The sequence below is a fragment of the Pseudomonadota bacterium genome, from assembly GCA_027624955.1.
Lineage (GTDB): Bacteria > Pseudomonadota > Alphaproteobacteria > UBA828 > UBA828 > PTKB01.
The window spans coordinates 1-55,494 of sequence record JAQBTG010000025.1 but is presented as its reverse complement, the minus strand read 5'-3'; the positions used below and the strand labels follow the sequence as shown (position 1 = coordinate 55,494).

Annotated in this window: 51 protein-coding genes and 1 tRNA gene; 13 read left to right on the top strand and 39 right to left on the bottom strand. The window is 60.0% G+C overall.

Features of this window, described 5'->3' with window-relative positions:
- Positions 1 to 231 precede the first annotated feature (231 nt).
- The 3 genes from O3A94_11055 to O3A94_11045 all read right to left on the bottom strand — a co-directional run bounded on the left by O3A94_11055 (position 232) and on the right by O3A94_11045 (position 1,418).
- Positions 232 to 393 (bottom strand): hypothetical protein, encoded by a 162-nt coding sequence (locus tag O3A94_11055; protein MDA1356790.1) that lies wholly within the window; start codon positions 391 to 393, stop codon positions 232 to 234.
- Between the two features lie 78 nt (positions 394 to 471).
- Positions 472 to 768, bottom strand: a complete 297-nt coding sequence (locus tag O3A94_11050) for a hypothetical protein (protein MDA1356789.1) — start codon at positions 766 to 768, stop codon at positions 472 to 474.
- Positions 769 to 935: 167 nt separating this feature from the next.
- Positions 936 to 1,418 carry a hypothetical protein gene (locus tag O3A94_11045; GenBank protein MDA1356788.1) on the bottom strand — a complete coding sequence of 161 codons (483 nt, stop codon included), beginning with the start codon at positions 1,416 to 1,418 and terminating at the stop codon, positions 936 to 938.
- Positions 1,419 to 1,875: 457 nt separating this feature from the next.
- On the opposite strand from O3A94_11045, the gene O3A94_11040 reads away from it, so the two are divergent.
- The gene (locus O3A94_11040; protein ID MDA1356787.1) at positions 1,876 to 4,350 is read left to right on the top strand and encodes an FAD-dependent oxidoreductase; all 2,475 of its coding nucleotides are present in this window, start codon (positions 1,876 to 1,878) and stop codon (positions 4,348 to 4,350) included.
- 101 nt (positions 4,351 to 4,451) lie between these two features.
- Here the strand turns inward: O3A94_11040 and O3A94_11035 are convergent, their stop codons facing one another.
- The 3 genes from O3A94_11035 to O3A94_11025 form a co-directional block, all read right to left on the bottom strand.
- Complete coding sequence (locus O3A94_11035; GenBank protein MDA1356786.1) at positions 4,452 to 5,651, bottom strand: DUF3095 domain-containing protein; 1,200 nt, start codon at positions 5,649 to 5,651, stop codon at positions 4,452 to 4,454.
- Between the two features lie 108 nt (positions 5,652 to 5,759).
- Positions 5,760 to 7,394, bottom strand: coding sequence for a choline dehydrogenase (locus O3A94_11030; GenBank protein MDA1356785.1), 1,635 nt, complete (start codon positions 7,392 to 7,394; stop codon positions 5,760 to 5,762).
- Positions 7,391 to 7,825 carry a hypothetical protein gene (locus O3A94_11025; protein MDA1356784.1) on the bottom strand — a complete coding sequence of 145 codons (435 nt, stop codon included), beginning with the start codon at positions 7,823 to 7,825 and terminating at the stop codon, positions 7,391 to 7,393. The genes O3A94_11030 and O3A94_11025 overlap by 4 nt, the downstream gene beginning before the upstream one ends.
- 103 nt (positions 7,826 to 7,928) lie before the next feature.
- Between O3A94_11025 and O3A94_11020 the strand changes: the two genes are divergently transcribed.
- Positions 7,929 to 8,474: an amino acid synthesis family protein gene (locus tag O3A94_11020; GenBank protein MDA1356783.1), complete on the top strand. Its 546-nt coding sequence runs from the start codon at positions 7,929 to 7,931 to the stop codon at positions 8,472 to 8,474.
- Positions 8,475 to 8,490: 16 nt separating this feature from the next.
- Here the strand turns inward: O3A94_11020 and O3A94_11015 are convergent, their stop codons facing one another.
- Complete coding sequence (locus O3A94_11015) at positions 8,491 to 10,059, bottom strand: GMC family oxidoreductase N-terminal domain-containing protein (GenBank protein MDA1356782.1); 1,569 nt, start codon at positions 10,057 to 10,059, stop codon at positions 8,491 to 8,493.
- A gap of 74 nt (positions 10,060 to 10,133) precedes the next feature.
- Here O3A94_11015 and O3A94_11010 point away from each other — a divergent pair, with 74 nt between their 5' ends.
- Positions 10,134 to 11,312, top strand: a complete 1,179-nt coding sequence (locus O3A94_11010) for an alanine--glyoxylate aminotransferase family protein (GenBank protein MDA1356781.1) — start codon at positions 10,134 to 10,136, stop codon at positions 11,310 to 11,312.
- Positions 11,313 to 11,341: 29 nt separating this feature from the next.
- Here O3A94_11010 and O3A94_11005 read toward each other — a convergent pair whose 3' ends face one another.
- The 13 genes from O3A94_11005 to O3A94_10945 form a co-directional block, all read right to left on the bottom strand.
- Positions 11,342 to 12,148, bottom strand: a complete 807-nt coding sequence (locus O3A94_11005; protein MDA1356780.1) for an N-acyl homoserine lactonase family protein — start codon at positions 12,146 to 12,148, stop codon at positions 11,342 to 11,344.
- A gap of 35 nt (positions 12,149 to 12,183) precedes the next feature.
- Positions 12,184 to 13,119: an ABC transporter permease gene (locus tag O3A94_11000; GenBank protein ID MDA1356779.1), complete on the bottom strand. Its 936-nt coding sequence runs from the start codon at positions 13,117 to 13,119 to the stop codon at positions 12,184 to 12,186.
- Positions 13,120 to 13,122: 3 nt separating this feature from the next.
- Positions 13,123 to 14,145, bottom strand: a complete 1,023-nt coding sequence (locus O3A94_10995; GenBank protein MDA1356778.1) for an ABC transporter permease — start codon at positions 14,143 to 14,145, stop codon at positions 13,123 to 13,125.
- A gap of 52 nt (positions 14,146 to 14,197) precedes the next feature.
- Positions 14,198 to 15,787, bottom strand: coding sequence for an ABC transporter ATP-binding protein (locus O3A94_10990; protein MDA1356777.1), 1,590 nt, complete (start codon positions 15,785 to 15,787; stop codon positions 14,198 to 14,200).
- 94 nt (positions 15,788 to 15,881) lie between these two features.
- Complete coding sequence (locus O3A94_10985) at positions 15,882 to 16,946, bottom strand: BMP family protein (protein ID MDA1356776.1); 1,065 nt, start codon at positions 16,944 to 16,946, stop codon at positions 15,882 to 15,884.
- A 137-nt stretch (positions 16,947 to 17,083) separates the two neighbouring features.
- Positions 17,084 to 18,004, bottom strand: coding sequence for a 3-hydroxyacyl-CoA dehydrogenase NAD-binding domain-containing protein (locus O3A94_10980; protein ID MDA1356775.1), 921 nt, complete (start codon positions 18,002 to 18,004; stop codon positions 17,084 to 17,086).
- Between the two features lie 14 nt (positions 18,005 to 18,018).
- Positions 18,019 to 18,615, bottom strand: coding sequence for a glutathione S-transferase family protein (locus O3A94_10975; protein MDA1356774.1), 597 nt, complete (start codon positions 18,613 to 18,615; stop codon positions 18,019 to 18,021).
- Positions 18,616 to 18,658: 43 nt separating this feature from the next.
- Complete coding sequence (locus O3A94_10970) at positions 18,659 to 19,786, bottom strand: hypothetical protein (protein ID MDA1356773.1); 1,128 nt, start codon at positions 19,784 to 19,786, stop codon at positions 18,659 to 18,661.
- Positions 19,787 to 19,819: 33 nt separating this feature from the next.
- The gene (locus O3A94_10965) at positions 19,820 to 20,935 is read right to left on the bottom strand and encodes a cupin domain-containing protein (GenBank protein ID MDA1356772.1); all 1,116 of its coding nucleotides are present in this window, start codon (positions 20,933 to 20,935) and stop codon (positions 19,820 to 19,822) included.
- 135 nt (positions 20,936 to 21,070) lie between these two features.
- Complete coding sequence (locus O3A94_10960; protein ID MDA1356771.1) at positions 21,071 to 22,363, bottom strand: acyl-CoA dehydrogenase family protein; 1,293 nt, start codon at positions 22,361 to 22,363, stop codon at positions 21,071 to 21,073.
- A gap of 453 nt (positions 22,364 to 22,816) precedes the next feature.
- Entirely contained in the window at positions 22,817 to 23,428 is a 612-nt protein-coding gene (locus tag O3A94_10955) for a ferritin-like domain-containing protein (protein ID MDA1356770.1), read from the bottom strand.
- A gap of 149 nt (positions 23,429 to 23,577) precedes the next feature.
- The gene (locus O3A94_10950; GenBank protein MDA1356769.1) at positions 23,578 to 24,324 is read right to left on the bottom strand and encodes an anti-sigma factor; all 747 of its coding nucleotides are present in this window, start codon (positions 24,322 to 24,324) and stop codon (positions 23,578 to 23,580) included.
- 2 nt (positions 24,325 to 24,326) lie between these two features.
- Positions 24,327 to 24,899: a sigma-70 family RNA polymerase sigma factor gene (locus tag O3A94_10945; GenBank protein MDA1356768.1), complete on the bottom strand. Its 573-nt coding sequence runs from the start codon at positions 24,897 to 24,899 to the stop codon at positions 24,327 to 24,329.
- 147 nt (positions 24,900 to 25,046) lie between these two features.
- Here O3A94_10945 and O3A94_10940 point away from each other — a divergent pair, with 147 nt between their 5' ends.
- From O3A94_10940 to O3A94_10930, 3 genes are read left to right on the top strand one after another with little or no spacing between them, the layout of a single operon-like run.
- Positions 25,047 to 26,327 (top strand): aminotransferase class III-fold pyridoxal phosphate-dependent enzyme, encoded by a 1,281-nt coding sequence (locus tag O3A94_10940; GenBank protein ID MDA1356767.1) that lies wholly within the window; start codon positions 25,047 to 25,049, stop codon positions 26,325 to 26,327.
- 18 nt (positions 26,328 to 26,345) lie between these two features.
- Positions 26,346 to 27,395: a phosphotransferase gene (locus O3A94_10935; GenBank protein ID MDA1356766.1), complete on the top strand. Its 1,050-nt coding sequence runs from the start codon at positions 26,346 to 26,348 to the stop codon at positions 27,393 to 27,395.
- Entirely contained in the window at positions 27,392 to 28,360 is a 969-nt protein-coding gene (locus O3A94_10930) for a zinc-binding dehydrogenase (protein MDA1356765.1), read from the top strand. Before O3A94_10935 ends, O3A94_10930 begins: the two co-directional genes overlap by 4 nt.
- Positions 28,361 to 28,364: 4 nt before the next feature.
- Here the strand turns inward: O3A94_10930 and acs are convergent, their stop codons facing one another.
- The 7 genes from acs to O3A94_10895 all read right to left on the bottom strand — a co-directional run bounded on the left by acs (position 28,365) and on the right by O3A94_10895 (position 36,678).
- A complete protein-coding gene (acs, locus tag O3A94_10925) occupies positions 28,365 to 30,308 on the bottom strand; it encodes an acetate--CoA ligase (protein MDA1356764.1) in 1,944 nt (647 codons plus the stop codon).
- 132 nt (positions 30,309 to 30,440) lie between these two features.
- Entirely contained in the window at positions 30,441 to 30,785 is a 345-nt protein-coding gene (locus O3A94_10920) for a Rieske (2Fe-2S) protein (protein ID MDA1356763.1), read from the bottom strand.
- Positions 30,782 to 31,933 (bottom strand): PLP-dependent aspartate aminotransferase family protein, encoded by a 1,152-nt coding sequence (locus O3A94_10915; GenBank protein ID MDA1356762.1) that lies wholly within the window; start codon positions 31,931 to 31,933, stop codon positions 30,782 to 30,784. The genes O3A94_10920 and O3A94_10915 overlap by 4 nt, the downstream gene beginning before the upstream one ends.
- Positions 31,934 to 31,946: 13 nt before the next feature.
- A complete protein-coding gene (locus O3A94_10910) occupies positions 31,947 to 32,360 on the bottom strand; it encodes an EVE domain-containing protein (protein ID MDA1356761.1) in 414 nt (137 codons plus the stop codon).
- Between the two features lie 90 nt (positions 32,361 to 32,450).
- The gene (locus O3A94_10905; GenBank protein ID MDA1356760.1) at positions 32,451 to 33,449 is read right to left on the bottom strand and encodes an NAD(P)-dependent glycerol-3-phosphate dehydrogenase; all 999 of its coding nucleotides are present in this window, start codon (positions 33,447 to 33,449) and stop codon (positions 32,451 to 32,453) included.
- Positions 33,450 to 33,554: 105 nt separating this feature from the next.
- Entirely contained in the window at positions 33,555 to 35,102 is a 1,548-nt protein-coding gene (locus tag O3A94_10900) for a hypothetical protein (GenBank protein ID MDA1356759.1), read from the bottom strand.
- Positions 35,103 to 35,283: 181 nt separating this feature from the next.
- Positions 35,284 to 36,678: an MATE family efflux transporter gene (locus O3A94_10895; protein ID MDA1356758.1), complete on the bottom strand. Its 1,395-nt coding sequence runs from the start codon at positions 36,676 to 36,678 to the stop codon at positions 35,284 to 35,286.
- Positions 36,679 to 36,859: 181 nt separating this feature from the next.
- On the opposite strand from O3A94_10895, the gene O3A94_10890 reads away from it, so the two are divergent.
- The 5 genes from O3A94_10890 (at position 36,860) to O3A94_10870 (ending at position 41,337) form a co-directional block, all read left to right on the top strand.
- On the top strand, positions 36,860 to 37,057 hold the full coding sequence (locus O3A94_10890; protein ID MDA1356757.1) for a CbtB-domain containing protein: 198 nt from the start codon (positions 36,860 to 36,862) through the stop codon (positions 37,055 to 37,057).
- 20 nt (positions 37,058 to 37,077) lie between these two features.
- Entirely contained in the window at positions 37,078 to 37,809 is a 732-nt protein-coding gene (locus tag O3A94_10885; protein MDA1356756.1) for a CbtA family protein, read from the top strand.
- Positions 37,810 to 37,983: 174 nt separating this feature from the next.
- On the top strand, positions 37,984 to 39,591 hold the full coding sequence (locus tag O3A94_10880) for a phosphoenolpyruvate carboxykinase (GenBank protein ID MDA1356755.1): 1,608 nt from the start codon (positions 37,984 to 37,986) through the stop codon (positions 39,589 to 39,591).
- Positions 39,592 to 39,643: 52 nt separating this feature from the next.
- The gene (locus tag O3A94_10875) at positions 39,644 to 40,522 is read left to right on the top strand and encodes a haloalkane dehalogenase (protein ID MDA1356754.1); all 879 of its coding nucleotides are present in this window, start codon (positions 39,644 to 39,646) and stop codon (positions 40,520 to 40,522) included.
- A gap of 53 nt (positions 40,523 to 40,575) precedes the next feature.
- Positions 40,576 to 41,337, top strand: coding sequence for an SDR family NAD(P)-dependent oxidoreductase (locus O3A94_10870; GenBank protein MDA1356753.1), 762 nt, complete (start codon positions 40,576 to 40,578; stop codon positions 41,335 to 41,337).
- 27 nt (positions 41,338 to 41,364) lie between these two features.
- Here O3A94_10870 and O3A94_10865 read toward each other — a convergent pair whose 3' ends face one another.
- The 12 genes from O3A94_10865 to aroA all read right to left on the bottom strand — a co-directional run bounded on the left by O3A94_10865 (position 41,365) and on the right by aroA (position 54,212).
- Positions 41,365 to 43,239, bottom strand: a complete 1,875-nt coding sequence (locus O3A94_10865) for a tetratricopeptide repeat protein (GenBank protein MDA1356752.1) — start codon at positions 43,237 to 43,239, stop codon at positions 41,365 to 41,367.
- Between the two features lie 52 nt (positions 43,240 to 43,291).
- Complete coding sequence (locus O3A94_10860) at positions 43,292 to 44,608, bottom strand: bifunctional folylpolyglutamate synthase/dihydrofolate synthase (GenBank protein ID MDA1356751.1); 1,317 nt, start codon at positions 44,606 to 44,608, stop codon at positions 43,292 to 43,294.
- Complete coding sequence (gene accD / locus O3A94_10855) at positions 44,605 to 45,507, bottom strand: acetyl-CoA carboxylase, carboxyltransferase subunit beta (GenBank protein MDA1356750.1); 903 nt, start codon at positions 45,505 to 45,507, stop codon at positions 44,605 to 44,607. Before accD ends, O3A94_10860 begins: the two co-directional genes overlap by 4 nt.
- The gene (gene trpA / locus O3A94_10850; protein ID MDA1356749.1) at positions 45,504 to 46,343 is read right to left on the bottom strand and encodes a tryptophan synthase subunit alpha; all 840 of its coding nucleotides are present in this window, start codon (positions 46,341 to 46,343) and stop codon (positions 45,504 to 45,506) included. The genes accD and trpA overlap by 4 nt, the downstream gene beginning before the upstream one ends.
- On the bottom strand, positions 46,340 to 47,551 hold the full coding sequence (gene trpB / locus O3A94_10845) for a tryptophan synthase subunit beta (protein MDA1356748.1): 1,212 nt from the start codon (positions 47,549 to 47,551) through the stop codon (positions 46,340 to 46,342). The genes trpA and trpB overlap by 4 nt, the downstream gene beginning before the upstream one ends.
- 28 nt (positions 47,552 to 47,579) lie before the next feature.
- Complete coding sequence (locus tag O3A94_10840; GenBank protein MDA1356747.1) at positions 47,580 to 48,245, bottom strand: phosphoribosylanthranilate isomerase; 666 nt, start codon at positions 48,243 to 48,245, stop codon at positions 47,580 to 47,582.
- Between the two features lie 124 nt (positions 48,246 to 48,369).
- The gene (locus O3A94_10835) at positions 48,370 to 48,732 is read right to left on the bottom strand and encodes a LapA family protein (protein MDA1356746.1); all 363 of its coding nucleotides are present in this window, start codon (positions 48,730 to 48,732) and stop codon (positions 48,370 to 48,372) included.
- A gap of 90 nt (positions 48,733 to 48,822) precedes the next feature.
- Positions 48,823 to 49,110 carry an integration host factor subunit beta gene (locus O3A94_10830; GenBank protein ID MDA1356745.1) on the bottom strand — a complete coding sequence of 96 codons (288 nt, stop codon included), beginning with the start codon at positions 49,108 to 49,110 and terminating at the stop codon, positions 48,823 to 48,825.
- A 69-nt stretch (positions 49,111 to 49,179) separates the two neighbouring features.
- Positions 49,180 to 50,100 (bottom strand): signal peptide peptidase SppA, encoded by a 921-nt coding sequence (sppA, locus tag O3A94_10825; protein MDA1356744.1) that lies wholly within the window; start codon positions 50,098 to 50,100, stop codon positions 49,180 to 49,182.
- A gap of 69 nt (positions 50,101 to 50,169) precedes the next feature.
- On the bottom strand, positions 50,170 to 52,071 hold the full coding sequence (rpsA, locus tag O3A94_10820) for a 30S ribosomal protein S1 (protein ID MDA1356743.1): 1,902 nt from the start codon (positions 52,069 to 52,071) through the stop codon (positions 50,170 to 50,172).
- A gap of 109 nt (positions 52,072 to 52,180) precedes the next feature.
- On the bottom strand, positions 52,181 to 52,837 hold the full coding sequence (gene cmk, locus O3A94_10815; GenBank protein MDA1356742.1) for a (d)CMP kinase: 657 nt from the start codon (positions 52,835 to 52,837) through the stop codon (positions 52,181 to 52,183).
- Positions 52,830 to 54,212, bottom strand: coding sequence for a 3-phosphoshikimate 1-carboxyvinyltransferase (gene aroA / locus O3A94_10810; protein MDA1356741.1), 1,383 nt, complete (start codon positions 54,210 to 54,212; stop codon positions 52,830 to 52,832). Before aroA ends, cmk begins: the two co-directional genes overlap by 8 nt.
- Before the next feature lie 173 nt (positions 54,213 to 54,385).
- Between aroA and O3A94_10805 the strand changes: the two genes are divergently transcribed.
- Positions 54,386 to 54,772, top strand: coding sequence for a TIGR02300 family protein (locus O3A94_10805; GenBank protein ID MDA1356740.1), 387 nt, complete (start codon positions 54,386 to 54,388; stop codon positions 54,770 to 54,772).
- A gap of 78 nt (positions 54,773 to 54,850) precedes the next feature.
- Positions 54,851 to 54,926 (top strand) — tRNA-Ala (locus O3A94_10800).
- The last annotated feature ends 568 nt before the right edge of the window (positions 54,927 to 55,494 follow it).

Here is a 55,494-nt window from a genome sequence, read left to right as displayed (position 1 = left end):
GCTATCGTCCACCGGCTCCGGAAACCATCGTTCCGATGTACCAAAAGCCGGACATGCACTAACATTCAAACTGGACCACTCAAGTGGGGCTGATCACCACATCGTAAATCCACTATGATATTCATCGCTCACATTTGCCCAAGCAGGGGTCGATGCCGCCAACGCGACGAGCGAGGTAATCATCATTAAGTACAATTTTCGCATTGCCTGACCCTTTCGATGCAATTCACTTCATTCATGAATGCTAAATGAACACGGACAAACCAACCGCCGAATGATGCGTAGGGCGATCAAATGAGCCTGATCGAATGCGACCAATTTCATCGCCATATAGAGGCGCATATCGTCCCGCTCGCCGCCGTCGAGGTGGAGAAGAAACGTTCTGTAATCCATGTCCGCGCTCGCCTTTTTATGTGTGGGTGAATTCACGCTCCATGCTACGCCGCGCGCATATGAATCCCATGATATCGATCAATATTTTGAGCCTATTCGATTCTCAAACGCGGTATGCCTATCAGTGATGTTCCTAACCGCTCTGGCGTGGCGAAATTTCCATGTTGGTTTGTTGCTCGGGCTCAGCATGAAGCGCAGCGCAATGGGCGCCGACAGGCAGTTAAAGAGCGTCACGATAACCCTGCCCGCGAACGGCGCAGAGACTTCTTGCGAAAGCTGCTCAAGAAGCAGGGTTATGCGCCGAAGCGCATCACCACGGACAAGCTCATATCGTGCGCCGTCGCCATTCGCGAAGAAAGGCTGATTGCGGTCCACGATCAGGGATTGCGAGCGAACAACCGGGCGAAGAATTCACATCGGCCGGTTCGTCGACGCGAATGAAAACAACAGCGGTTCAAGTTGCCGGATCGGCCCAACGGTTCCTGTCAATCAACGTCGCCCCATTGCATCGAAAAGATTTCGCCGCGTCGCATGCCGGTATGTTAGGCGGTCATGACGATGGGCGTCAGATGGTCACTGAAGTATGTTAGTCTGGGCAAAAGTGGGTAGTGGCGCTCTTGCCGCCACAGGTTGGCCGAACGCCGTTCGCCAGTGAGCTTTTGGTCCCGGTCAGCGAGCACGATGAAAAACGTCGTTCGGTCCTCGTCGGACAACGTCTGGGGCGCGAGACTGCGGTCCACCGAAAGTTTTTTTAGGCCCGCCAACGGATGGTACCTGAGAAAGCCCCATTCCACGGCCTTGCTCAACACGGCCCTGATGACAACGACGTTTCTGTTGATGGTGCCGGGGCTCGCATTTGCCGCAAGCCGTTTGTTCCGCCAATTTTCGATTGAGTACTGGTTGATCTCGTCCAGGATCAGTTTATCCCACTCCTTGAAGCGGCGAAGTTGGCCCTTTTGCCCGGCGGGATCTTTCAGATGGTGCTCGGCCCAAGGAAGGTCGTGCTCGTCTAAAAACCGCACCAACAGCCATTGCTCTCGCTTACTCTCAATCGGCAAGCTCTCAAGGCGAGTTTGGGCGATGAGTTCCTCGGCGGCTTTCCGCGCTTCAAATGGTGCGACGGCCGGATGCTCACCAATACGGACTTTTCGCTGTCGACGATTGCCCTTCCTCGCGCTGCCCTTAAAAGTAACCGCGTAATATGTGATGAACCCCGAACGCTGTTGTCAGGCGACAAATCCACGCAAGGCCGCGTCTCCAAATTTACGGACTTTCTCCGGTTTTGCCTGGGCGATCCGTCCGATAAACGTATTGTTGATCTTTACGGTCATGATATTCTCCTGTCTCGCTGTTGGAGCATAACTTTTTCCGAGACGCTCCGAGGGCAGAGGTCACAAGTTCGAATCCTGTCGGGTGCGCCAATTCCGTCCGTGATGGTTTTGGCAAGCGGTGTGCTGGGGCATTGTCTAGGGCGTGATTGCGATGACAGGTGAAGTGACAACCCAGAGCGGCGCCAAAGAGCTGCCGCGTTCGGCGCGGGTTGTCATTGTCGGTGGCGGCGTCATTGGCTGTTCTGTCGCCTATCATTTGACCAAGCTCGGCATTTCGGATGTTGTTCTATTGGAGCGCCGCCAACTGACCTGCGGCACCACCTGGCACGCTGCCGGTCTGGTCGGCCAATTGCGCGGCTCACAGCGCATGACCCAGTTGGCGAGATACACCGCCGAGCTGTACCGCGGCCTTGAAGCTGAAACCGGCCAGGCCACCGGATTCAAACAAACTGGTTCGATCTCGATTGCCACCAATGAGGCGCGCTTTGAAGAGCTTAAGCGCAACGCCTCGATGGCCAAGATATTCGATCTTCAGGTCGATGTGATCGGCCCTGAAGAGGTTAAGGAGCGCTACCCGCTGATCAACGTCAAAGACGTGCTCGGCGCCGTCTATATCCCGTCCGATGGCAAGGCCAATCCAGTTGATGTTACCCAGGCGCTAGCCAAGGGCGCGCGCACCGGCGGCGCGCTGATCCGCGAGAATTGCAAAGTACTGGCTATCCACCATGACGGCGAGCGCGTCACCGGCGTGCACACCGACGCCGGCGAGATTGCGGCCGAGACGGTGGTGCTGTGCGCCGGCATGTGGACGCGTGACCTGGCCGCAACAATCGGCGTCAATGTGCCGCTCCATGCGTGCGAGCATTTTTATATTGTGACCGAGGCTTTTGACGGCGTCACGCCGGACCTGCCGGTGCTGCGCGACTATGACGCCTGCGCTTACTACAAAGAGGATGCGGGAAAAATTCTACTTGGCGCCTTCGAGCCGCACGCCAAGCCATGGGGCATGGACGGCATCCCAGAGGATTTTAGCTTCGATGAACTGCCCGAGGATTTCGATCATTTCGAGCCGATCCTGACCCAGGCGATGCACCGCATGCCGGCGCTCGCCGATGTCGGCATCCAAACGTTCTTCTGCGGCCCTGAAAGCTTTACCCCGGATGTGCGCTACCATCTCGGCGCGGTGCCCGAACTCGCCAATTGCTTCGTCGCCGCCGGCTTCAACTCGATCGGCATTCAGTCCGCCGGCGGCGTCGGCCAGGTACTCGCTGAATGGATTCGCGACGGAAGCCCGCCGCCGGACCTGTGGGAAGTCGATGTCAGGCGCAATCTGCCATTCCAAAGCAATCGTCAATATCTGCGCCAGCGCGTCAGCGAATCGCTCGGCCTGTTATACGCCATGCATTGGCCGTTTCATCAGGCCGAGACCGGACGCGGCGCGCGCTGTTCGCCGGTGCATGACCGACTGGTTGCGCGCGGTGCCTGCCATGGCGTTGCTTTCGGCTGGGAACGACCCAACTGGTTCGCCCCCAAAGGCACCGATGCGCGCTATGAATATAGCTATGGCCGCCAAAATTGGTTCGGCCCTTCAGCCGAGGAACATGCCGCAGTGCGCGAGGCGGTCGGTCTTCTGGACCAATGTTCGTTCGCCAAATTCCGCCTTCAGGGCCGCGATGCCTGTCGCGTGCTGGATCAGGTTGCGGCCAACCATATCGATGTGGCACTGGGGCGTGTGGTCTATACCCAATGGCTCAACGAGCGTGGCGGTATCGAGGCCGACCTGACAGTCACCCGGCTCGCCGCCGATGATTTTCTTATCGTCACCTCCGGTGAATTCCAGATACGTGATTTCCACTGGCTCAAACGCCATATTCCGGACAGCGCTCATGCAGTGCTAACCGACGTCACGTCCGGCCTCTCCATGCTCGGCGTGATGGGGCCGCAGGCGCGCGATCTGCTGCAATCGCTGAGTCCGGACGATCTTTCCAACGACGGTTTTCCGTTCGGCACCAGTCGCGAGATCGAGCTTGGCTTCGCTATGGTGCGAGCGTCGCGCATTAGTTATGTCGGCGAGCTCGGCTGGGAGCTTTACATCCCGAGCGAATTTACCACCGGCGTCTTCGATGTTCTGGTCGAGGCCGGGGAATCGTACGGGCTGCGCCAAATCGGCATGCATGCGATGAATTCGCTGCGCATCGAAAAGGCGTACCGCCATTACGGCCACGACATCACCGACGCCGACACGCCGCTCGAAGGCGGACTCGGCTTTGCCGTCAAGTTCGACAAGCCAGGCGGCTTCATCGGCCGCGACGCGCTCAAGCGCCAGCGCGAGACGGGGTTGAGCAACCGCCTGGTTCAATTCCTGCTCACCGACCCCGATCCGATGCTCTATCACAATGAGCCAATCTGGCGTGACGGGGAGCTGGCCGGCTACGTACGCTCGGCAATGTACGGCCATACGCTCGGCGGTGCTGTTGCTCTGGGCTATGTCGAGAACCCGGACGGCGTCGATTCCGACTATGTGAATTGCGGCACCTACGAAATCGAAATCGCCGGCGTGCGTTCTCCGGCGACCGCGTCGCTGCGCCCGCTCTACGATCCAAAATCCGCGCGCATCAAGGCGTAACGCCGGCGCCGAATCTTACCGCCGGCCGGAATCCGTGCTGGGCTACCTGAGTAAGCCGATCGACGCTGCGCTCGGCAGCGTGTTCAGCGCGCGTTGAGGCCTTAGGCGCGCGCGGCGAGAGCGGACTTAAATCCCCGCGCCGCCATTGCGAACCCGCCGTCCGAACCATCGATAAAATGCACATGTTCGCTTTGCGCCATGTTGAACACCAGGCAGGTCATCAAGGCGGCACGGGCAAGGTGAACGCCGTAAACGAGATGCCCGTTATCCTGTTCGTGCTTTAGATATGTCTCGATGCGCTCGGCTTGATCTTCACTTACATCCAGCACCATCCGTAGAACGCCGTCATATTTTCGAAAGTCGGTGTTTGTACGAAGCTCGTCTCGGTAAATAGGCGCATTGTACGATCCGGCGTGGCGATCGAATCGTTCGCACCAAAACTGGATCAGAGACGAGATCCAAACGGCGAAGTAGCTCTTCAAGAACGACCGGTCGCCGGCCGTGGCGCGCGCTTCCAACCCAAGGCCGCGCGGTGGCCATCTAAATTTCATGGAGCCGGCGCTCGCCGGGGCCGATTCTTGCAGGTGATAGCCGAGTAAATCCCTGATCTTCAGTAAGACGTCGCTCAGCAATCCGCTTTCGTCCGCCGGGTTGCGGTTGGTGCCTTGAATCATGATCGTCATCATGAGTCCGTTTTGCGGCGCCAGCGGTTCCCAGCGGCACGACAAGCCTTCAAGGTCGGGTTCGCCAACTTCGGATCGGGACTCAAGCAGGTACGGGCTACCCGGTGGAGAGTTCTTCAACAGACTGTCACAAAGATCGATGCCGCCACCGGTGAACATGGCCAGGTAGTTTCCCACACTGAGCTCTAATTTACGAACCCGCACGTCGACGCCCTGCGCCCGCAAATCCGCAACCGGTATCGCGCCGACACGCAATGTTAAGCCGAAAGTTTCCTGCGACATCGCCCTGAGGCCCACGAGCGCATCGCAGGCAGCTTCGCGCAACGAGCCGGGTACGACGACCGTTCCCCCGTCCCCGCCGAACACAAATGGCGCTTCGATGTCGCCGCAGATGTTGAGGAGAGCCGTGATCGAGGCCGCCCCCACCATATTCACATTCTTGTAGAGCCCCGCCTCGATTGCCCGGGTTGATCCCTGAACATCGGTAAGCATGACGATCCAATCGTCGGGCAACGGCAGATAGGCGTCCAGCTCGACAAACTCGCCGAATTCGTAGAACGGCTCCAGCTCGTTATAGAACAGGTCGGAATTTCCGGATTTGGTAGGGTCTGTGGTCATGTATCCATCACTGAGAGGGTTCCCGCCGTATTTCTAGCTAGAGCGGATGCATCTTATCGTCGTCACGCAATTTGGCATAGCGCGCTGAGCGCATGACCACGCCGGTGATCAATTGCGCGGCGCTAAAACGCCACGCCCGGCGATGAGGTCCGCCGCCTTTTCTGCGATCATGACCACTGCGGCGTTGATATTGCCACGCACGAGTGTCGGCATCACTGAGGCGTCAACGACACGCAGGCCCTGAGTACCGCGAACCCGCAGTTCTGGGTCCACCACGGCCATTTCGTCGTCATCGGTCCCCATGCGGCAGGTGCCGAGAGGATGGTGCACGGTGATCGCTGTGTTGCGGATCACTTCGTCGATCGCTTCATCCGAAACCTTATCACTGCCGGGCATAATTTCCTTGGCGATGAATGGCGCGAGCGGGCTCTGCGCAGCGATGTCGCGGGCAATCCGCACGCCAGCACGGAGTGTCCGCCAATCGGCATCACGGGCAAGAAAATTCTGCCAGATGCGAGGATGCGCCGTCGGGTCGGCTGAAACCAGGCTCACCGTGCCGCGGCTTTCCGGCTGCAGCATGACCAGGCGGGTGGCAAAGCCATCGGCAAACGGCTGCTTGAAGGGTTTGAAATAGGGCCCGGCGCCGAACGGCGCGGCGGTGAAAAGATATTGCAGATCTGGCAATACAACATCGGGCCCACTCTTCAAAAAGGCGACAACGCCGCCCGGCACGTCGGCGGCAAATCCCTTGCCGAACAAATAGGCCTTGGCGAGTTCGCGGACGATTCGATCGGCGCGCATGTTGCGGTGGAACGGTCCTGGCTCGCGGCGTTGATATAGGAGGACAACCGACACATGGTCGCGCAAATTCTTGCCGACACCTGGCAGCGCCACTTCAACCGGGATGCCCTGCGCCTTCAACTCAGCCGCATCGCCAATGCCCGAGAGCATCAGCAATTGCGGCGTATTGATCACCCCGCCCGCGAGAATCACTTCGCGCTCCGCCCGCACCGAGTGGGTTTGGCCGTCTTTCACATAGTCCACCCCGGTCGCGGTGCCGCCTTCGAAATTGACGCGCGTGGTCAACGCCCGGGTCTTGATGGAGAGGTTTTGCCGCCGCAACACCGGGCGCAAATAAGCGGACGCACCGCTCGACCGCCGGCCGTTCCGAATGGTCATTTGCAAGCGCCCGAAGCCCTCCTGCTTTGCTCCATTATAGTCATCGGTCCAGCCGAAACCGGCTGCCTGGCCGGCCGCAGCGAAGGCTTCGACCAGCGGGTCGCGGTAACGGCAGAATTGCGTGCCCAGCGGTCCCGACCCGCCGCGATAATCACCGCCGCCGCCTTCCCAGGTTTCCTGCTTTTGGAAATATGGCAAGGCATGGGCATAGGACCATTCGCTGAGGCCTGATGCAGCCCAACCATCGTAATCCGCCGGATTGCCGCGCACATAAGCCATGGCATTGGTTGACGATGAGCCACCGATAACCTTGCCGCGCGCGCACTCCACCCGGCGGCCATTTACATTGTCTTCGGGCTCACAATAATACCCCCAATCATGCAGCCGACCCTGCAATATCTTGCCCCAACCAAGCGGAATATGTATCCACGGATCGCGGTCCCAGCCGCCGGCTTCCAGCACCAGCACGCTGACACCGGGATCGGCCGACAGTCGATTCGCCAAGGTACAGCCCGCCGAGCCCGCCCCGACAATTACATAGTCGTAGCTGTTGGGCGGACTCATTCCGCCATGCCGACGGCCGTGCAGGACAGCGCTTTCGGTGCTTCGCAGATAATTCTTAAATTGGCGCGCCGGCCGGCACGCAACGCGGCCAGATTTAAATCAGCGCGAGTCGCCCGCCAATTGGCGGCAACGCCGCAGAGGATATTTTCTACCGCCATGCGCCGTCCGCCGTCATGCCGATAGATCAATGTGCCGTCATCTAAATCCCGATCCAGTACGATCACGGCCTCACCCCCGGCCGGAATCGACGCGATGTCCTGGGTGACGAAATGGGCCAGCACGAGCTGACAGGCGAGGCGAGATGTCGCCGTCGCACTAACGATCTCAAGGCGCACCGGCGCGCTTGGCCCTGACGGCTCGGCGGCCCGTCCACTGAGCGGCAATAGGATGAGCACGAGCAGCCCAATATAAACAAATGCTTTGCTGAACACTGAAATAGTTTCGGCCTACTAATTCTCGGAATTTCTCCTGCGCTTCAATGTATCATGATTCTCGCAGCGTCAGCCAACCTGCCCGAGTGGAGGATTCCAGAATATGACGGTAAGAAAAACTATATTTGTTAAAGAGCGGATCACCGCCGAGGCGGGCAGCCCGGCGCTTCGTCCGGTGTGCCGGGTTGCCGCCATTGCGGTGATCGACAATCCCTTTGCCGGGAAGTTTGAAATGGATTTGTCGAAATTGTTCGACACCGCCCTGGCAATCGGTGAAGAGCTGATGCCCCAGGCGGTGGCGATGCTTGACGGCGCGCCGGTGGCATATGGAAAATCAGCGATCGTCGGGGTTAACGGCGACGTCGAACATGCTGCGGCGGTGCTTCACCCAACTCTCGGAAAACCCATGCGCGCCGCCGTCGGCGGCGGTGAATCGATCATCCCCCATACGGCCAAGGTGGGTAGCGCCGGCGCGTCGATCGATGTGCCACTCGCCAACAAGGACAATATCTGGTCGTTCGATGAATTCGAAACGATCACCGTCACTGTGGCCGATGCACCGCGGCCCAATGAAATCATAATTGTAATGGCGGTCTCCGATGGCGGCCGGCCGCATCCGCGTATCGGCAAAGGGCGCGCAGTCACATAACCGCGCACAGCGCTGCTCAATCCGAGCGGACGGAAAAAATCGGCGCAAGCGGCACGCGATCTCGAATGATGTCGCTGGCGCGCTCGGCGATAGCGACAATCACGGCATTGACCGGCCCGGTGGTGAGGCTCGGCATCGCCGAACCATCGACGACATAAAGTCCGTCGGCACCGCGTAGTCTGAGACCCGGCCCCACCACCGCCCCACTATCCGTTCCCATGCGGCAGGTACCAACAGGATGGTGATGGGTATGGGCGGCGCGCTGTAGAAAATCGCGCCGCCCCGGATCGGTTTTGACCGACGGGCCGGGCAGCAACTCACTCTGGCGCCACTCTGCGAGTGCCTTGGCGCTACCGATGCGGCGTGCCAAATCCAATGACGCGGCAAACCTTGTGAGGTCTTGCGGCGCACTGAGGTAAGCCGGGTCGATGAGCGGCGGCGAATCAGGATCGTCCGAAACCAGGCGAATGACCCCCCGGCTTGCGGGGTGGGTGAAGCCGAACATCAAAGTGTACGCAGCGCCCACCGCCGGAGCGTTGAAACATTCGGTCACCGCCGGCAGCAAGACGCAGGCGACCACCAGTTCGGGCGCGCCTTCCTGATCTGCAAGACGGGCATAGAGCAGCGCTTCCGAATGTTGATAGCGCGACGGCGGCACCGGCCGGGCCGCGGCGTAGAGATTGCCGGCGCCAAGCAGATGATCCTGCAAATTGCGGCCGACGCCCGGCAGATCGATACGGCACGCTATGCCGACATCGCGCAAATCCTGGGCCGGCCCGATGCCGGAACGCAACAGCAGAGCGGGCGAGCCGATGGCACCCGCGGCAAGAATAACCGATTGCTCAGCGGTTATTTCCAGGCGCTCCCCATACTGGTCTACTTCGATACCCCGGCAGTGGTCGCCGCTCGCGAACAGAAGGCGCCGCGCCCGGCAATGTACGAGGACAGTGAGATTTTCCCGCCCCATAGCCGGAGCCAAATAGGCATCGGCAACGCTTTGCCGTTGACCGTCGACAATAGTCAGTGTGTTGAGAGTCGGCCCGGTCAGCCGTGCTCCGTTATGCTCTTCCGTTGGCTTGAAGCCGCATTCTTCGCCGGCGGCCAAAAAACTTTGGGTTAACGGGTTCGGGTGCTCTGGGGTGAGAAGGGAGACCGGGCCCGCTACGCCATGATATGGCGAGGCGGCGAAGCTGCTGGTTTCAGAGCGGATGAAATATGGCAAGAGATCGGCGTATCCCCAACCCGGGCAACCGTCTTCAACCCAGCAGTCGAAATCTGCCGGGTGCCCTCTCACATGTGCCATCGCGTTCAGGCAGCTGGTGCCGCCGATAACCTTGCCGCGCGGCCAATCATGCCGGCGCCCGGCGGTGTGCGCTTGGGCGTGCGTTTTGTAGTTCCAATCGCACGACGCGCCGGCGAGGAACGGCCAACGCGCCGGATCGGCGATGGCTGGGTCATCCGCCGGCCCGCCGGCCTCGACAAGAGCGACGCGCGTGTTGCTGTCTTCGCTGAGCCGGGCGGCGAGTACACAGCCCGCGCTGCCGGCGCCGACGATCACGTAATCGAACCGAGTTGCCTGTCGCATCGAACGCGATAATGACTTACCGACGGCAGCGATGCACGGTATATTGCCCTCTGACCAGCAAGAGGGAACCCGGCATGGGAAATACACCGATCAAGGCGCCGACCATGACATTGACGTCCGGCCCGGTCGCGATCTATCCGTGCGTCCAGGAAGCATTGTCACGGCCGGTACCCTACGACTACGACTCCTATTTTCTAAATTTTTATGAGCAGGTCTGTTTGAAGGCCGGCCGCGCCATGCGAAGTGATAATCCAGCCCTCATCCTGCATGCCGAGCCGGCGGTGGCGATTGAGGCGGCGGCAGCATCGCTCATCTCGGCCAACGATACCGTGCTGAATCTGGCCTCCGGCGTGTATGGTAAGGGCTTCGGCCATTGGGCGACGCGCCATTGCAAGCGGCTGACGGAAGTGGAAGTGGCCTATAACGAGGCCATCGACCCGGCGCAGGTGGCGGAGGCGCTCCGCGCCAATCCGGATGTCACTATCGTCTCCGCCGTTCATCACGACACGCCGTCAGGCACCATCAATCCGATCGACGAGATCGGCGCGGTGGTCAAGGCTCACGGCGCGCTGTTGTTGGTCGACGCCGTTTCGTCATTTGCCGGCATGGATGTCCATCCAGGAAGTTGTGCGGCCGACATTTTCATTACCGGCCCCGGGAAATGCCTCGGCAGCTCGCCTGGGCTCTCCATTCTTGATGTGAGCGAGGCCGCCTGGGCGCATATGGAAAATAATCAAACCGCGCCGCGTGCGTCCGTACTCAGTCTGCTCGATTGGAAAGACGCGTGGCGCAAGGAGAACAGGTATCCATTCACGCCGTCGGTATCGGAAGTGCAGGGTCTCGACGCCGCGCTCGATCACTATTTGGAAGAAGGGCCGGAAGTTGTCTGGCAGCGCCATGCACTGACGGCACGGGCGTGCCGCGCCGGCATCAAGGCGATGGGGCTGGAACTCTGGCCGGCGCGCGAATCGATTGCCGCGCCAACCACAACTGCCGTCAAGATTCCCGGCGGTCTAACCACCAAACAAATCCACAGCGTAGCGCGGCAAACCTATGGCGTAACGCTTTCAGCCGGAAGTCGGGAGACATATGACAAACTGATCCGCATCGGTCACATGGGACCGGTGGCAGAGCCGATTTATGCTATCGCCGCCGTCGCGGTGTTTGGTGCCGCCGTCCGCCACTACGGTATCACTGCGGATATCGGTCGTGGGATCGAGGCCGCCATGGCAGAAATACCGAACATCGCCTGACGCCAGCTAGATCCGTAACGGCCAAGCCCTCACGAATAGAAATTTGGCGCCAGCAGATAGTTGGGAAAGCTTTTCGGATCGTGCGAATAGAAGAGTTCCGCGTCAAATTTCTCCGCCAGTTCCTTCAGGCGCAGCATGGATTGGAAACTAGCCACCGGATCGAGGTGGAAACTCGAAATGCACATCAAATCCATATTCTTCTTGCTGTAACAGGCATCGGCGGAAAACAGCATTGGGCGGCGGCCGGCCAGTTCCACCATTAGACTGTAATGGCCCGCGGTGTGGCCGGGCGTCTCGAACAGCCATAAACCCTTGGCGATTTCCTGATCGTTGCTGAGCGTTTCGAATTTTGGCGTGTAGATATCAAGCGCCGGTTCCGGCGGCGCTTCCAAGCCGCGCTTGTCTCTAATCTCCGGCGAAAAGTTCAAATCTGAATAGCCCAGAACTTCGAACGGATGCGGAGATGCACAGGCTTCAAGCTCTTTGGCATGACACAGCGTGCACGCCTCGGTCAGGTGAATATTGCCGCCGCAATGATCGAAGTGATAATGCGAGTTGATGACATAGTTGATGTCGCTCGACTTTAAGCCCACCGCTGCCAACTGCCCGGGGATCGTCTGCGCCTCGGTTTGCTGTGGTTTTTCGAATGGTAATACGCGCTCGACATGGGCGTGATCATATCCGGTATCGAAAATGTAAAGCCCGTCCGGATGGTCGATCAGAACCGAATAACACGGAAAGCGGATTTCGCCGCCGGGCCCTCGATTCCAAAAGGCGTGATAACCGTCGATCACCAACGAGCCACCATCCAAAAGATAAACCTTGTTCGCGCTCATCGCCTAACTCCTGCCTAGCATACCAGTCAATTTCATCACCGTTCTCCGCGATGATAGGGAAGCGCCAGGGCCGGCGGCAAATAGCTATGCCGCGCGAACAGCACCAGCACCACAATCACCATCGCGAACGGCAGCATCTGGACGACATCGGTCGGTATATTCAAACCGGCCACCTGAAGCGCTGTGGTCAGCGCTAGGCTGCCGCCGAACAACGCCGCGCCAAGCAGAACCCAAAACGGATGCCCGCGCGCGAGCATGGCAAGAACGATGCCGATGAACCCAGCGCCGTGGGTCATGAACGGGACAAACAGACCCGCCCCAACATTGGCCATAAAAGCGCCGCCAATACCGGCGAGCAGGCCGGTGGTGAGAACGGCGGCGGCGCGTGTCAATTTGACATCAACACCGGCGGCATCGAGCGCCGCTGGTTTGTCACCGGCGGCCTGAAGATTAAGCCCGATATGGGTGCGCCGAAACAACCAGGCAACAAACACCACCAGCAGCACGGCAAGATAGACGATGGCGTGGCGCTCGAACAACGCCGGGCCGATCACCGGGATTTCTTTCAGCCCGGGAATATCCAGGGTCGGCACTTCCGAAAGCCGCGGATAGGTGCGGCTAAACTGGAAATGATGGAGGAGCGCCGTAAGCCCCTCCGCGCCGATGGTAAGCGCGATCCCAATGACAATTTGATTCATGCTGAGAATGACGCAGAACAGCACCATCAGCGATGCGACGACCATTCCGGCCATGCCGCCGGCGAGAAATCCGAGCCAGAAGGAGCCGGTATAATAGGCCACGACAAACCCGCCATAGGCGCCCATCAGCATCATGCCTTCGATGCCGATATTGAGCACGCCGGCCTTTTCGGAAATCTGCTCGCCCAAGCCAGCGAGGAGCAAGGGGATTCCGACTGTCACCGCGCCGAACAACAACGATGCGACAAAAATCTCGGTAAAAAGCCCGTCCATCTCTCAGGCCCTCCTGCGCTGGCGTGACAGATGATCAAGATACTCGACCAGGGCGAGGAAAATGAGCAGCAGCGCGACGAGAACCAGCACGTAGAAATTGGGCACCCCCAACTTCCGCGACGCACTCTCGCCGCCGATCATGAGGATGGCGAAAAACAGCGTAAACCCGATCACCGCGATGCCATTGAAGCGGGCGAGAAAAACCAGCGGCACGACCAGCAGCCCATAGGCCGGATTCCAATCCGCCCGCATGGTTCCCCACACGCCAAGAATCTCTACCGCGCCGCCAAGACCGGTGAGGCCGGCGCTAAGTGCAAATGTGGCGTAGGTCAGGCGCCCGACACTCAGCCCAGCATGTTTGGCGGCGCGTGGATTGGCGCCGACGATTTGCAATCTAAGCCCGAACGCCGTTCTCGTCATGACGAAATGAACGGCAAAAACCGCCGCCAAGGCAATGATGATACCGCTATGGATGGTGGTATCGAACAGCCGCCCCAAGCGGTCCGCCACCGGCAACGTCATGGTTTGCGGCACGCTATTGGTGGGATCGTTAAACGGAAGCTTGACCAGCACGTTGGCCAAACTAATGCCAAGAAAAGTCATCATCAAGGTGGTGATGATCTCGTTCAGCCCGTAGCGAATTTTCAAAAATGCCGGCACCAGAGACCAGGTCATCGCCACCAGGATGGAGACCGCGCAGCAAATGACGATGGTCAGCCAAGACGGCAGAGACGAGATGAGAAGCGGCGCTAATGCGGCGGAAGCGACCGCGGCAAGCAGGAATTGCCCATCGACGCCAAGGTTCCAGATGCCGGCCCGGAAGGCGACGATCAGTCCCGAGGCAATCAGCAGCAGGGGCGCCGAGCGGATGACGGTCTGTTGGAATCCACTCCAGCTGAAGAGCCCGCGTTGCAGAACACAATCGTAATAGGCAAGCGGATCTTTGCCGAGCGCGAGAAGGATCAGCCCGCCGACAACGAGCGCCAAGACGATCGGCAGTAAAACGCGTGAGACGGAGGAAATCATCGCGCCAGGCCGATCCCGGCAGCGGCGCTCCAGCCTCTATAAAACGGTAGCGTCATGCCGCTTTTGCCCCGGTCATCAAACGCCCGATTTGCGCTTCGGCGTTGCCATGATTATCGACGATGCCGGACAGTTCACCACCGAACATCACGCCAACGCGATCGCAAAGTTCAAGTAATTCGTCCAATTCCGTCGATATGACAATGGTCGCGATGCCCTCTTCCGCCGCCGCGATAATTCGCTCGCGCGCCAAGCGGGTGTTCTGCAGGTCAAGCCCATAAGTTGGTTTGTTGAAGATCACCACAGACGAATCGGCGGAGATTTCACGCGCCAGCAGAACCTTTTGGATATTGCCGCCGGACAGCCGCCCGAGTTGCGTATGCTCCGACGGTGTACGGATATCGTGAGTCTCAATAACTTGTCGGGCATGGCGAAAGATACGCTGCCACAAAGTCACGCCATCTTGCCAATAGGGCGGCGCGCCAATCTCCTTGAGCACGAGATTGGTGGCAACGGAGTGCCCCGCCACCGTTCCCTCGCCAAGCCGCTCATCGGTGATATAGCGCACGCCGAGGCGCCGGCGGGCCGGAACTCCGTCTTGATCAGCCGGCTTGCCATTTACTTCGATGGTGCCCGACAACGCCGGTCGCTGCCCAGCCAGCACTTCGGCCAGATGCTTTTGGCCGTTGCCGTCCACACCGGCTATGCCAAACACTTCGCCGGGTTTAACGGAGAAGCTGATGTCATCGAGCGCGCATTCCCCAGGCTCGGCGCGCGTCACAATATTGTTAAGCGTGATTGCTGCAATGGCTGCGCGATCGAACGCGACGCGTGCCCGTTTGGCGTGTCCCTCGCGCACCAATGTTTCGGCGTCGGCATTGTCCGCCTCCCCCGCGCCGCGGAACATTAAGCGGATGATTTCATCGGTCGCCTCCTCCTCCGCCATGGCGCTTAAGCGCTCCGGCGGGATATCACCGACGAGCCGCCCGCGACGCAGTACCGATATACGATCGCCAAACGCATAGGCTTCGCGCAGTTTGTGGGTGACAAAGATGATGGCGACGCCCTGGTCGCGGAGCCGCCGCATGACGCCGCCTAATTCCTCGACGCCATGCGGCGTGAGCATGGAAGTCGGCTCGTCCAGCACCAACACGTTTCCGCCATGCCAAAGCGCACGGATGATTTCAATCTGCTGCTGTTGGCCGAGTGAAACGCGGCCGACCGGCACTTCTGGATCGATTTTAACACCGAGCAATTCTGAAATTTCGTGAAATCGGCCTAGCGCCGTTTTGCGGTCATGCTTGCGCCACCACACGCCGCCAAGCATGAGGTTTTCAATAACCGTCAAGCTGTTGACCAGCAGTACATGTTGAAAAACCGTGCCGATCCGCAGGCGGAGACTCTCACGCGGCGAGCTGATCCGCACCCGCGCACCGGCGATTTCGATATGGCCGCCGTCCGGCTGTTGCATGCCGGCGAGAATGCCGATCAGAGTAGATTTGCCAGCACCATTTTCACCAAGAAGCGCATGCACCTCGCCGGCATGGAAGGCGAGCGAGATATCATCATTCGCCAGCACGCCGGGAAAGCGCTTGGTGATAGCGTGCAGCGATACTGCGGGCGCCTGGTCAGCCGCCGGGTTCACAACATGCTTCCCGGTCGTGCGCTGCGTATTTTCATCGACGCTTGCCCAAACCGGGGCGGCCCGTCTGGGGCCTCCCCGTCGTTGATGGTCTGCGTTATTCCGCTGCTGGCGCCTCGACAGAGGTCATCAGAGCGCGGACTTCTTGAGCGTCATATACTTCGGCGACCGAAACGGAACCGTCGATGATCTGCTGGCGAACCTTCATCAGTTCGTCCCAGATACCGGCGGGGATGTGATCGGTCTTGAGCAAACGCACGGAATCGTCGGCCAGGCCGATCGTATAACCAACCGTGCCGAATTTGCCGGCGTTCAGATCCTCGACCATGGCGCTGTAAACGGGAATCATGTCCCACAGGACCGACGATAAGAGGTGGCCCTTGTCGAGCCCGGTCTTGTCGCCGATCACATCGATGAACCACGCCTTGCCACCGTCGACCGCTTTGGTGGTTTCAACCGCCTGAATCATGCCGAAGCTGGAGCCGTTGCCTTGGCCAAAAATTACATCGGCGCCGGCCGAAATCACAGATTCAGTCACGCGCCGGCCACCGGCCGCATCAGCATAAGCTGCCGGGCCGATCACCGCATAGACGATCTTGGTGGCCATGCCGGTTGCCTGGACGCCCATGGCGAAACCAGCCGATTGCGAGTTCCACGACGGTGGCTCTCCGGAAACAACGATGCCAACCGTTCCCGTACGGCTCATTTTGGCGGCGAGAATGCCTGCGAGATAGGCGCCGTCATGGCCGCTTAGCGTATAGTCACCAACCAAACCGGGGACCAAGCCGTCCGGCCTATCGACAATTGCCACTGGCACACCGGTCTCGGCTGCGATTTCCGGCGCTGCGGTGTTGTAGCCGCTGGCATGGGCGATCATCAGGCTGGCGCCTTCATCGGCCAATTCGCGCAATGTCGGGCGCACATCGCCATAGCCGAGCCCTTCGGCTGGCAGGAATTCGAGATTGTATTTTTTGGCCACCGCGCGGGCGGCATCAACGCCCTGTTGGTTCCAACCGTAATCGGTGCCCTGTTCCGGTACCAACACCGCAATCTTCTTCACCACATCGCCAGCCTGGGCGCCGACGCTGACCGCAACCATAGCTGCGAGTGCCAGCCCGGCTATGGCGGCGCGCCGTGTCGTATTCGCAATTAAATTATGCATTTGTTGATTGCCTCCCTTTTGCATTGCTGTCGTCCAATCCGCCGGGGCCGGCTCCTGGGCCGAGCCCGGATTGCTGAGCTACGATAACACTCTGTAACGGGCGGCGCAGCGGGTCAACGGCACCCCACCCGATTTTTCTAACTGTTTTCCAGCGCCTTGCGCGCCGCGACAAGTTTTTGTGCGCGGGCTTGGCGCAACGCCGCAATCTTTTCCGGCGTGTAATCGAAGATCCCGCCGCCGCTTTTGATGCCGAGACGCCCGGCTGCCGTTCGCTCGGTAATCAGCGGGCTGACATCGTCGCGGGTACTCAATTCCTTGTTCAGATAACTTCCCACCGCCTGATAGATATCGAGCCCCGCCATATCGAGAAGTGCCATCGGCCCGACGACACTGAGCTTATAGCCGATGCCCCAAGAGACGCATTGGTCGAGTGCTTCGGCGTCGATGACGCCGTCCGCAACTAAATCCACGCATTCGCGCATGATCGCATAGAGAACGCGGTTTTCAACGAAGCCCGGAACGTCCTTCTTGATCAGGATCGGCAGCAGATTGATTTGCCGGATGAGGGCGGTCATCCGCTCGACCGTTTCTGGCGCCGTGTCCTTCCCGGCGACAACCTCAATAATCGGGATAATATGCGGTGGATTGGACCAGTGCATGCCGATGACCCGGCCAGGATTGGAATTTCCTTGCTGCAGCCGAGTGATTGGAATGCCCGACGTATCGCTGGCCAGCACGCATTCGCGCGACACCAACCCGTCCAACGTGGCCAAAAGTTCAAGTTTAAGGTCCACATCTTCGGGCACCGTTTCGATCACCAGATCAGCTCCAGCGACACAATCCGCGAGGCTATCGCTCATGCTGATTTTCTCAGCGCCGCCGTGATCCGGCATACCAAGTGCCTCCAACACGCCAAAGGCGCCACTTATCAGAGCGTCGCTTTTCGCTACGGCGTCGGCGCTGGTGTCATAGCCGCGCACATTCATGCCGCCGCGCGCCAGGGTGGCGGCAATGCCGGGCCCCATGGTGCCCATGCCGATGACCGCTACATTTTTCATATCCAGTTCCGCTCTCACTTCACCACTTTTTGGAATGCCGAACGTTCGCTGAGGCCGCCCTGCCATCGCCGAAGATGCGGTAAATCAGGTAGGCTGATCGGGAAATTGAGGCAGCGCTGAATAATCGGCCCGAGCGCGAATTCGCCAACCGTTAGAGCGTCACCGGCGAGCCAATCACGCCCCTTGAGATGGCCATCGAGCAGCTTTAGTTGTGCCGCCAGCGCATCACCAAATTTTTGCAGCTCACCGCGTTCTTCTTCAGGTTTTTTGGATTCGCGAAACACATCCAAATAGGGGCCGTTGAGCGACGCCAGTTGCCAATCCATCCAAAGCTCGGCATGGGCACGCGCCGACGTATCGGCGGGTAAAAATGCACTTCCCTCGCGACTACAAAGATAGCGAAGAATGGTATTCGATTCCCAAACCACGGTCGCACCGTCAACCAGGGTCGGCACTTTGCCTGTCGGGTTGAGGCTGAGATAGGCCGCATCCGCCGTGTTTTCGAACTGGCGGCCATAATCCTCGCGGCTATATTTCAGCCCGAGTTCTTCCAGCAGCCAGAGAACCTTCTGTACATTGCCCGAGGTCGCGCGCCCCAACAGTCTTAGCATTCAACAAATCTCCTGTTTGTATATTTTGGCAAACGCCACATCCTCACATCACCGATGAAGAAATTATATCGACGCCATTTTGGCGATCGATCAGATAGATCAGGCCGCGATCATCGATGGTGACGTCGTTCGATGAGGCGCGCTCGAAACCGGCCGGCGGATCGGGCTCGTAATATCCGACTTCCTGCGGGCTGTAGGGATCGGCGAAATCGATCAGCCGCAAACCCTGGGCAAACCAGGCAAACGGCACGACCGTACCGACAAATCGCTCGGACGGCTGGTGACATCCGGTCATTGCCGGCTGCGGCGCACCATCGGGATCAACGCCAGCAACCTGGAAAGTCGAAATCGGGATTGGGTTGAGTTCGTTGGTAATGTCGAAGACCCAGGTGAAGGCCGGCGCGGCGGGCCACAGTTTGGCGACATCCTCATCCGCCACGATCATCACTTGACGTCCCTTAAGAGGCTCGGGAAAGGGCAGGCAGGTATGGGTGGGATGGGGGAAATTAGGCGAGGTGTTGAGGCCCGAGATCGCCTTCGGGTTGGCCATATCGTTGATGTCGAGAATGAAGAAACCGTGATGCCAATAGCTCACATACAGGCGATTGCCCACCCGAATCGGATGGTGGCATCGGGGGGGTGTCCAATCGTCCCACGGATAGGCTTCGCCACCGGCCTGCCACTGCCCGGGAATCCACCAGCGCCCGACTTCTTCGGGTTTGGTGGGGTCCGCCAAATCGAGGATCATGACGATATTGCCGATATAGCCTTCGGCCGTCGGCGAGATATAAGCGTAGCGCCCATCGAAATCATAGCGATGTACGCCGCGGCCATGAGTCCGCCATTTGCCGATCGGTTTCGGGTTGGCCGGGTTGGAAACGTCATATATGCCGAGGCCGCCGCCAAACGCTTCATCACCTTCCGGGCCGAGCCGCTCATGATTGACGATCATAATTCCGTCGGCGACCCGCACTTTGTGCGAATGCCAGCCTTGCGGCATGTCGATACGGCTGAGGACTTTCGGTTTTTTCGGGTCAGCGACATCAATGATCGTGGTGCCGCTCGGCTCGCGCATATGTCCGACATAAAGCACCGTACCGTCGACCCAGACCTGGCCGCCGCCAGGACAGTCGATATGGGCTAAAAGTTCGGTGTTACTGGCCTTCGCCATATCTGCCTCGGGCTCCCCGCGTGCAATCGGCTGTCAGTCGATTCTGACGATGTCGCCTTCGGGCGTTTTGCCATGCTTTTGATACAGCGCCAACGCTTTCAGCGTCGGCTCGTCGCTGGCGACAAACAGGACCGCCGGTTCGCTGTCAGAGCCGTTGACATGCTCGCACCAGTGGCCGCCCGGGACCGCGACCGTGTCGAACGGCGCCCAGTCGATGCGCTCGCCGCCGATGATACTGTGCCCGCTGCCCTCGAACGGTGCGACCAACAGGCTGGCATTCTGTTTCAGTGGCTGGGTGCGTTCTCCGGGGCGCAACATCTGGGCGAAGAAAGTGATGGTTTTAAAAACCGGTTGGCCGTTGGTCGGGTCGACATATTCAACGATCAGGCCCTCATAGGAATCGCCGTCCCAATCGCGGAAACTCTCCAGCAATTCGCGCATCACTTCCCAGCGATAGACATACATTGGAGAGGCATTGCCGGTGCCGCGGTCATGCGTGACAAATCGCGGCATCATGCCGCCACGGCTATAAATCTCGCGGGAATATTCGCTCGACACCCGGGCCGACTGAACATTCTTGCGAATCCGCTCGCCGTCTACTTCCTCAGTGTAATCATGCTCAAAATAGGTCGCGTTCAACGTCTCGACCAACGGCAAATCGAGAACGCTTAAATTTACCGCCGGGTCGTCACCCTGGTTGCCATGATTGTGCCAGGTGTCATGCGGGGTCAGCACCATATCACCAGGACCAAACACAATATCTTCGCCCTCGACGCCGGTGAAATTCATCGTGCCGGTCAGACCGAAGCGGATGGCGTTTGGCGAATGGCGATGCGGCGGCATGATCTCGCGCGGGTCGTTCAAGCGGTAGGCGGTGTACATGGTCGATACCGACGCGCGGCGCGGCGCGAGGCCAGGATTGACCAATATCAGCGAACGCCGCTCAGACGATTCCATGGTGATGAGTTCGGCCGAGCGCAGCAGCAGCGGCTCGATATCCTCGCGGTATCTCCAAACGAACGGCAGCGCCTTTTTCTTGTCCATGACCTGGCGGTCCTCGTCATGGTTGGCGCTGGTATCGACCGCCCAAAAGGGCGCCATGTTCTTACGAAACACATCTTCATGGAGAGCATCTAAAGCCGCTGTCATTCAGTCCTCGCACCGTTGAGGGATAGGCCGTTGATCCGCTCGCGGCCGGCGCTTCGTCCGAGCAGGCGGATCATCGATAAACTAACAATACGAGGCCGCACGTATCCTTACAATCTCGCCCCGGTCCGACCGCGTCTAGACCACCCAGCGCGGCGGGCCGAGCGGGTCGTCGCCTTCGTCGAGCGGCGGCACATAGGCGTTGGCGCCGCGCGTGCTTTCATTGTTGTCATATTGGCGCAATTCCAGGCGCGCGATTTGATTGCGGTGCACTTCGTCCGGCCCGTCGGCGAGGCGCAAGAGACGTGCCGTAGCGTAGGCCTTGGCGAGGCCATAATCTGACGTCACCCCGGCACCGCCAAAGGCCTGGATCGCCCAGTCGATCACCTCGCACGCCATGTTCGGTGCCGCCACCTTGATCATGGCGATTTCTTTGCGCGCCACTTTGTTGCCCACGGTGTCCATCAGCCACGCCGCCTTCAAGGTGAGAAGACGCGATTGCTCGATCTTGATGCGCGCCTCGGCGATGCGTTCCTGGGTCACGGTCTGGTCCGAGATCGCCTTGCCGAAAGTGGTGCGCGATTTGGTCCGCCGGCACATGCGCTCGAGCGCGCGCTCCGCCATACCAATAAGCCGCATGCAGTGGTGGATACGCCCCGGCCCGAGACGGCCTTGCGCGATCTCAAAGCCGCGCCCTTCGCCGAGCAGCATGTTGCCCGCTGGCACTCGCGCGTTGTCGAAATATACTTCGCCGTGCCCGTGCGGCGCTTCGTCATAACCGAACACCGGCAGCATGCGCTTAATCGTCACCCCGGGATGCGGCAACGGCACCAGGATCATCGATTGCTGTTTGTGGCGGTTCTCATTGTCGGGATCGGTTTTGCCCATGACGATCAAAACTCGGCAACGCGGGTCGAGCGCGCCCGACGTCCACCATTTGCGGCCGTGGATGACATACTCATCGCCGTCACGGCGGATTTGCGTCTCGATGTTGGTGGCGTCCGACGACGCCACCTCGATTTCGGTCATGGCAAAGGCCGAGCGGATTTCTCCCGCCAACAATGGCTCAAGCCATTGCTTCTTCTGTGCGTCGCTGCCGTAGCGCACCAGCACTTCCATATTGCCGGTATCGGGCGCCGAGCAATTGAACGCCTCGGGGCCGAAATGCGAGCGCCCCATCTCTTCGCAGGCCGGCGCATATTCGAGATTGCTGAGCCCGGCGCCAAGTTCGCTACCGGGCAGGAACAGGTTCCACAGGCCCGCCGCCTTGGCCTTTTCCTTCAGCACGTCGAGATAGGGGATCGGCTGCCAGCGGTCGCCCGTGGCGATCTCGGCCAACATCTTCTGCTCATTTGGATAGACATGCGCTTCCATAAACGCCGCCACCCGGTCGCGAATATCGTTCGCCTTGTCGCTATAACCAAAATCCAATGTCTTTCTCCGTGCTAAAATGACGCGCCGTTTCGATTCACTCCGAAGGCTATTCTACAGCGTCACACGGTCGGTGTTTCGGGAAAATTGTCTGGATCTATCGATTGGTTCAAACTATGTGGCTAGCTCCTGGATTGCCGGCCGTGATATTTCGAAATCTCGCACGCGCCAGCCCACGGATCATCACGATATCCGACCCATCCGGCGATCGGCTCGAATGTGGCGTATGCGCTGGGTCGGATGATTGTGACTGGCTGTAACTTTGCCGGCACGAATTCATCATATTTTTGCACGCCATCTCGGCTGCTTAGACCTTGTGAAAAACTTCGCCTTTTCCTCGCACCAATCCCCGCCAACGCGCCGGCGGTGCTTGCCATATGCACCGGGGCACGCTGGCGGGGTGATCGCCGCTGAGGGGAAACGGCGAACAGTGGTGCGACGGAGGCCCGTTCTCTAGGCGCCGAAGCTGAGCGGGCCTTGCGGCAATGCGAGGCCGAGAGCTTGGGCGAGGACGGTCCAGTGCATGGTTTCGTCGACCGCAATGCGCCCGGCGACATGTGAATAAGCAACGTCGCCGAATTTGGGAATCACGCTGAGATAGCCCTCGATCGCCTCTTTTTCGAGGCGCGCCGCCAGCATCAGCACATCGGTCTGGTTCTTGAGCGTACCAGCGTTTAGGTCGGTGGCGTATTCGCCCATCGATTTGGGCTCGACCGGCGTGCCGCCAAGGGCGCTGACCGCGCCGGCGAGCGCGTCGCGGTGCCCCTTGTGCTGACTTTGAAAGGCGACCGCCACGCCCAGCACGCCATCCTCCAGCAGGCCGCTTTCGGCGCCCAGCTGATAGGCATTGATCGCCTGGTGCTCGAGGCCAAGGGCATCGTTGAGGATCCACAAATCGCCGGCGGCGTCACCAGAAGCCATGCTTTTCTCCGCCGCCATGCTATTGCAGCCGGCGATCAAGCCAACGGCAGCGGCTGAAAGTGTTGCTTTGCCGAGGCCGTTGATGAACCTTCGGCGCGACCTATCGGTGACCTTGCTTTCCATCGAGGTGATGATTGTCGACATTGATTTTCTCCTGCTAAGTGGCTGACATCATTATGTAAGGCCGATCGATTGGCGGTTAGGCGCGTAGACGGCACGGCCCGCCGTGATCCGCATGACCTCAGCAGTTACGCAGGCCAGCCGCTTTTGGATGCAGGAATATTTGTTGTGGCCTAGCCGGCGCTCGGCAGGACGGCGCCCTGATAGATCACCGGGCCGGTAGGCGCACCGCTCGGCGAGCCGCCTGGCGGCTCCACGCTCACCGCCAGGGCCACCGCGCTCAGGAGAACTTTCTCCATTTCAGGCGTCAGCGCGATCGAAATTTTAGCATCGGTGGGGAGCAGGCCGAGCGAGCGCGGCGCGCCGCCACCAGGTGGCACCAGCCATAACTCAAGCGCCCTTTCACCGGCCGCCAACTGGCGCGCCAGCACCGCCTCCGGCGCTGCCACCGGGCGAACGATCATGCGATCAGCGGTGAAATCGAGCGTCACCATCAGCATCGGCGTGGCCGCGGATTGATTCAGCACAGCGACATAACGCAATCCTGGCGCTTCCGGTATCAACTCGGTGGCGGCGATATAGATCGCCAGCGCCGCCGCAATGGCGCCGGCGCCGAACGCCGACCAGCGCCACGCGGTACGGACCTGACGCCCGGGTTGAAGTTTCGGTGGCGCGGCGGCACGCGCTGCGCCGAGAATATCCAATATTTTTTCGATGCGGCCGAGAAGTTCGGGCGGCGGCGCGACGGGCTGGATGTCATCAGCCAACGGCGCCAAATGTTGCTGCCACGCGGCCACCAGTTCGGCGAATGCCGGATCGCGCGCACACAGCGCCTCGGCCTCGCGGCGCGCTGCCGCCTCGAGCGTGCCCAGCACATATTCGGCGGCGAATCCGTCTCTCTCGCTATAGGCTTCCGTCATCGTCAAGGCGTTCCTTGCTCGAGGCATTTTTTCAATTGCCGCAAACCACGGTGGATCCAGCTCTTCACCGTACCGAGCGGGGTGTCAAAACGCGCCGCCAGCTCGCCATGGGTATAGCCTTCTTGATAGGCGAGGGTGATACAACCGCGCTGTTCGGCGCCGAGCTTCTCGAGGCAAGCGGCGAGAGCGCGGCGCTGCTCGCCCGCGATCGATTGCGCCAGCGGGCTTGGCTCAGGATCGGCGGTCTGGGCATAACCGTCGGCATCGTCCAGAGACAGCTCAGGCTTTTGTTGGCGCCGCCGGTCAAGCGCGCGGTTACGCGCGATGGTGATCATCCAGGTCATAGGCGTGCCCTTCTCGGGGCGGTAGTCGGCGGCGCGGCGCCATATTCGGATATAGACTTCCTGCAGTACCTCTTCCGCCTGCTGCCGGTTACGTAAGATACGCAAGGCAACGCCAAATAGTTTCGCGCTGCTCGCGTCGTAGAGCCGCGCGAAGGCGCTGCGGTCCTGCGCTGCCACGGCGCCCAGCAGTTCTTCCAACGTTGACGCCTCGACCTTGCTGTCACTTAGCATGTTGCGGCACTCGGCCTATCCCGGTTGGCTTCCGGCTTGCTGCCCTAATAAGCGGCGGACGGTAATATTCATAGCCGAGGAACGGCGTGAATGCACGAGCAGGAAAAATAGGGTAAATAACCGGCAACTCAGATTGGGAAACAAATCATGCCAGATGACGCCCTTCTTGAACGACGCCATCGCCTGCTCGGCGCCGCCTCTCCGCTATTTTATAACCGCCCGCTGCATCTCGTACGCGGCGAGGGCGTCTGGTTGTACGACGCTGAAGGCCGACGCTACCTCGATGCCTATAACAATGTGGCAAATGTTGGCCATTGCCATCCCCATGTTGTCGCGGCACTCGAAAAACAGGCGAAAACCCTGAACACCCACACGCGCTACCTGCACGAGGCAATCCTCGATTATGGCGAGGCGCTGACCGCCACCTTCGAAGATGATTTGAGCCGGCTGTTCCTATGTTGCTCAGGCACCGAGGCCAACGAATTGGCGCTCAGAATCGCCAAGGCGTGCAGCGGCGCAACCGGCGTCATCGTCACCGATTTTTGCTACCACGGAAATTCCGCCGCCATCGCCGAGCTGAGCACCGCCTATCCGGGGCCGGAGGGGATTGGCGCGAATGTGCGATCGGTCACGGTGCCCGATACCTACCGCTTGGCACCGGGTGTCAGCGAAGCCGACGCCGCAGATATGTTCGCCGCGCAGGTCGACGCGGCCATCGCATCATTAGCGGAAAGCGGCATGAAGACCGCGGCATTTCTCGTCGATACCGTGTTCGCTACCGAAGGCCTGCCCAACATGCCGGCCGGCGCAATGGAAAAAGCCGTGGCCGCGGTCCACGCCGCCGGCGGTTACTTCATCGCCGACGAAGTGCAACCCGGTTTCGGCCGCACCGGCGAAAACATGTGGGGCTATCAACTGTATGGCGCCGCCCCCGATCTCGTAACCATGGGCAAGCCGATGGGCAATGGCCATCCGCTGGCCGGCGTCGTCAGCAAGCCAGGACTGGCCGAGGAATTCGGCGCGAAGGCCATGTATTTCAATACATTTGGCGGCAACCCGGTCGCCGCTGCCGTCGGTCTCGCGGTGTTGCAAGTGATCGCGCAAGAAGGCTTGCAGGCGAACGCACTCAAGGTGGGCAACCATCTCCGAGCGGGGCTAAGCAAATTGGCCGAAACGCACAATATCATCGGCGACGTGCGCGGCCATGGCCTGTTCTCAGCCGTCGAATTCGTGCGGGACCGCACGGCGAAGACGCCGGCGCCAGAAGCAGCCAGCGCCGTGGTTGAGGCGATGCGGGAGCGCGGCGTCCTCATCAGCCGCACCGGGCGCGATGACAATATGCTCAAGATTCGCCCGCCCCTGCCGTTCTCCCGCGAAAACGCGGACCTGTTAATAGAGACGCTCGACGAGAGCCTGGCCGATCTGTGACCGCGACGCGGGCGCCGCATGACTGATTCTGATTTCTACAAGATCAGCATCGACGCGCGGGCAGCGCGCATGGAGCGTCTTGCCGTGCAGGCGCTCAAAGCTTGGGACATCACCGATTGCCGGCCACAACTGGTAAAAATTCGCGAGAACGCGGTGTTTCGCGTGACCAGGGCGGACGGTTTCGATGCCGCGCTCCGGATTCACCGCTTTGACTATCATTCCGACGCCGCGCTGCAATCAGAATTGAGCTGGATCCGGGCCTTGCAGCGGGACGGTATCAAAGTGCCCGCTATCATCCCCGCCAGCAGCGGCGCGGCCTTCGTCACCACTCGTGTGGACGGCGTACCAGAGCCGCGCCAGGTCGATATGGTGACGTGGCTGGACGGCGAGCCGCTCGGCAGCATCGAGGGCGGCCTTAGCGACAGCATCGGCGATATCACTCAGGCGTTCACCGAAGTCGGGCGCTTGGTCGCGCAGCTGCACAACCATTCCACCAGCTGGCAACGGCCTGACGGTTTCGTTCGACACGCCTGGGACGCCGATGGGCTGACCGGCGAGGCCCCCCTATGGGGAAGATTTTGGGAATTTCCCGGCCTCGAAAATGCCCAGAGGCAATTGATGGAGCAGACGCGCCTTGTCGCACGACGCGCCTTAATGGAGATCGGTGAGGCAGAACAAACCTACGGCCTCATCCACGCCGACCTTAATTTCGACAATATTCTCATCCGTGATGGGCGTGTCATGGCGATCGATTTCGATGATTGTGGCGCCGGCTGGCATCTCTTCGACCTGGCGACCATCTCCATCCTGTTTCTCGGGACCGAACGCTACGATATGGTGCAGCGCGCCGTCATTGCCGGCTACCGCCAAGAGCGTCCGCTCACAGATGAAACATTGCGGTTGATGCCGCTATTCTACTTGTTGCGCGCTTTCACCTATCTCGGCTGGATTCACACCCGGAACGAAACGCGGACGGCGCAAGAAATCGCACCCAGTATCGTCACCATGGTCTGCGAGTTGGCGGAACAATATTTGCGCGCGGACGGCGCGCTGGAGGGACCAGCATGAAGGCAGCGATATTATCGGAATCCGGCCTGGCGATCAGTGAAGTGCCGAAGCCGGAGATAACACCCACCCAAATACTCGTTCGCGTCCGCGCCGCCGGCCTCAACCGGGCTGATCTCCTGATGATGGATGGGCGGATGCACGGCCCGTTGGGCGGCGCCGGAACCATTGCCGGGCTGGAATGGGCCGGTGAGGTGGCCGAAACCGGCAGCGAAAGCTCGGGTTTCAAACCGGGTGATCGGGTGATGTGCTCGGGCGCTGGCGGATACGCGGAATATGCCGCCACGGATTGGGGCCGCGTCTCACCACTCCCGGCGGGGGACATGAGCTTCGAGCAGGCAGCGACGCTGCCGATTGCGCTTCAGACCATGCATGACGCGCTGGTCGGGAATGGCCGCCTCAAGCCCGGCGAATCGGTGCTCATTCAAGGCGCCAGTTCCGGCGTCGGCCTAATGGGGCTGCAGATCGCCAAATATCTCGGCGCCAAGCTGGTGATCGGCACATCGCGCGATGCTTCCCGGCGCGCTCGGCTGAAGGATTTTGGCGCCGATATGGCGATCGACCCAAGCGACCCGGCGTGGCCCGATGCGGTGCTCGAAGCAACCGGCGGCGGTGTTGATTTGATCGTCGATCAAGTTTCCGGCGGCGTGGCGAACCAAAACATGAAGGCCGCTCGGGTGTTGGGGCGCATCGTAAATGTCGGCCGCCTCGGCGGCTTTAGCGGCGAATTCGATTACGATCTGCACGCCCTGAAACGCATCGACTATATCGGCGTGACCTTCCGTACGCGATCAGCTGATGAGGTGCGGGAGATCGTTCGCAGCATGCGCGCCGATCTCTGGCCGGCGGTGCAAGCGGGCACACTTCACTTGCCGCTCGACCGCGTTTTTCCGCTCGCCGAGGCGGCGGCGGCGCTAGAGCATATGCGCGCCAACGCCCATCTCGGCAAGATCGTGCTCAGCGTGTAGCCGCTCAGCGGTTCTTGCGGTTCTCGACCAGATCGGTCACCACCGACGGATCGGCGAGGGTCGAAATATCGCCGAGTTCATCCTGTTCGTTGGCGGCGATCTTGCGCAGGATTCGACGCATGATTTTGCCCGAACGCGTCTTGGGCAGGCCGGGCGCCCATTGAATCAGGTCTGGGCTGGCGATCGCGCCGATTTCCTTGCGCACCCATAGGACCAATTCCTTGCGCAGCTCCTCGCTCGGCTCATGGCCAAGGGTCAGCGTCACATAGGCGTAGATGCCTTGCCCTTTGATGTCATGCGGATAGCCGACGACAGCGGCTTCGGATACAGCCTTGTGTGAGACCAACGCGCTTTCCACTTCGGCCGTTCCCATGCGGTGGCCGGAGACGTTGATCACATCGTCGACACGCCCGGTAATCCAGTAATAGCCGTCAGCGTCGCGGCGCGCGCCGTCGCCGGTAAAATAGCGCCCCGGATATTGCACCATATAGGTACTGATAAAACGGTCATGGTCGCCGTAAACTGTCCGCATCATACCCGGCCAGGAATCGCCGATACACAGCAGCCCGGTGCAGGCGCCGTCCAATTCATTGCCCTCAGTATCGACGATCAGCGGCTTAACGCCGAAGAAGGGGCGCGTGGCCGAGCCTGGTTTCAACGCCGTCGCGCCCGGCAACGGCGTAATCAGAATGCCACCGGTTTCGGTCTGCCACCAGGTATCGACGATCGGGCAACGCTTCTCGCCCACCACATCGTTGTACCATATCCAGGCTTCGGGATTGATCGGCTCACCGACGCTGCCGAGGATGCGGAGCGACTTGCGCGAGGTCTTGGTCACCGGTCCGTCGCCCTCGCGCATCAGGGCGCGGATGGCGGTTGGCGCGGTATAGAAAATATTGACCTGATGCTTGTCGACGACCTGCCAGAAGCGCGATGAATCGGGATAGTTGGGCACGCCCTCGAACATCAGCGTGGTGGCGCCGTTGGCCAGCGGTCCGTAGACGATATAGCTGTGCCCGGTCACCCATCCAACATCGGCGGTGCACCAGTAAATATCGCCGTCGTGATAATCGAATACATATTTATGGGTGAGCGAGGCAAACAGCAGATAGCCTGCGCTGCTGTGCAGCACGCCTTTGGGTTTGCCGGTCGAGCCCGAGGTATAGAGGATGAAGAGCGGGTCCTCGGCATCCATTTCCTCCGCCGGGCAATCGTCGGAGACCATTGCCGCTGCCTCGTGAAGCCAGACATCGCGTCCGTCGACCCAATCGATGGCACCGCCGGTGCGCTTAACGACGATCACGCTCTTGACCCCTGGGCTTCTCTCCAACGCCTTATCTGTATTGGCTTTGAGCGGTATCGCCCGGCCGCCGCGGAGACCTTCATCGGCGGTGATAACGCAATTGCTGTCACAGTCATGGATGCGGTCGGCGAGAGAATCGGGCGAGAATCCGCCGAACACCACGGAGTGGACCGCGCCAATGCGCGTGCAGGCGAGCATGGCGTAGGCCGCTTCGGGAATCATCGGCATGTAGATGGTGACCCGGTCGCCCTTGGTCACGCCGCGGGACTTCAGCACATTGGCCATGCGGCAGACTTCGCGGTGCAGTTCGCGATAAGTAATCAATTTCGAATCGTTGGGATCGTCGCCTTCCCAGATGATTGCGGTCTGGTCGCCGCGCGTCTCGAGATGGCGGTCTATGCAGTTGGCGCTGACATTGATCTTGCCGCCCTCGAACCAGCGAACATAGGCGTCCGTTCCGAATTTCGAATCCTTGACCTTGGTCCAACGCTGAATCCACTCAAGCGATTCCGCCTGCTCGGCCCAAAAGCCATCGGGATCGTCTATCGAGCGGGCGTACATTTCGTTGTACGTCGCTTCGTCACAATGCGCTGCCTGAGCCGCCTCAGGCGATACAGGAAAAATCTCGTTTTGGTGGGGAATCATTTGGCGTTCCTAGCTCCCGGTATACGTCACAATCCGGCCGGTCAGGGCCAGCTTCTGGTGGGATTATCGGTTGATTGCCGGCGCCGGGCAAGTCGAGCAAAGGGCGTGGCAGCCACCTTTATGCCGCCGGTGCTACTGTTCAAGAACGATATCTTCGCCATCGATTGAAACGCGCAAGGCGCGCAACCATTCGCCGGCGCATGGTCCGGCCAAACACTCGCCGGTTTCAACCCGGAACAGCGCGCCGTGGGTGGCGCAAAGAATGTGCCCGCTATCCTTGTCGATGAAGCGGTCGGGCGTCCAATCGAGCGGGCCATCGGTATGCGGACAGCTGTTCTCATAGGCGTAAATCCGCTCACCCTTGCGGGTGATGAAAAATTCGAACGCCTGCGGGCCCTCGCCGATCTCGAAACCCTTGCTGCCGCCGTCGGGTATATCGGTGAGACTACAGAGAATCTTGCGGCTGGTTTCGTTCATGAACTGCCCGAAAGCATCTGTTCAAGATCACTGATCAACTCACCAACGTCTTCAATGCCGATCGAGAGCCGCAGCAAGTTCCCTGGCACATGGCTCTTCGGCCCTTCGATCGTGGCGCGGTGTTCCACCAAGCTCTCGACGCCGCCGAGCGACGTGGCGCGCAAAAATATTTCGGCGCGTGACGCAGCCTGGATCGCCACCGCGCTGCCACCCGCGACCAATACCGATAACATGCCGCCAAAGCCGCCGATCATCTGCCGCGCTGCGATGGCGTGGCCGGGGTGAGAGGCCAAACCGGGATAGAGTACAGCGTCGAGTTTTTCATGGCCCTCGAAATGGTGCGCGATGGCGAACGCCGATTCGGAAGCGCGCTGCACGCGAAGATAAAGTGTGCGCAGCCCGCGTATCAAAAGCCACGCTTCAAAGGTGCCGAGCACGGCGCCGCCCAACCAACGGGCTTCGTTGACCCGTTGCCAGGCATCGTCGGCCTTGGCGGTCAGCAGGACGCCAGCCAGGACATCGCTATGGCCATTGAGATATTTTGTGGCCGAATGAAAAACGATATCGGCGCCAAGCGCGAGCGGGCGCGTCAGCACCGGCGTGGCAACCGTCGAATCGACCGCGAGGCGCGCGCCCGCGTCATGCGCAGCGCGTGCGGCGGCGGCGATATCAATCACATCCCAGGTTGGGTTGCACGGCGATTCGATCCACACTAGATCGGTCTTGGCAGCGCCAACCGCTTCTTCTAGGGCGCCTGCCTGAGTGGCATCGAACAGTGCGACCTCGAGCTGCCCGGCGGCGGCCAGCTGGTTGAGGCGTGACAATGTTCCCTGATAGATCAGACGCGGCGCCACCACGCGTGCGCCGGGCGGCAAGGTCGCGAACAGAGCATTGGCAGCCGCAAGGCCGGAGGCGAAAAGTAGAGCGCCAACGGCGCCTTCGAGACTGGCCAGCACCGCTTCGGCCGCCGCGGTCGTCGGATTGTCGCCGCGGCCATAGCTAAATGCCGGATCAATCAGCGCATACTCCGCGTCACGCGCGAAGGTTACGGAGGGCTGTATCGGCGGTGTTACCGAGCCGTTGGCGGGGTCAATAAAATGCCCCGCTTGCGCGGCTATGGTTTCGCCCCTGCGTTCGCCGCTGGTCATCTCGATCGCGCCATCACGCGGCAACGCCCGCCAACTTGCAGATGATCTTCCACTCCTTAGGCGCGACCGGGCCGACCGAGAGGCGCGAATGACGCACCAGAAACATCTCGGAAAGATCGGGATGGGATTTGATGTCAGCCAGCGTGACCGGGCTCTTTACCGGCATCAACGCCTTGATATCGACCATGCCGAACACGCCTTTCGCGTCGGTGGGATCGGGGTAATGCTCTTTGACGATTTCGACGACGCCAACGATCTGCTTTTCATTGACCGAATGATAGAAAAACCCCCGGTCGCCAATTTTCATCGCCTTCATATTATTGTTGGCCTGATGATTGCGCACACCATCCCATTCGCTTGGGCTATCCTTCACCTGATCATCCCAAGACCACGCGCCCGGTTCGCTCTTAAATAACCAATACGCCATGCGCTTTTCTCCCGTTCTGCCTTATCGCCCGTGAACGCATAGTCTAGCGGCGCGCGGCGCGGCGCACCACTGCTTGACCAAAATGTTTACTCAGAACTCAGGGCGGAAGGGACGAGACAAGAGGGCAGCGATGGTCTCGCCGATATCGGCACCCCGGTGCAGTACAGCATCGACCGCGCCGGCAATTGGCAGATCAATCGCCAGCTTTTCGCCGAGCGCGACCACAGCGGGGGCGCTGGTGACACCCTCGGCCACGCTGTCGCGCCCATCAAGAATGCTTTGTAGCGGCTCGCCTTCTCCTAGCGCCTGGCCAAGCGAGAAATTACGCGACCGCGTACTGGAACAAGTCAGCACCAAATCGCCCAGACCCGAAAGCCCGGCCAGAGTTTCCAGCCTGGCGCCCCTGGCCCGGGCGAGGCGCACCATCTCGGCGAAGCCCCGCGTCATGATCGCGGCGCGCGCGTTCTCGCCCAAGCCACGGCCAATGGCGATGCCGGCGGCGATCGCCATAATGTTCTTCAGCGCGCCGCCGATTTGCGCGCCGATCATGTCGTCAGAAAGATAGGGCCGGAAGGTAGCGCTGCCGAGCGCTGCCGCCACGGCCTCTCCCAATGCGCTGTCGCCACAAGCTAAAGTGACGGCGCTAGGCAAACCGCGCGCCACCTCATGCGCGAAGGTCGGGCCAGAGAGAACGGCAATCGGCCGATCGCCTACGACGTCACGCGCCACGTCGCTCATAAGGGCGCCGCTTTCAAGTTCAATGCCCTTGGCACAGATGACAATCGGCGGCACAGGGTCCAAATGCTCAGTAAAATCTGCGGCGATAGAACGTAAATACTGGGCAGGCATGGCCAACAACAGGAGATCAGCGGTGCTGAGCGCCGCTGCCTCAGTGCTTGCCGAAATGGCAGGATCGAGGGAGATGCCTGGCAGGAAACGCTTGTTCTCGCGCGCGCCGTTGATCGATGCCACCACGTCTTCTTCGCGTGCCCACAATATAACGGTCCGCCCGGCGCGCGCCGCCGTAGCCGCCAACGCCGTCCCCCAGGCGCCGCCGCCAACAACGCCGATATGCTTGATGGTTGTCATGTCGGCGCAAACTATGCCCGCCAAAAGCCACCAGTCGCAAACGCTAATAACCCTCTCCCGTCCGGGATGAGATTTGTTGCGCTGTCGCCGACGTCCTTGTTTTCTTTACTTATCTATCGTCCGACATACATGGTCGTGGGCGCGGAGCGCGCCGCAAAGCGAGCGGGACTGTACCGACGATTTCAGTGGGCCAACGATGAGCTCGAAAAACTGGCCGTCGTCGCCCATGTCAACGAGTTGAAATTCATGAGGTAATCGACCTACGAGGCCAGCATGGGTTTTGCTAATCTTCGCCCACTCCGCTTCGGCCAAAGCCCTGGTTTCAAAGGTTGCGAGGCTGATCATAAAGATTTCGGGCGCGGGCGGCAGGGGTTCAAGAGCAGCTTCAACCGCGTCGTCCACTTGATCCACTTGATCCACTTGATCCGCCACCGCACCGCGCCCGGATTCGAATGCGGCCGCCTCGTCGTCAAGTTCAGCCTCCAGGCTGGCTATCAATTTCTCTTCCGCTTTGCCCAATTGGATCTCCGCCGCTTGCTTGCTGGCAACCGACTCTTCCGCCTCCTTCATCGGTGCCGGACTTTCCGCGACCGGTATGGGAGCCGACTTAGGCGGCGGTTCAGGCTGCGGTACCGGCGCCTCCGGTACTGGCGATTTTTTCTCCGGCACTGATGGTTCGATCACCTTCACCGCGCCGCTTTCCTCCCGGAGCAATTCCTTGACCGACAGGGTCACTCTTTCTGGCTCGGGTTGAGCCACGATTAGCAAGCCTTCTTCGGCATTCTCCGACACCGGTTTTGCTTCGGCGGCAGGCAACTGTTCGGCACTGGGCAAAATCGTCGGTTGGACTGGCTTGGGACCGGGCGGCAATGGCAATCTGCTGGCTTCCGCATCGACCGCGCCCGATTGCACCTTGCCGGGCGACGCGCCCGATTCGCTATCGCGCGTTCGCTCGGGCGTCGTGCGCGACCCGGTGGCGAGCGGGAAGTTTTCACCTCGCCCAGCGATCGGCTCCGGTCCGTCGAAAACTGTGGCGGCGGCTGCGCGCTCAGGTACGTCGTCGAGGGCCGCAAGATCTATCTCAATGGTCGGTGCCCCCTCCCGACCGGCAGTGAATTCCGGCCGTTGATCGCCGACAGTTGCAGAGACAATGTTCGGGCTCGCCAAAGCTGGGCCTTCCCCCCCAGTGGCGAATGTGGACTCGGCCGGATAGGTGTCGCTTTCGGCCCAGCTTGCCGACGCCTGACTGTAAAGCGCTTCGGCCTCGCCAAAATCGCGCTCTACGCCGAGGCCGCGATCATACAGATAGGCGAGCGCGGCCTGCGCCGATTCATTGCCCTTGTCGGAAGCCCGCTGATACCACGCTGCGGCCTCGCTATAGTCGTTCTCGACGCCTAAGCCGCGCTCGTAAAGCGAGCCGATATGAAATTCCGCCAAGGCATCGCCTTGGTCGGCGGCACGGCGATACCATGTGAGCGCCAACGCCGGATCGTGTGGCACGCCGAGACCGCGCTCATACAGAAGTCCAAGCGCGGTCTGCGCCGTAGAATCGCCTTCATTGGCCATAGCGAACACACGGTCAGCGCGCGAGCCGGGTTCCGCTATTGGTCCCTCTGCGCAGGACACGACGGCCAATAGGATGATAGTCAGCATTGCCGTGCCGAGACGGCGCGAACCGCCGATCGCGGCCGTTCGCGAGATACGGCGGAAGAATCTGAAGATGATAAATGCTGGGTTTCGCACGCGACTCGACTGCCCCCGATTGCTTCGTAAACTTACTGCGGAATAGCCCGAGGCGCCAGTCCGGGCTGGCAACGAGGCGTCGCTTGCCACTTTATAATCGCCGGATCGGGCGTCGTGACACCAGAACGAAGCGCAGCACCAGGCCAGAGCAGGAGACGATCGCGCCGGCTAAAAATCCCCACATCAAGCCGGGCGGGCCGATGCCGGCTTCAAAGGCCAAGAGATAGGCGACCGGAACGGCCACCCCCCACCACGACACAAACTGCCAAACTGGCGGCAGCCACACATCCGCCATGCCGCGCAAAGCGCCCATCAGCACGGCCTGCCAGCCATCGAAAATCAGCACCAGACCAGCGATAAAAATCAGCGGCGTCGCAATCAGAACCACCGCCATGTCGTCGGTATAGATTTGCGCGAGCGACGGACCAACGGCGAAAAAGAGGCCGGCAAAAACAGCCATGATGAGAAAGATCAAAAAAAACGCGGACCAGCCGGCGCTGCGGATATCGGAGGCATTGTGCCGCCCGACGGCGTTGCCGACGCGTATCGTCCCGGCTCCAGCCACGCCAATGGCACTCATGAAAACCATCGCCACCAAGTTGAAGGCGATCTGATATCCGGCCAGAGGCACTGTCCCGAGGAAGCCGGCCAGCATCGTCAGGGCGCTAAACGCGCCGGCTTCGAGGCCGCGCGCCAGGCCCATGGGAAGGCCAATGCGGCGAAGTTTGCGCGCCGTTTCGCGAAAATTCCGAATCGCTCCGCCGATGCCCAAATCCGCTCGCCTGCCCAAGTTCAGCACATAGAGAGTGAGCACGCCGAACATGGCCCAGCGTATGATCGAGGTCGATAGCGCGGCACCTTCGGCGCCCATTTCGGGCACGCCAAAGGCGCCATAGATGAATATTAAATTGAGCCCGGCATTGGCGAACACCGCAAGAATAGTAAGCACCATTACCGGCAGCGGACGGCTCAGCCCTTCAAGAAAGAAGGATGTCGCCACCCACATGCTCAAGGCGGGCAATCCCCACGAGATCATACGCAGCACGCCGCCGCCGCCGGCCGACAATTCATCCGTTTGTCCGATGACGCTGAGGACAATTTCGCCAAGAAAGCAGATTCCCGCCATTGCCAGGCCCAGCACGAGGCCATGAATCAGACCGACCCGCCAATACACGCCGCAATCGCGGTACGCGCCGGCGCCATGCGCCTGTGCCACCAGCACCACAGTTCCCTGCAACAGCCCGACGACAACCAGTATCATGACCACTTGCAGCGCGTTGGCGGCGGCGTAGAACGCCAAATCAAGCGTCCCGTAATGGCCGATCATGGCGGTATCCACCGCGACCATCACTAACAAGCCGGCGCGCGCAATGATCATCGGCACCGCGAGGCGGACGGTGCGTTTCAAATGGGTGGCGAAATTCATCGTCGGGCCGATATTCTCGGCGCCGCCCAAAGTTTCGGCGGTGATTTTACGGGTGGGCATTGCGCCAGAGACTATCCGAACCGAGGCAGCTGGATAAGGACCGAAAATAAATTATTTTGTCCCCTGCCAAGGCGCTGGTAACGCTGCAAGCGACAACCTATTATGATTGCATCTAGTTTGATCGGGCCCGCCCGGTTGGGCAAAAAGGATGATACGAGCGGAAATTCGAGGAAGATAAAGTATGGCAAAATCAGCTCAACTGAAGACTAATCAGTACGCGTCACAGGATACCGCCCGTTCCGTTCGCCGGCTTTGGCCGGTATTTTTTGCGGCTTTGCTGGGCATGTCGATCATCTACGGCGTCGGACTTGCCGATTCTTCAACGCTGCACAATGCCGCCCATGATTCGAGGCATTCGCTAGCGTTTCCCTGCCACTAGGCCTGATCGGGCAGCGCGAAATGCAATTGCTTGCGCGAATTCTCCTGCCCGCCGTCATCGCCGGCGTCATCGCCGGCGCACTCCTGACAGGCTTGCAACATATCGAGGTTATTCCGCTCATATATGAGGCGGAAACCTTCGAGACGGTTGCGGCTGGCGGGCATGTGCACGAATCGGACGCAATCGAAACTCACGAAGCAGAACCCTGGGCGCCTGACGATGGCCTGGAACGCGTCAGCATGACGTTGCTCGCCAACATCATCGCAGCCATCGGCTTCGGCCTGCTGCTGTCGGTTTCTTTTGTTCTCTTATCGGCGAGGCAGCGAAGTGTGGTGTGGCGTGGCGGCCTGTTGTGGGGTCTCGCCGGATTCGCGATATTCAATCTGGCGCCGGCCCTCGGCCTGCCGCCGGAGCTTCCTGGCAGCGAGGCGGCAGCGCTCGAAGGGCGCCAGGGCTGGTGGATATTGACCGTCGTCCTGACCGCGCTCGGCCTCGGCATCATCGCTTTCGCCCGGCCTGTCTATGTGCGCGCGCTCGGTGTTATTCCGATTGCCATTCCGCATTTCATCGGCGCGCCAGCCCCGGAGCATCATGGCGGCCTGGCGCCGGAAGAAATGGCCGAGCGATTCATTTATGCTTCACTCGCCACCAGCGCCGCGTTTTGGCTGGCGCTTGGCGCGCTGACGGCATTCCTGCACCGTCGCATGGGCGGCTCCCGACAACGCCGATTATCGCCGACTTTGAGCTCCTAATCCGAGCGCGAAGAATATTCCGATACAAAATCCTTATTTAGGCAAATATTTGGCTCCTATGTGCTTGTTTCGCACAGATGATGGGTGTTGAATGACTCTTGCGCCGCGATGCCACAACACCGGCAAAACAGTGTGATTTCTCGTTAACTCAAGCCCGCCAAAACACAGGAATTCATGCAACATCGAGGTCCATTCGTCAGCCCTCACGGGTTGGACTCGCTGGGTATCGAACAGGTTCGAACTGCCCACTGGAATTTACCCACCCCCGCACTCTACGAAGAATCCGTCCGCCGAGGCGAAGCTCGTGTCGCTAAGGGCGGGCCGCTTGTCGCGCTGACCGGAATCCACACCGGGCGTTCGCCAAACGACAAGTTTTTCGTCCGCGAAACGTCGACGGAAAACGATATTTGGTGGGGAAACGTCAACCGGCCGATCGATACCGAACGCTTTGACAGCATCGAGCGCCGCATGATGGCACATTTCAAGGGCAAAGACGTCTTCGTGCAGGATTGCTTTGCCGGCGCCGACCCGGCCTATCGCCTGCCGATTCGGGTGGTATCAGAATATGCTTGGCACAGCCTGTTCGCGCGCAATCTGTTCATCACGCCCAGCCTCGACGAATTGGCCGGCCACGAGCCGCAATTCACCATCGTGCAGGCGCCGGGTTTCTCCGCCGATCCAGCCACGGACGGGGTGAACTCCGAGACCTGCATCTTGGTCAATTTCGCCAAGCGCTTGGTCTTAATCGGCGGCACCTCCTATGCCGGTGAATGTAAAAAATCCGTCTTTACCATCCTCAATTTTTTGCTGCCGGCAAAAGGCGTGTTGCCGATGCACTGCTCGGTAAACACCGGCAAAGGCGGCGATTCGGCGATTTTCTTTGGCCTTTCCGGCACCGGCAAAACAACGCTCTCCGCCGACCCCGAGCGTACCCTGATCGGAGATGACGAACATGGCTGGTCAGATAGCGGTCTGTTTAATTTTGAGGGCGGCTGCTACGCCAAGGTGATCCGCTTGTCGGCAAAGGCGGAGCCAGAAATTTACGCGACCACACGGATGTTCGGCACGGTCCTCGAAAATGTTGCGATGAACGACGAAACGCGCGAGCTCGATCTCGACGATGCTGGCCACACCGAAAACACGCGCGGCGCCTATCCCCTCTCCTTTATACCCAATGCCAGTGCCGTTGGGACCACCGGTCATCCGGACAATGTCATCATGCTGACCGCCGATGCTTTCGGCGTGCTGCCGCCGATCGCGCGGTTGAGCCCGGCCCAGGCCATGTATCATTTTCTATCGGGCTATACGGCCAAAGTTGCAGGCACCGAAAAGGGCCTTGGCAACGAGCCGCAAGCGACCTTCTCGACCTGTTTCGGTGCGCCGTTCATGCCACGTCATCCATCCGTCTATGCGGAAATGCTGCGCGATAGAATTCAGCAGACAGGGGCGCGCTGTTGGCTCGTCAACACCGGCTGGACGGGCGGCGCATACGGCGTCGGCGAGCGCATGAAAATTTCCCATACCCGAGCCTTGCTGCGGGCCGCATTGGACGGATCACTCGACAAGGTCGCAATGCGCCGCGATCCGTCGTTTGGCCTCGACGTGCCGGTAACTTGTCCCGGCGTGCCGGATGAGGTGCTGAATCCGCGTGGCACCTGGAACGACAAGAGTGCTTATGACACTCAGGCCAGCGATCTGGTCGGGCGCTTCCACAGTAATTTCACCCAGTTCGAATCCCATGTCGGTGCTGAAGTAAAAGCCGCTGCTCCCCACACGGCTTAACGCCGACGAGCGGCGCGCGGCTAACGGCCGGGAAGATTGAGGGAAACAGGCGATGATTTCGAGCGACGAGCGCTATACCAAAAAATTTGCCGAGGTGAATGGTGCACGCATGGCCTATCTCGAGGTCGGCACTGGCGATCCCATCATATTTCTACACGGCAACCCAACGTCTTCTTATTTGTGGCGAAATGTGATGCCTCATGCGGAAGCGTTGGGCCGCTGCATCGCACCGGACCTGATCGGCATGGGGGATTCGGACAAGCTGGCCAATTCGGGGCCCGAGAGCTACCGCCTGGCCGAACACCAAACCTATCTCGACGGCTTATTGGATGTCCTCGGCGTCTCCCACAACGTCATCATGGTCGTCCATGATTGGGGCGGTCCGCTCGGCTTCGATTGGCTGCGGCGGCACGCCGAAGCGGCCAAGGGCGTCGCCTACATGGAAACCATCGTAACGCCGATGAAGTGGGACGCATGGCCCGAACAAGCGCGCCAACTGTTCCAGGCTTTCCGCTCTCCTGCGGGCGATAATATGGTGCTCGAAAAGAACATATTTGTCGAACGGGTCCTGCCGGGCTCCATTATCCGCGACCTCAACGAGGCTGAGATGGCGGTCTACCGGCGGCCATTTATCGAACCGGGCGAAAGCCGGCGGCCTACTCTCACCTGGCCGCGACAAATTCCGATCGACGGCGAGCCGGCCGAAGTGGTCGATATCGTGCGCGCCAACGATGCCTTCTTGAAGGCGAGCGACATGCCGAAACTGTTCGTCAACGCGGAACCTGGCGCCATCCTGCAGGGGCCCCTGGCCGATCATTGCCGCGCTTGGCCAAACACCAGCGAAGTGACCGTAGCAGGAAATCATTTCATTCAGGAAGATTCGCCGGACGAGATCGGCGTGGCACTGGCCGAGTGGATTCGCGGACTGTAACTGACTCCTAACCTTGCAGGCCGCGCCCGACGCCGGCGACTACGGAGAGCTTCATGCTGCAATATTTCGACACTCTGCCCTATACGGTGGTCGCGGTTGGCGCCGGCAGCGGAATTGGCAAAGCGGCGGCTGAACTGATGGGTGCGATGGGCGCTTCCGTGGGTTGCCTGGACCAGGATGCGGAGACCGCAGAGGATACAGCCCGAGCGATCGAGGCGGCGGGCGGCAAGGCCTGCTCCTACGCGATGGATGTAACCGACCCGGCAAGTACTGCGCGCGCGCTCGATCACGTGGAAGATATTTTGGGCGGGATCTCCGGGCTGGTGAACTGTGCGGGCATCACCGGCAAGACGGCGCTTAAGGGCTGCGATGTCGATTTGGATGATTTCGATCAGGTGCACAATATCAATGTGCGCGGCGCGTTGATCGTCTCCCAGGCGGTGCTGCCCGGCATGTTGGCGCGCGGCTATGGCCGCCTCTTACATGTCGCCTCGATTTCGGGCAAGGAGGGCAACGCCGGCATGCTGGCCTATTCCACATCCAAGGCCGGCCTCATTGGCTTGGTTAAGGTGCTGGGAAAGGACTATGCACAGAGCGGCGTCACCATCAACGCCATTGCGCCCGCCGTGGTGCGGACCCCGATGGTGGATGTCCTACCGGAAGAAACCGTCAGCTATATGACCGACAAGATTCCGATGAAGCGCTGTTGCGAGCTAGAGGAAGTGGCGCGGATGATCGCCTGGATCGTCTCGCCGGCGTGCAGTTTCAATACCGGATATGTCTTCGACCTGACGGGCGGACGCGCCACCTATTAGCACCGCCGGCGCGCGCGCGCGCTAATATCAATTGACCAAGATAGCGTTGCCGACGAAGCCTTCCTCGATGCGGATGATCACGACGCCGCTGCGGATCAGCTGAGCCGGCACCACGGCGGAGGTTTCGCCGTAGCCATCCGCCTGATAACGCGCCGTGATGGCCTGCGATATCTTGTAGAGATCGTTCACCGACACATCCTGGCCGAGAAAGCGCCGGTAGCTCGGCAGCAATTCGCTCGTCGAATAAATCGAAGAGCCGTCAATAATCACGCCGGCCAGATCGAAATGCATCTCTGCCGCGTCTTCCCCTGCGGGAGCATCCGACGCCTGATTCTCTCGCGATACATCGAGCACAGCGTCGATACGCGCCCACTCCACTTCCGCGTTGCTAAGCGAGGCGCTTTCGGTTGCTGCTTTTTCGACCCGCAAATCCGCTGGCTGCACAGGAATTTCTTCCACTACGGGAACGGGTTCACGTTCAGGCGCAGGGACAAGTTCGGGCTCAGGCTCAGGCACAGGCACAAGTTCAGGCTCCAAGGCAACGACCACTGTTTCGGCAATCGGTTGTTCAGGCGCTATTTCTATTTGCTTCAGGCTTTCGGCCTGTTCTTCCAAGACGGGCTCGACAATTTCCGCCACGACCGCCTCAACCGGCTCTCGCGGCGTCTCTGTTTCAGCCGCGGCTGTCACGATCACGATTTCTTCGGGCTCGGCGGTTGGGTTCTGCGGCGGCGTTTCGGCGGGCCGCACGACCACAATCTCTGCCGCGGAATCCTCCACAGTGATCTCGACAGGCTCACGCTTGGCCGCGCGTATGTCGATGATCTTGCGAGGTAATGTCGCAGCAACCACGACTTCCCTGCGGTCCACTACCCGCGGCCCATCTGGCGGCGCGTCGGGCGCCATTTTCAGGTCGGCTTCTGCGTCACCAACCGAGTTCAGAGGTTTCGGCGAGATCTCAGCAGCTTGTGCGACAACCGAATCATTTAATGGCGCCTGAGGTTTTTCCTCGGCTCTTGTAGCGACTGCCTTTTTCGACAGCTCCGGCGCTCCGTCAGTGGCTACGGCGGCGGCGGCGACCACGACGATGATCTCTTCTGGCGACTCTGGCGAGACTTCGGCAGTCGCCTCGACGATCACTTCCTCACGCACCTCGGGCGTCGTCTCGGTGTCGGCGATTTGCTCGACTTTCGTGGTTTCGGACTCTTCCGCTGCCGCCTCCTCAGCATCGATGCGGGCGGCCAGCCGCGGCATGACGGCGCCGACGCTCCGGCCCTGAGCCGAGAATAGCTCCGCCACATTGTTGAACAGGACGGCGCTGGTGAGCGGATGCACGCGCTCGATTTCGGCCAAGATAGAGAGGGCACGGCGATAGAGCGGCTCGGCCTCGGCGAATCTGCCTTCCAGATAATAAAGCTGAGCCAAATCATTCAGGCTGACGGCAACCGCCATATGATTGGGGCCGAATTCCCTCTCCTTGATCAGGATCGTCCGCATATACAGGGTTTCCGCCAGATCATAGCGGTTTTGCTGGCGATAGAACTTCGCTAACCTGCCAACCAGCACGGCGGTGGTACGATGGCCCTGGCCGAGCGAGCGTTCGGCGATTTGTACGGCCTCGACAAAGAGCGGTTCGGCCAGCTCAAGACGGCCCATTTCGACGTAAAGCTCGCCGACATTGGCGCGCAGGACTGCGGCAGTGGGATGATCAACGCCAAACTCTTTCTTATGCAATGCAATGATTTCAAGGGCGAACGGTAGCGCCTCCTGAAATTTTCCCTGCCCGAAAAAGGTGGCGTACTGGTTGTAATTATCGAGAAGAGTATCGGATTGAGCCCACCCGATAGCGGGAGTCAAAAGCACCGCGACACTTGCCGCCATGGCCCATCGTCTGGCTTTCATGACCCCCTCTTCTCTTTTGCTTCCTGCATAAAAAACCTAGGCACGCCCCGCGTCAACAATTAGCCATACGCGCTGCCGCGCCGCTTTCCAATTCAAAATCGGCGAGCACGGTGCCAATCAAATACAAAGAGCCGCAAATGAGAACTCGGCCGGGCGCCTCCTCCCGGATCAACCGGTCGAGCGCCGATTGCACATTCTCCGCCGGGCGGTTTGCCAGGCCGAGGCCAGTTGCCGCTTGGCAAATATCTTGGGGGGTAAAACTAGCTTCCACGTTCGGTACTGCGACGCCAGTCAGGCCGACCGAATGCGCGGCAAGCGGGCGTAGGAAATCCGCCGGCGGCTTGGTGTTCAGCATGCCAACGATCAGGTAGAGCGGCTTATCGCGCCAGGATATCGCCTCCGCGATCGCCACACCCGCCGCTTCATTGTGCCCACCATCCAACCACAGCTCCCAGCCGGCCGGTAACAACGGCGGCGAAACCTGTTGTAGGCGGCCGGGCCAGCGTGCGCCGCGCAACCCTTTCTCGACCGCAGTCGGAGAGAACAGCGGCGCGCCCATGGCCTCCAGCGCGGCGATCGCGATGCCCGCATTGCCAATCTGGTGCCGGCCAATGAGAGCAGGCAATGGAAATTGATAAGAGCCGGATGGGCCTTCATAGCGCAGCCCTTCTCGTTCAGCACGGACCTTCCATTCCCGGCCATAACGCGACAGCGGCACATTTAATTCGGCTGCGCGGGCTTCTATTACCGCATCGGCCGCGGCGGCTTGTTCACCGATAATCGCTGGAACACACGGTTTCAGAATGCCGGCTTTTTCCCCGGCAATTTCGGCGAGCGTGTCGCCCAGATATTGCGTGTGATCGATCGAGACCGGGGTAATGATGCTGAGGGCCGGGCGGGGCACCACATTGGTTGCGTCCAATCGCCCGCCGAGACCGACTTCAAGCACCAGAAAATCCGCACCGCTCCGGGCAAAGGCGAGAAGAGCCGCGGCGGTGGTGATTTCAAAGAATGTGATCGGCGCCCCCGCGTTGGCGGTTTCGCATTCGCGCAATAGCGAGGCGAGGCGAGGCGCCGCGATGTCGGTTCCATCGAGACGGATACGCTCGTTAAAATGAACCAGATGCGGCGACGTATAAGCATCGACCCGCTGCCCAGCAGCGCGCAACATGGCCTCCAAATAGACGACGGTGCTGCCTTTGCCATTGGTCCCAGCGATGTGCAGCACCGGCGGCAATTGGGTTTCGGGATTGCCCAGGATGTTCAGCAATCGCTCCATGCGGCCCAGCGAAAGATCGATCAGCTTGGGATGGAGGTGATGCAGGCGGGCGAGAATGCGAGCGCTCGGATCCGCCGGTAAATCGGTCATTCGTGAGCTTGGTCGGCTTGGACCGGCGACAGCTCGACCACCTGGGCGGAAGGGACGGTGTCGCGCAACAGCGCGATCACTCTGCTCAGCGTGTCGCGCAAGTCATGGCGGCGTACCACCATGTCGATCATACCATGTTCCAAAAGATGCTCGGAGCGTTGAAATCCTTCCGGCAATTTTTCTCGGATCGTATCCTCGATCACGCGCGCGCCGGCAAAACCGATCACCGCACCAGGCTCAGCGATGGCAATATCGCCCAACATGGCGAAAGACGCCGTCACACCGCCCGTGGTCGGATGCGTCAGGACGACGATATAGGGCAGATGCGCCTCTTTCAGTTCATCCACCGCCACAGTGGTGCGGGCCATTTGCATGAGCGAGAGCGTGCCCTCCTGCATGCGCGCGCCGCCCGATGCCGGCACGACGATAAAGGTGGAATCCTGCAGCACCGCCAGCCGCGCGGCGGCGAGCAAAGCCTCGCCAACGGCAACACCCATGGAACCGCCGAGAAAGGCGAATTCGAACGCTGCTATAACTACGGGTTGGCCGCCGAGCGAGCCATGCGCGACGATAACTGCGTCCTGATTGGGCTCGTTGCGCGCATCCCTGAGGCGGTCCTGATAGCGCTTGCGGTCACGAAAGCGTAGCGGATCGGCCGTCACCTCGGGCAATTCGATGGTCTGATATTCGCCGTCATCGAACAGATAGGCCAGGCGCTTTTTCGCGTCCAAGCGCAAATGATGATCGCAATGTGGGCACACACGCTGATTATTCTCGAGCTCGCGGTGAAAAATCATTTGCTCGCAGCTGGGGCATTTTTCCCACAGATCCTGCGGAATGTCGTCCTTGCGGAACAACCCGCGCACCTTGGGGCGGGCAAATCGGTCGAGCCAGCTCATCCTGAAGCCTCCTTGGCCGACTGGCGCACGCCGGAACTTAAGGCCCGGACCAGAGAAAGAACGCTATCTACTGTTTGTGGCGTCGCGGCCCCGCTATCGTTCAAACTGTTTTCAATCGCCGAAATGATCGCGGAACCAACCACCGCAGCATCCGCCGACGCGGCCACGGCCGCCGCCTGTTCCGGCGTCTTAATGCCGAAGCCGACGGCAATGGGAAGATCGGTATGCCGACGTAGCCGGGCGACGGCGGTATTTATCGAATCGGACGAAGCGCTGGCGGCGCCAGTGATGCCGGTGATGGAAATGTAATAGACAAATCCCGAACTGTTGGCTAGCACGCGTGGCAGGCGCGCGTCATCGGTCGTCGGCGCGGTCAGACGAATAAAGGCCAAACCCGCCTCCAAGGCCGGCAGACATAATTCGCCATCCTCCTCGGGCGGCAGATCGACGATAATTAGGCCATCGAGCCCGGCCTCTAGCGCGTCGCTTAAGAAGCGCGCGACACCATAAATATAGATCGGATTGTAATAGCCCATCAGGATCAACGGCGTCTCGCCATCCTCTTCGCGAAAGCGGCGTACAAGACCAATGGTTTTCTCCAGGGTAATGCCGGCCTTGAGCGCGCGCTGGCCGGCGGCCTGAATAACCGGCCCGTCGGCCATCGGGTCAGTAAAGGGTGAGCCGATTTCGATAATGTCTGCGCCGGCGGCGGGCAGACCGCGCAAAATCTCGAACGAGGTCTCGATATCCGGATCGCCCATCATAGTAAACGTGATCAGGCCACTCCGCCCAGCCTCCCGCAGCGCCGAGAAGCGCCGTTCGATACGCCAGCTCATATGTTGGTCTCCAACGCTTCCGCCACCGTGAAGATATCCTTATCGCCGCGCCCGCACATGTTCATGACGATGAGATGATCGGCGGGTAGGCTGGGGGCGATTTTGGCGACATGTGCCAAGGCATGGGCGGGCTCCAATGCTGGAATGATGCCTTCCATACGAGAGCATAGTTGAAAGGCTTCGAGCGCTTCGGTGTCGGTGATCGGTTCATAATCGATGCGCCCCATATCCTTCAACCAGGAATGCTCGGGCCCGATGCCGGGATAATCCAGGCCGGCGGAAATAGAATGTGCTTCCGTGATCTGACCATCTTCGTTCTGCAGCAGATAGGTGCGGTTGCCGTGCAAAACGCCGGGGCTGCCGGCGCTGAGCGAGGCGGCATGTTGGCCCGATTCGATGCCGTGCCCAGCCGCTTCGACGCCGATCATCGAGATCTCCGGATCATCAAGAAACGGATAAAACAGGCCAATCGCGTTCGAGCCGCCGCCCACACAGGCGATCAATGTATCGGGCAACCGGCCTTCGGCTTCAAGAATCTGCTCGCGCACCTCTTCGCCGATGATCGATTGGAAATCGCGCACCATTTCCGGATAGGGATGCGGCCCGGCCACGGTGCCGATCAAATAATAGGTTGATTCGACATTGGTGACCCAATCGCGGAGCGCCTCGTTCATTGCATCCTTTAAGGTCTTTGAGCCGGACGTGACGGGCACGACCTCGGCGCCGAGCAACTTCATACGAAAGACGTTGGGCTTTTGCCGCTCGATATCGACCGCGCCCATATAGACCGTGCATGGCAGATCGAACAGCGCACAGACCGTGGCGGTGGCGACGCCATGCTGCCCGGCACCGGTTTCGGCGATGATGCGCGTCTTTCCCATACGCTGGGCCAACAGGATCTGGCCGATGCAATTGTTGATCTTGTGGGCGCCGGTATGATTAAGCTCGTCGCGCTTAAAATAGACTTTCGCTCCGCCCCAATGGGCGCTAAGACGCTGGGCATAGTAAAGCGGGCTCGGCCGGCCGACATAATGCTTGAGCCAATAACGCATCTCATCGGCAAATGCGGCATCTATTTTCGCCGCGCCATAGGCGGCCTCGAGGTCGAGAATAAGCGGCATCAGCGTTTCGGCGACATAGCGCCCGCCGAATTTCCCGAAATGGCCGTCTGCGTCCGGTCCGGCGCGATAGGTATTGGCTGTATTCATTTGCTTTCCGAGTAATGATCCGTCCGGTTCAAAGCGTTGCGCTTAGGGCGAGAAAGCGCCGCACCAGTTCGGGATCTTTTTTGCCCGGCACCGTTTCGACGCCGGAAGAGACGTCAACCGATCGGGCACCCGATATCCTAACGGCTTTGGCCAAGTTGTCGATATTAAGCCCGCCGGATAACAGCCACGGCAAACCACCGGCCAGGTCCGGCTGCTCGGCCAGCATCCGCCAATCAAAAGCTATAGCATTACCGCCCGGCAGTGCGCCTGCGAGGGTCTTCGGCGCCTTAGCGTCAAATAATATCCAATCCGCGACGGTGCGGTAGGGCTCCGCCGCGGCGACATCGCCGGGCGCCGCAAGCTTGATCGCCTTGATGATGCCGGCACCGGTCCGTGCCTTAATTTCAGTGGCGCGCGCCGGACTTTCGCTGCCATGCAACTGCACGAAATCCAATCGCAGGCTGGCGAAGACGCTGTCCAGCAGATCATCCTCGGGATCGACGAACACCCCGACCCGGAAAACACCCACCGGCACTGCCTGGGCAAGCTCACCGGCCTGTGCCGGCGAGACACTGCGCGGTGATGGCGGATAAAACACGAAACCAACAAACCGCGCGCCACCTTCCACCGCCGCAGCGACGGCCGCTGTATCGCTCAAGCCGCATATTTTAGCGCTGAGGCCGGTTTGGGCCATGCCAGAATCCAGTTTTGTCATAAATACGCACACTCGCGCTGGGCGCTTATTCGATGATCCGGGGCCCGACGTCAAGAACTTCGCGCATTCGCGCCGTGCCGCATGTTAGCGCCGCATCCGATGTTCAGGGGACATCCCGAGGCGGCGCGATGCGATTCCGCCCGGCGCCGATTATAGCGGCTTCATCCGTGCCACCCGGCGCGCCGTCCAAGCGTTGCCTGAGCGAGGATATCTCCCGCTCCAGTGCGCGCACATGGCGCTTGCCTCGGCGAACTTCAGCGCGCCAGCGATGATCGAACAGCCATCGTATCAAGGCGCCTAAGATGAACCCGAAGGCGAGCGCGCCGATAACCGCGGCCCAAAGGGGAATATCCAGCTCATACGGCAAGGGATCAAAATGAACGCCAACCGGAGTCCGGTTCGCGATCGCAAAAGCGATAACGATAAACGCCACCGGGACGGCGACAATCCAACCGATAAATCTCACGCCCTATTTCCTCAGCACCTCGACCGCGCCGGACGCGCCCCGCAACAGACGCGGGTGGAACGGGAGGGACGGCGTAGTTACTTCTGGCGGTTAATTCTGATTTATACGCTCGCGCAGTTCCTTGCCGGTCTTAAAAAACGGCAGATGCTTCTTTGCCACGTCGACCGATTCGCCGGTGCGCGGATTGCGCCCAACGCGCTCGCCGCGCGCGCGCACCGAAAAGGCGCCGAAACCGCGTAATTCCACACGGTCGCCGCGGGCCAAAGCGGTGCTAATTTCGTCGAACACTTTGTTCACCACACGCTCGAAATCCCGGTGATAAAGACGAGGATCGGGATACATCTCCGCGAGCCGCTGAATGAGTTCAGATTTGGTCATATTCCGCTCCCTCTATCGCCGTCCTATTTCGCCAATATGCGAGCAAGTTATCTATTTGCTTGAGTTTTTCTACTCGCGACCGAGGCCAGGGTGCCAAACGGCGAGTAGGCCGTCAAGCATCAGACGGCGCGGCACAACCGCCCCCCTGACGGACGAGACGAGACGTTCGACAATATCATCCGCCTCTGTGGCATCCAAATCATAGACCGGCAGCGAAGACGAGACGCCGCGCTTACTGTCAAGCCAGGCCAAGGCTTCTGATTCGCCGCCTATTTCGTCGACCAGGCCGTTCGCCACAGCCTGGCGCCCAGTAAACACTCGGCCATCCGCCAGCGCTATCGCGGCCGCCGGCTCCAGGCCGCGCCGCTCGGCCACAAGCCCGACAAAAAGCTCGTACATATCATCAACCACCGCCTGGCTGGCGGCGCGACCGCTCTCGTCAAGCGGCTCAAAGGGTGACGGCACGCCTTTCAGCGGCGCGCTTTTGATCGCCTCGGTCCTGACGCCGAGATCGGCAAGCATTTGGCTCACATCCGCAGTCTGCAAGATTACACCGATCGAGCCCGTGATCGTGGAATTGCGGGCGATAATGCGCTCAGCGGCAAGCGCTGCCATATACCCGCCCGATGCCGCAGTTCCATCCATTACCGCAATAACCGGTTTTTCTCGCGCGACAGCGCTGAGAGAGAGAAACAGCGCCTCACTTCCGGCCATAGTGCCGCCGGGTGAGTTGATGCGGACGATCAGTGCCTTGATGTCGCTATCGTCGGCGATTTCGGCCAAGAGCTCGGCACGCTCGGGCTCGTCGACGATCAATCCTGTGACCCACAGGCGGGCTATATAATTGCCGCCCGCCGGGCCATCCAGGGCGAATCGGCCGACCGCAACGACGACTAGCGCGACCACTGCAACGATCGCCAGGCTGCGCCAAACCACGACGCCCCGTTTGAGACGCCGGCGATCGAGCAACCTATCCGGATCAAGTTTCATCCAGCCGATCCCGCTCCGAGTTGCCGGTCAAACAGCAGGAATACGCCGCGTTGACCGGCGGCGTCGGGCCTACGAGTCCTTCTTGTCCTCTTCGCCACCGTCCGCCGCTTCGGCTTCCGCCGTCACCACTTCGTCTGCGACTTCTGTGACTTCTTCTGTCGCCTCAGCCTCGACTACCGTGGCTTCTTCTGTGGCCTCATCGGCCTTGATTGGCGCTTCGGCCTCCGCAGTGTCGGCGTCGTCCGCATCGGCGGGTTGGCTGGTGCCGGCTGCCTGTTTCTGTTTGCGGCTGATGGCCGCACCAAGAATATCGCCCAGGCTGGCACCGGAATCAGTCGAGCCATATTCCTCGACGGCCTGTTTCTCTTCTTCGGCTTCCAGCGCCTTAATGGAAAGCGTAATGCGCCGTCCGCCGCGATCGATTTGCATCAATTTGGCGTCGAATTTGTCGCCCACGGCAAAGCGGTCGGGCCGCTGCTCATTACGGTCACGCGCCAAATCTGATCGCCGCACGAACCCTGTCAGGCCATCGAGCAGTTCGACATCCACGCCTTGGTCATGCAGCGCGGTGACGGTACAGGTGACAGCTTGTCCTCTCTTCGCGTGTGCGGCCTGGAACGGATCGTCATCCAATTGCTTGATGCCGAGGCCGATGCGTTCCTTCTCTATATCGATGGTCAGCACCTTGACCTTGACGTTGTCGCCCTTGTTGTAGCTCTGAATGGCGGTTTCGCCGGGCAAGGCCCAATTGATATCAGACAAATGAACCATGCCGAATATTTCGCCCGCCAGTTCCACAAACAGGCCGAATTCGGTGATGTTCTTGATCTCGCCCTCGAGCACGGTGCCTTCGGGATTTTCCTCTTCAAAGGTTGTCCACGGATTGGCCAGGCACTGCTTGAGGCCAAGGCTGATACGCCGCTTGTCCGGATCGACGTCGAGTACCATGACTTCGACTTCTTGGCTCGTCGACACGATTTTGCCAGGATGGACGTTTTTCTTGGTCCAGCTCATTTCCGAAACATGGACCAGGCCCTCAACGCCGGGCTCAAGTTCCACAAACGCACCGTAATCGGTGATGTTCGTCACTCGGCCGGTATATTTGGTGCTGATCGGATACTTCGCGCCCACGCCTTCCCACGGGTCAGCTTCAAGCTGCTTCATGCCGAGCGAAATACGCTGGGTCTCGGCGTTAAAGCGAATAACCTGAACCTTGACGCTCTGGCCAATTTGCAAAGCATCGGTCGGGTGGTTGACGCGGCGCCACGCAATGTCGGTGACATGCAGCAAGCCGTCGACGCCGCCCAAATCGACAAAGGCGCCATAATCAGTGATGTTCTTGACGATACCTTCAAGCACCTGGCCTTCGTGCAGATTGGCGATCAGCTCGTTGCGCTGCTCAGCCCGGGTATCTTCTAGGACGGCCCGGCGCGAGACCACGATGTTGCCGCGTCGGCGGTCCATTTTCAAAATCTGGAATGGTTGTTCAGTGCCCATCAACGGCGTGATATCGCGCACCGGGCGGATATCCACTTGGCTGCCCGGCAAGAACGCGACGGCGCCGTCAAGATCAACGGTGAAGCCGCCCTTGACCCGGCCGAAGATTACGCCTTCCACTCGCACGCCATCTTCAGAGGCTTTTTCAATTTTTTCCCAGGCCTCTTCGCGGCGCGCACGCTCGCGGCTGAGGACAGCTTCGCCGCGCCGGTTCTCGATGCGCTCGATGAAAACTTCTACCTGATCTCCGACCTTGAGCTCAACCGGCTGACCCGGCAGCGAGAACTCTTTTAGGGGAACGCGTCCTTCGACTTTTAGTCCGACATCAATAAGTGCCGCGTCATTATCGATGGATAGCACCGTGCCTTTGATCAGGCGGCCTTCAAAATTTCTGTTGTCGCCGACAAATTCCTCAAGCAATTCAGCAAAATTTTCTGTGCTCGGTGCCTGCGCCGCGGCCATTTGCGTTGTCATCTGTTCTCCTGTCCAACAATCATTTCACATCACCGCCTCGGTCAAATTCCAAGCCGGCATATGCTCTCAAATCCGCCGCTAGCGGCTAAACCCATGTCCCTCGACCGGATTATCCCAGCCGCGCCGCGATATAAGAAAGCGCCCGATCAAACACCTCATCGGGCGAAAGATCGGTGGTATCAATCTTGAGTGCATCGTCCGCCGCTCTCAGCGGCGCAACCGCGCGACCGCTATCGCGGGCGTCGCGATCTTGCATTTCCTGCAAAACGCGCGATTCTATACTCTCCAGGCCGCGTAACCGCAACTCTTTCACGCGCCGTTTAGCGCGCGCTTCAACCGAAGCGTCAAGATAGATTTTGGCGTCTGCCTCCGGGCAGACCACGGTACCGATGTCGCGGCCGTCTAAAACCGCCCCCGGCGGCGTGGCGGCAAAGTCGCGTTGATAGACCAAAAGGGCGGCGCGCACTGTGGGATGGGCGGATACGATCGAGGCGGCCTGACCCACTTCCTCGGCGCGCAAATTTGGTGCTTCGAGATCCCGTGTTTCAAGATTTTGCGCCGCATTCTCGCCGGCGGTTTCGTCAGATGGATCGCCGCCTTGGCGTAACACGCGCACCGCGACCGCGCGGTAAAGCCCGCCCGTATCAAGATGGCTGAGGCCGAAATGGTCTGCCAAACGCCGCGCCAACGTGCCTTTCCCAGAGGCCGCCGGGCCGTCCACAGCGATCTTCACCGCCGGTTTTCCGGCTTGTGCGGCTTCAACCATGGCGTATCCCCCCACCGAGACCGTTCATCAATTCGACGAAGCCGGGAAAACTTGTTGCGATCGGGGCGCCGTCGTCAATTGTCATGCCGTCTCGGCAAGCCATGCCGAGTACCAGAAATGCCATGGCGATGCGGTGGTCCAGGGAGGTTACGACTTTAGCCCCGCCCGGCGGCGGCGCGCCCGCACCGGAGATCAGGATATCGTCCTGCTCGACAGTCACGGCACAACCGGCGGCGCTCAGACCGGCGACGATGGCAGCGAAGCGATCGCTCTCTTTGTGACGCAGTTCGTCGAGACCGCACAGGCGGCTTGGGCCCTTTGCGCAGGCGGCCAGGACCGCGAGAATTGGATATTCATCAATCATGCTGGGAGCGCGTGCTGCTGGCACGTCGATTCCGTGCAATTTGGAGGCGCGGACCATAATGTCGGCCACGGGTTCGCCGGAAACTTCACTTGAATTACGCAATTCGATCGTGCCGCCCATTTCGCGAACACAATCCAGCAGGCCGCTGCGCAACGGATTGATGCCGACATTTCTGAGCAGCACGTCTGACCCCGGCACGATCAGTGAAGCGGCGAGCGGGAAGGCGGCAGAGCTGAGATCGGCCGGAACCGATAGCGTCTGCGCGCTCAGTTCGGGCTGGCCCGACAATGTTATCTTACGGCCGCCCGAAGCAACCTCCTCAACTCGCAGCTCGGCGCCGAAATGACGCAGCATGCGCTCACTGTGATCGCGGGTCGGCGCCGGCTCAACGATGCTGGTTTCGCCGGGCGCCGCGAGGCCGGCCAAAAGAATCGCCGATTTCACCTGTGCCGAGGCGACCGGCAGTGTATATCCGATAGGAAGCAGTTCGGTGCTGCCGGTGAGCGCCAACGGCAGGCGGCAGCCGCTTCGAGCCGTGATTCGCACGCCCATTAGTGTGAGGGGCTCGGCGACCCGGCCCATCGGCCGCGCGTGCAGTGATTCATCGCCGCTAAAAAAGCTGGTGAACGGATGCTGAGCAGCTACGCCCATCAGAAGCCGCACAGCCGTACCGGCGTTGCCTAGGTCCAACTGGCGTGCCGGTTCCTGAAAGCCGCCAACGCCGACACCCCATATCCGCCACGTGCCGGCATTGTCGCGCTCGATGTCCACGCCGAACTCGCCGAGTGCGCGTGCGGTCGCGAGAACGTCGCCGCCCTCCAACAATCCCTGGACGCGCGTTTCACCGACCGCTAGCGCACCAACGATCAATGCTCGGTGAGAAATGGATTTATCGCCGGGCAAAACGGCCTCTCCGGACAACGGGCCCGAGGGCTCCGAGATGACCGGCCGCGGGCCTGAAAGTGCCTCTCCGGCGGCGTTTTTTTGCGGCGCAGCGGGTTGATCTAAAATGCTTTGTTCGCTTGTTTTCACAGCATGTCTCTACCATGACCGGGCGCGGCAAAAAACCAGGGCACGCGATCTAAATCATTTTATTTTTGACAGAGTCTGCCGAACGTGGCAATTCGGCTTGAATTTGCGTGCATCGATATGCGCGTAGAAAGATTTTATGGGAGATCTTCATAGTGGCGGATTCGAAATGGGGCACCAAGCGATTGTGCCTCGGGTGCGGCAAGCGGTTTTACGATATGCGGCGCGACCCGATCATTTGCCCCGGTTGCGAGGTGCCCTTCGAGGTCGGCGCGCCGACCCGGACAAGACGGCAAGGCGCGCCGGTCGAACGTGCGGCGGTTTTGAAGCCCCCCGTGGCGGCGGCCGAGACTGAAGACGGCTCGGTGGCGGACCAGGGTGACCCGGACGTGCTGGCCGTCGCCGATGACGATAGCGATGACGACGATGTGGAAGAAGAGGCCGCCGAGGCAATAGAAGACCCGTCCGAGTTGGGTGAAGATGAAGACGACATGGCCGAAGTCATTGTAGGTATTGAGGCGCCGGAAAAGGTCGACAATTGAGTATGGTTTCGGCGCCCGGGCTTGCATGAAAGCCTTCGGGTCAATACTTTCCGTCCGCCCGGGGCAGAGGATAATTTCGGGGCCATAGCTCAGTTGGGAGAGCGCTTGAATGGCATTCAAGAGGTCGTCGGTTCGATTCCGTCTGGCTCCACCAAGTATATCAGGGACTTAGCTGGTTACAGCTAAGTCCCTTTTTCTTTCAAGTGACCAAAAAGTGACCGCACGCTACTGAAAATAGCTCTTGAGAGGCCGATATCCGGCGCGCGGCTCACTATAGGCGATTTCGGGGTAACAGGAGCTCAGCAGAGCATTGGGTAGCTTTCGAACCTCGGCATTGCTGTCGGCCGCTTTCTTTTTTAGGTGTCTGTTGTGTCAGTTCTTCTCGTCGGGAAAGATTTACCAAATTGCAAAAATGGGCCTCCCTAAAGCTAAATCGCTTGAGCGGTGATCTCCTCATGTGGTGGCAAGGCCATCAAACGACTGAGGAGTACGGATTGGTCGCCGTTGACAGACACATTTCAGAAATATTGCGGCGCGCGAGAAATCATATGTTGCTCGCGGCACCAGCATATATGTATTACTATCAATGGCAGTATAAATTCTAGATAGATAGCGTTAGCAAAGAAACACAAACAGTCATTAGCCCGGATTATGGTACTGTCAGAGGAACGTGGGCGTGCCAGAAAATTCGAGCCGCCTGTAGTTTCAAGCATCGAGTTGAC

What these genes read in the sequence shown, in the direction of transcription:
- O3A94_11055 (MDA1356790.1), bottom strand. Translation starts at nt 393, where the DNA reads ATGGATTACAGAACGTTTCTTCTCCACCTCGACGGCGGCGAGCGGGAC.
- O3A94_11040 (MDA1356787.1), top strand. Translation starts at nt 1,876, where the DNA reads ATGACAGGTGAAGTGACAACCCAGAGCGGCGCCAAAGAGCTGCCGCGT.
- O3A94_11035 (MDA1356786.1), bottom strand. Translation starts at nt 5,651, where the DNA reads ATGACCACAGACCCTACCAAATCCGGAAATTCCGACCTGTTCTATAAC.
- O3A94_11030 (MDA1356785.1), bottom strand. Translation starts at nt 7,394, where the DNA reads ATGAGTCCGCCCAACAGCTACGACTATGTAATTGTCGGGGCGGGCTCG.
- O3A94_11020 (MDA1356783.1), top strand. Translation starts at nt 7,929, where the DNA reads ATGACGGTAAGAAAAACTATATTTGTTAAAGAGCGGATCACCGCCGAG.
- O3A94_11015 (MDA1356782.1), bottom strand. Translation starts at nt 10,059, where the DNA reads ATGCGACAGGCAACTCGGTTCGATTACGTGATCGTCGGCGCCGGCAGC.
- O3A94_11010 (MDA1356781.1), top strand. Translation starts at nt 10,134, where the DNA reads ATGGGAAATACACCGATCAAGGCGCCGACCATGACATTGACGTCCGGC.
- O3A94_11005 (MDA1356780.1), bottom strand. Translation starts at nt 12,148, where the DNA reads ATGAGCGCGAACAAGGTTTATCTTTTGGATGGTGGCTCGTTGGTGATC.
- O3A94_11000 (MDA1356779.1), bottom strand. Translation starts at nt 13,119, where the DNA reads ATGGACGGGCTTTTTACCGAGATTTTTGTCGCATCGTTGTTGTTCGGC.
- O3A94_10995 (MDA1356778.1), bottom strand. Translation starts at nt 14,145, where the DNA reads ATGATTTCCTCCGTCTCACGCGTTTTACTGCCGATCGTCTTGGCGCTC.
- O3A94_10985 (MDA1356776.1), bottom strand. Translation starts at nt 16,946, where the DNA reads ATGCATAATTTAATTGCGAATACGACACGGCGCGCCGCCATAGCCGGG.
- O3A94_10980 (MDA1356775.1), bottom strand. Translation starts at nt 18,004, where the DNA reads ATGAAAAATGTAGCGGTCATCGGCATGGGCACCATGGGGCCCGGCATT.
- O3A94_10975 (MDA1356774.1), bottom strand. Translation starts at nt 18,615, where the DNA reads ATGCTAAGACTGTTGGGGCGCGCGACCTCGGGCAATGTACAGAAGGTT.
- O3A94_10970 (MDA1356773.1), bottom strand. Translation starts at nt 19,786, where the DNA reads ATGGCGAAGGCCAGTAACACCGAACTTTTAGCCCATATCGACTGTCCT.
- O3A94_10965 (MDA1356772.1), bottom strand. Translation starts at nt 20,935, where the DNA reads ATGACAGCGGCTTTAGATGCTCTCCATGAAGATGTGTTTCGTAAGAAC.
- O3A94_10955 (MDA1356770.1), bottom strand. Translation starts at nt 23,428, where the DNA reads ATGTCGACAATCATCACCTCGATGGAAAGCAAGGTCACCGATAGGTCG.
- O3A94_10950 (MDA1356769.1), bottom strand. Translation starts at nt 24,324, where the DNA reads ATGACGGAAGCCTATAGCGAGAGAGACGGATTCGCCGCCGAATATGTG.
- O3A94_10945 (MDA1356768.1), bottom strand. Translation starts at nt 24,899, where the DNA reads ATGCTAAGTGACAGCAAGGTCGAGGCGTCAACGTTGGAAGAACTGCTG.
- O3A94_10940 (MDA1356767.1), top strand. Translation starts at nt 25,047, where the DNA reads ATGCCAGATGACGCCCTTCTTGAACGACGCCATCGCCTGCTCGGCGCC.
- O3A94_10935 (MDA1356766.1), top strand. Translation starts at nt 26,346, where the DNA reads ATGACTGATTCTGATTTCTACAAGATCAGCATCGACGCGCGGGCAGCG.
- O3A94_10930 (MDA1356765.1), top strand. Translation starts at nt 27,392, where the DNA reads ATGAAGGCAGCGATATTATCGGAATCCGGCCTGGCGATCAGTGAAGTG.
- acs (MDA1356764.1), bottom strand. Translation starts at nt 30,308, where the DNA reads ATGATTCCCCACCAAAACGAGATTTTTCCTGTATCGCCTGAGGCGGCT.
- O3A94_10920 (MDA1356763.1), bottom strand. Translation starts at nt 30,785, where the DNA reads ATGAACGAAACCAGCCGCAAGATTCTCTGTAGTCTCACCGATATACCC.
- O3A94_10915 (MDA1356762.1), bottom strand. Translation starts at nt 31,933, where the DNA reads ATGACCAGCGGCGAACGCAGGGGCGAAACCATAGCCGCGCAAGCGGGG.
- O3A94_10910 (MDA1356761.1), bottom strand. Translation starts at nt 32,360, where the DNA reads ATGGCGTATTGGTTATTTAAGAGCGAACCGGGCGCGTGGTCTTGGGAT.
- O3A94_10905 (MDA1356760.1), bottom strand. Translation starts at nt 33,449, where the DNA reads ATGACAACCATCAAGCATATCGGCGTTGTTGGCGGCGGCGCCTGGGGG.
- O3A94_10900 (MDA1356759.1), bottom strand. Translation starts at nt 35,102, where the DNA reads ATGCTGACTATCATCCTATTGGCCGTCGTGTCCTGCGCAGAGGGACCA.
- O3A94_10895 (MDA1356758.1), bottom strand. Translation starts at nt 36,678, where the DNA reads ATGCCCACCCGTAAAATCACCGCCGAAACTTTGGGCGGCGCCGAGAAT.
- O3A94_10890 (MDA1356757.1), top strand. Translation starts at nt 36,860, where the DNA reads ATGGCAAAATCAGCTCAACTGAAGACTAATCAGTACGCGTCACAGGAT.
- O3A94_10885 (MDA1356756.1), top strand. Translation starts at nt 37,078, where the DNA reads ATGCAATTGCTTGCGCGAATTCTCCTGCCCGCCGTCATCGCCGGCGTC.
- O3A94_10880 (MDA1356755.1), top strand. Translation starts at nt 37,984, where the DNA reads ATGCAACATCGAGGTCCATTCGTCAGCCCTCACGGGTTGGACTCGCTG.
- O3A94_10875 (MDA1356754.1), top strand. Translation starts at nt 39,644, where the DNA reads ATGATTTCGAGCGACGAGCGCTATACCAAAAAATTTGCCGAGGTGAAT.
- O3A94_10870 (MDA1356753.1), top strand. Translation starts at nt 40,576, where the DNA reads ATGCTGCAATATTTCGACACTCTGCCCTATACGGTGGTCGCGGTTGGC.
- O3A94_10865 (MDA1356752.1), bottom strand. Translation starts at nt 43,239, where the DNA reads ATGAAAGCCAGACGATGGGCCATGGCGGCAAGTGTCGCGGTGCTTTTG.
- O3A94_10860 (MDA1356751.1), bottom strand. Translation starts at nt 44,608, where the DNA reads ATGACCGATTTACCGGCGGATCCGAGCGCTCGCATTCTCGCCCGCCTG.
- accD (MDA1356750.1), bottom strand. Translation starts at nt 45,507, where the DNA reads ATGAGCTGGCTCGACCGATTTGCCCGCCCCAAGGTGCGCGGGTTGTTC.
- trpA (MDA1356749.1), bottom strand. Translation starts at nt 46,343, where the DNA reads ATGAGCTGGCGTATCGAACGGCGCTTCTCGGCGCTGCGGGAGGCTGGG.
- trpB (MDA1356748.1), bottom strand. Translation starts at nt 47,551, where the DNA reads ATGAATACAGCCAATACCTATCGCGCCGGACCGGACGCAGACGGCCAT.
- O3A94_10840 (MDA1356747.1), bottom strand. Translation starts at nt 48,245, where the DNA reads ATGGCCCAAACCGGCCTCAGCGCTAAAATATGCGGCTTGAGCGATACA.
- O3A94_10830 (MDA1356745.1), bottom strand. Translation starts at nt 49,110, where the DNA reads ATGACCAAATCTGAACTCATTCAGCGGCTCGCGGAGATGTATCCCGAT.
- sppA (MDA1356744.1), bottom strand. Translation starts at nt 50,100, where the DNA reads ATGAAACTTGATCCGGATAGGTTGCTCGATCGCCGGCGTCTCAAACGG.
- rpsA (MDA1356743.1), bottom strand. Translation starts at nt 52,071, where the DNA reads ATGACAACGCAAATGGCCGCGGCGCAGGCACCGAGCACAGAAAATTTT.
- cmk (MDA1356742.1), bottom strand. Translation starts at nt 52,837, where the DNA reads ATGGTTGAAGCCGCACAAGCCGGAAAACCGGCGGTGAAGATCGCTGTG.